Origin of the sequence: Nocardioides sp. GCM10028917 (assembly GCF_042666175.1) — a bacterium.
Taxonomy (GTDB): domain Bacteria; phylum Actinomycetota; class Actinomycetes; order Propionibacteriales; family Nocardioidaceae; genus Nocardioides.
Genome location: NZ_JBHTFL010000007.1, coordinates 1,314,333 through 1,368,610 on the forward strand (window position 1 = coordinate 1,314,333; position 54,278 = coordinate 1,368,610).

The 54,278-nt window shown below is 72.7% G+C and carries 57 protein-coding genes (1 of these 57 only partly in view); 28 read left to right on the forward strand and 29 right to left on the reverse strand.

The annotated features are described in order from the left end of the window. Window positions 1-81 precede the first annotated feature (81 nt). Complete coding sequence (locus ACFQW6_RS15645; protein ID WP_378547093.1) at window positions 82-2,994, reverse strand: ATP-binding protein; 2,913 nt, start codon at window positions 2,992-2,994, stop codon at window positions 82-84. An 85-nt stretch (window positions 2,995-3,079) separates the two neighbouring features. On the opposite strand from ACFQW6_RS15645, the gene ACFQW6_RS15650 reads away from it, so the two are divergent. Genes ACFQW6_RS15650 through ACFQW6_RS15660 form a run of 3 tightly spaced genes read left to right on the forward strand, consistent with a single transcriptional unit; the run spans window position 3,080 to window position 4,724 of the window. Continuing rightward, window positions 3,080-3,562 carry a PPOX class F420-dependent oxidoreductase gene (locus tag ACFQW6_RS15650; RefSeq protein ID WP_378547096.1) on the forward strand — a complete coding sequence of 161 codons (483 nt, stop codon included), beginning with the start codon at window positions 3,080-3,082 and terminating at the stop codon, window positions 3,560-3,562. Window positions 3,563-3,614: 52 nt separating this feature from the next. After that, window positions 3,615-4,205, forward strand: a complete 591-nt coding sequence (locus ACFQW6_RS15655; protein ID WP_378547099.1) for a rhomboid family intramembrane serine protease — start codon at window positions 3,615-3,617, stop codon at window positions 4,203-4,205. Window positions 4,206-4,256: 51 nt separating this feature from the next. After that, window positions 4,257-4,724: a hypothetical protein gene (locus ACFQW6_RS15660; RefSeq protein ID WP_378547102.1), complete on the forward strand. Its 468-nt coding sequence runs from the start codon at window positions 4,257-4,259 to the stop codon at window positions 4,722-4,724. On the opposite strand, the gene ACFQW6_RS15665 is transcribed toward ACFQW6_RS15660, so the two are convergent. Genes ACFQW6_RS15665 through ACFQW6_RS15680 form a run of 4 tightly spaced genes read right to left on the reverse strand, consistent with a single transcriptional unit; the run spans window position 4,721 to window position 7,855 of the window. Further along, a complete protein-coding gene (locus ACFQW6_RS15665) occupies window positions 4,721-5,767 on the reverse strand; it encodes a cation transporter (RefSeq protein ID WP_378547105.1) in 1,047 nt (348 codons plus the stop codon). The genes ACFQW6_RS15660 and ACFQW6_RS15665 overlap by 4 nt on opposite strands. Then, on the reverse strand, window positions 5,764-6,264 hold the full coding sequence (locus tag ACFQW6_RS15670) for a transporter substrate-binding domain-containing protein (protein ID WP_378547108.1): 501 nt from the start codon (window positions 6,262-6,264) through the stop codon (window positions 5,764-5,766). Before ACFQW6_RS15670 ends, ACFQW6_RS15665 begins: the two co-directional genes overlap by 4 nt. Further along, a complete protein-coding gene (locus ACFQW6_RS15675) occupies window positions 6,264-7,718 on the reverse strand; it encodes an FAD-dependent oxidoreductase (protein WP_378547111.1) in 1,455 nt (484 codons plus the stop codon). Before ACFQW6_RS15675 ends, ACFQW6_RS15670 begins: the two co-directional genes overlap by 1 nt. Then, window positions 7,715-7,855 (reverse strand): hypothetical protein, encoded by a 141-nt coding sequence (locus ACFQW6_RS15680; protein ID WP_378547113.1) that lies wholly within the window; start codon window positions 7,853-7,855, stop codon window positions 7,715-7,717. The genes ACFQW6_RS15675 and ACFQW6_RS15680 overlap by 4 nt, the downstream gene beginning before the upstream one ends. Window positions 7,856-8,128: 273 nt before the next feature. Between ACFQW6_RS15680 and ACFQW6_RS15685 the strand changes: the two genes are divergently transcribed. After that, window positions 8,129-8,767 (forward strand): flavodoxin family protein, encoded by a 639-nt coding sequence (locus ACFQW6_RS15685; RefSeq protein WP_378547116.1) that lies wholly within the window; start codon window positions 8,129-8,131, stop codon window positions 8,765-8,767. Here the strand turns inward: ACFQW6_RS15685 and ACFQW6_RS15690 are convergent. Beyond that, window positions 8,739-9,461 (reverse strand): HAD family hydrolase, encoded by a 723-nt coding sequence (locus ACFQW6_RS15690; protein WP_378547119.1) that lies wholly within the window; start codon window positions 9,459-9,461, stop codon window positions 8,739-8,741. The two genes, ACFQW6_RS15685 and ACFQW6_RS15690, sit on opposite strands and share 29 nt — an antisense overlap. A 97-nt stretch (window positions 9,462-9,558) precedes the next feature. On the opposite strand from ACFQW6_RS15690, the gene ACFQW6_RS15695 reads away from it, so the two are divergent. The 3 genes from ACFQW6_RS15695 (at window position 9,559) to ACFQW6_RS15705 (ending at window position 11,915) form a co-directional block, all read left to right on the forward strand. Then, the gene (locus tag ACFQW6_RS15695; protein ID WP_378547122.1) at window positions 9,559-10,233 is read left to right on the forward strand and encodes a hypothetical protein; all 675 of its coding nucleotides are present in this window, start codon (window positions 9,559-9,561) and stop codon (window positions 10,231-10,233) included. A 99-nt stretch (window positions 10,234-10,332) separates the two neighbouring features. Next, window positions 10,333-10,950, forward strand: a complete 618-nt coding sequence (locus ACFQW6_RS15700) for a response regulator transcription factor (RefSeq protein ID WP_378547125.1) — start codon at window positions 10,333-10,335, stop codon at window positions 10,948-10,950. After that, complete coding sequence (locus tag ACFQW6_RS15705) at window positions 10,950-11,915, forward strand: TIGR03557 family F420-dependent LLM class oxidoreductase (RefSeq protein ID WP_378547128.1); 966 nt, start codon at window positions 10,950-10,952, stop codon at window positions 11,913-11,915. Before ACFQW6_RS15700 ends, ACFQW6_RS15705 begins: the two co-directional genes overlap by 1 nt. 14 nt (window positions 11,916-11,929) lie before the next feature. On the opposite strand, the gene ACFQW6_RS15710 is transcribed toward ACFQW6_RS15705, so the two are convergent. From ACFQW6_RS15710 to ACFQW6_RS15725, 4 genes are all read right to left on the reverse strand, one after another. Then, a complete protein-coding gene (locus tag ACFQW6_RS15710) occupies window positions 11,930-12,391 on the reverse strand; it encodes a hypothetical protein (protein ID WP_378547130.1) in 462 nt (153 codons plus the stop codon). 52 nt (window positions 12,392-12,443) lie between these two features. After that, the gene (locus ACFQW6_RS15715; RefSeq protein WP_378547133.1) at window positions 12,444-13,151 is read right to left on the reverse strand and encodes an ANTAR domain-containing protein; all 708 of its coding nucleotides are present in this window, start codon (window positions 13,149-13,151) and stop codon (window positions 12,444-12,446) included. Window positions 13,152-13,318: 167 nt separating this feature from the next. Then, the gene (locus ACFQW6_RS15720) at window positions 13,319-13,993 is read right to left on the reverse strand and encodes a DUF6766 family protein (protein WP_378547136.1); all 675 of its coding nucleotides are present in this window, start codon (window positions 13,991-13,993) and stop codon (window positions 13,319-13,321) included. 82 nt (window positions 13,994-14,075) lie between these two features. Continuing rightward, the gene (locus tag ACFQW6_RS15725) at window positions 14,076-14,462 is read right to left on the reverse strand and encodes a hypothetical protein (protein ID WP_378547138.1); all 387 of its coding nucleotides are present in this window, start codon (window positions 14,460-14,462) and stop codon (window positions 14,076-14,078) included. Window positions 14,463-14,594: 132 nt separating this feature from the next. On the opposite strand from ACFQW6_RS15725, the gene ACFQW6_RS15730 reads away from it, so the two are divergent. After that, window positions 14,595-15,023, forward strand: a complete 429-nt coding sequence (locus tag ACFQW6_RS15730; protein WP_378547140.1) for a CBS domain-containing protein — start codon at window positions 14,595-14,597, stop codon at window positions 15,021-15,023. A gap of 6 nt (window positions 15,024-15,029) precedes the next feature. Here the strand turns inward: ACFQW6_RS15730 and ACFQW6_RS15735 are convergent, their stop codons facing one another. Continuing rightward, the gene (locus tag ACFQW6_RS15735; protein WP_378547143.1) at window positions 15,030-15,545 is read right to left on the reverse strand and encodes a CinA family protein; all 516 of its coding nucleotides are present in this window, start codon (window positions 15,543-15,545) and stop codon (window positions 15,030-15,032) included. 159 nt (window positions 15,546-15,704) lie between these two features. On the opposite strand from ACFQW6_RS15735, the gene ACFQW6_RS15740 reads away from it, so the two are divergent. From ACFQW6_RS15740 to ACFQW6_RS15750, 3 genes are read left to right on the forward strand one after another with little or no spacing between them, the layout of a single operon-like run. Further along, window positions 15,705-16,886 carry a zinc-dependent alcohol dehydrogenase gene (locus tag ACFQW6_RS15740; protein ID WP_378547146.1) on the forward strand — a complete coding sequence of 394 codons (1,182 nt, stop codon included), beginning with the start codon at window positions 15,705-15,707 and terminating at the stop codon, window positions 16,884-16,886. Next, a complete protein-coding gene (locus tag ACFQW6_RS15745; RefSeq protein ID WP_378547148.1) occupies window positions 16,883-17,839 on the forward strand; it encodes an iron-containing redox enzyme family protein in 957 nt (318 codons plus the stop codon). The genes ACFQW6_RS15740 and ACFQW6_RS15745 overlap by 4 nt, the downstream gene beginning before the upstream one ends. Continuing rightward, window positions 17,836-18,033 carry a CDGSH iron-sulfur domain-containing protein gene (locus ACFQW6_RS15750; RefSeq protein ID WP_378547151.1) on the forward strand — a complete coding sequence of 66 codons (198 nt, stop codon included), beginning with the start codon at window positions 17,836-17,838 and terminating at the stop codon, window positions 18,031-18,033. The genes ACFQW6_RS15745 and ACFQW6_RS15750 overlap by 4 nt, the downstream gene beginning before the upstream one ends. Before the next feature lie 30 nt (window positions 18,034-18,063). Here ACFQW6_RS15750 and ACFQW6_RS15755 read toward each other — a convergent pair whose 3' ends face one another. The 7 genes from ACFQW6_RS15755 to ACFQW6_RS15785 are packed head-to-tail and all read right to left on the reverse strand — an operon-like array spanning window position 18,064 to window position 24,906. Next, a complete protein-coding gene (locus tag ACFQW6_RS15755; protein ID WP_378547154.1) occupies window positions 18,064-18,681 on the reverse strand; it encodes a methyltransferase in 618 nt (205 codons plus the stop codon). Further along, window positions 18,681-20,339: a phytoene desaturase family protein gene (locus tag ACFQW6_RS15760; RefSeq protein ID WP_378547157.1), complete on the reverse strand. Its 1,659-nt coding sequence runs from the start codon at window positions 20,337-20,339 to the stop codon at window positions 18,681-18,683. The genes ACFQW6_RS15755 and ACFQW6_RS15760 overlap by 1 nt, the downstream gene beginning before the upstream one ends. Next, window positions 20,336-20,773 (reverse strand): SRPBCC family protein, encoded by a 438-nt coding sequence (locus ACFQW6_RS15765; RefSeq protein ID WP_378547160.1) that lies wholly within the window; start codon window positions 20,771-20,773, stop codon window positions 20,336-20,338. Before ACFQW6_RS15765 ends, ACFQW6_RS15760 begins: the two co-directional genes overlap by 4 nt. Continuing rightward, a complete protein-coding gene (locus tag ACFQW6_RS15770; RefSeq protein ID WP_378547162.1) occupies window positions 20,770-21,660 on the reverse strand; it encodes a glycosyltransferase family 2 protein in 891 nt (296 codons plus the stop codon). Before ACFQW6_RS15770 ends, ACFQW6_RS15765 begins: the two co-directional genes overlap by 4 nt. After that, complete coding sequence (locus ACFQW6_RS15775; protein WP_378547165.1) at window positions 21,657-22,703, reverse strand: hypothetical protein; 1,047 nt, start codon at window positions 22,701-22,703, stop codon at window positions 21,657-21,659. Before ACFQW6_RS15775 ends, ACFQW6_RS15770 begins: the two co-directional genes overlap by 4 nt. Continuing rightward, window positions 22,700-23,767 carry a glycosyltransferase gene (locus tag ACFQW6_RS15780; protein ID WP_378547168.1) on the reverse strand — a complete coding sequence of 356 codons (1,068 nt, stop codon included), beginning with the start codon at window positions 23,765-23,767 and terminating at the stop codon, window positions 22,700-22,702. Before ACFQW6_RS15780 ends, ACFQW6_RS15775 begins: the two co-directional genes overlap by 4 nt. After that, a complete protein-coding gene (locus ACFQW6_RS15785) occupies window positions 23,764-24,906 on the reverse strand; it encodes a glycosyltransferase (RefSeq protein ID WP_378547171.1) in 1,143 nt (380 codons plus the stop codon). The genes ACFQW6_RS15780 and ACFQW6_RS15785 overlap by 4 nt, the downstream gene beginning before the upstream one ends. A 198-nt stretch (window positions 24,907-25,104) precedes the next feature. Between ACFQW6_RS15785 and ACFQW6_RS15790 the strand changes: the two genes are divergently transcribed. Beyond that, the gene (locus ACFQW6_RS15790; RefSeq protein WP_378547596.1) at window positions 25,105-25,791 is read left to right on the forward strand and encodes a GAF and ANTAR domain-containing protein; all 687 of its coding nucleotides are present in this window, start codon (window positions 25,105-25,107) and stop codon (window positions 25,789-25,791) included. Between the two features lie 24 nt (window positions 25,792-25,815). Here ACFQW6_RS15790 and ACFQW6_RS15795 read toward each other — a convergent pair whose 3' ends face one another. Together ACFQW6_RS15795 and ACFQW6_RS15800 are read right to left on the reverse strand one after the other, a co-directional pair. Then, window positions 25,816-26,526, reverse strand: a complete 711-nt coding sequence (locus tag ACFQW6_RS15795; protein ID WP_378547173.1) for a GAF and ANTAR domain-containing protein — start codon at window positions 26,524-26,526, stop codon at window positions 25,816-25,818. Between the two features lie 8 nt (window positions 26,527-26,534). Beyond that, window positions 26,535-26,870: an ANTAR domain-containing protein gene (locus ACFQW6_RS15800; protein WP_378547175.1), complete on the reverse strand. Its 336-nt coding sequence runs from the start codon at window positions 26,868-26,870 to the stop codon at window positions 26,535-26,537. Between the two features lie 173 nt (window positions 26,871-27,043). Between ACFQW6_RS15800 and ACFQW6_RS15805 the strand changes: the two genes are divergently transcribed. From ACFQW6_RS15805 to fgd, 3 genes are all read left to right on the forward strand, one after another. Beyond that, on the forward strand, window positions 27,044-28,015 hold the full coding sequence (locus ACFQW6_RS15805) for a helix-turn-helix transcriptional regulator (protein ID WP_378547178.1): 972 nt from the start codon (window positions 27,044-27,046) through the stop codon (window positions 28,013-28,015). Between the two features lie 121 nt (window positions 28,016-28,136). Continuing rightward, window positions 28,137-28,964 (forward strand): sigma-70 family RNA polymerase sigma factor, encoded by an 828-nt coding sequence (locus ACFQW6_RS15810; protein ID WP_378547181.1) that lies wholly within the window; start codon window positions 28,137-28,139, stop codon window positions 28,962-28,964. A gap of 43 nt (window positions 28,965-29,007) precedes the next feature. After that, complete coding sequence (gene fgd / locus ACFQW6_RS15815; protein WP_378547184.1) at window positions 29,008-30,021, forward strand: glucose-6-phosphate dehydrogenase (coenzyme-F420); 1,014 nt, start codon at window positions 29,008-29,010, stop codon at window positions 30,019-30,021. A gap of 74 nt (window positions 30,022-30,095) precedes the next feature. On the opposite strand, the gene ACFQW6_RS15820 is transcribed toward fgd, so the two are convergent. Next, entirely contained in the window at window positions 30,096-30,512 is a 417-nt protein-coding gene (locus tag ACFQW6_RS15820) for a hypothetical protein (protein WP_378547187.1), read from the reverse strand. Between the two features lie 55 nt (window positions 30,513-30,567). Beyond that, window positions 30,568-30,999 carry an aromatic ring-opening dioxygenase LigA gene (locus ACFQW6_RS15825; protein WP_378547190.1) on the reverse strand — a complete coding sequence of 144 codons (432 nt, stop codon included), beginning with the start codon at window positions 30,997-30,999 and terminating at the stop codon, window positions 30,568-30,570. Between the two features lie 263 nt (window positions 31,000-31,262). On the opposite strand from ACFQW6_RS15825, the gene ACFQW6_RS15830 reads away from it, so the two are divergent. The 3 genes from ACFQW6_RS15830 to ACFQW6_RS15840 all read left to right on the forward strand — a co-directional run bounded on the left by ACFQW6_RS15830 (window position 31,263) and on the right by ACFQW6_RS15840 (window position 33,453). After that, on the forward strand, window positions 31,263-32,183 hold the full coding sequence (locus tag ACFQW6_RS15830; protein ID WP_378547192.1) for a LysR family transcriptional regulator: 921 nt from the start codon (window positions 31,263-31,265) through the stop codon (window positions 32,181-32,183). 65 nt (window positions 32,184-32,248) lie between these two features. After that, window positions 32,249-32,821, forward strand: coding sequence for a hypothetical protein (locus ACFQW6_RS15835; protein WP_378547195.1), 573 nt, complete (start codon window positions 32,249-32,251; stop codon window positions 32,819-32,821). 137 nt (window positions 32,822-32,958) lie between these two features. Continuing rightward, window positions 32,959-33,453, forward strand: coding sequence for a hypothetical protein (locus tag ACFQW6_RS15840; protein WP_378547198.1), 495 nt, complete (start codon window positions 32,959-32,961; stop codon window positions 33,451-33,453). Window positions 33,454-33,470: 17 nt separating this feature from the next. On the opposite strand, the gene ACFQW6_RS15845 is transcribed toward ACFQW6_RS15840, so the two are convergent. Next, on the reverse strand, window positions 33,471-33,992 hold the full coding sequence (locus tag ACFQW6_RS15845; RefSeq protein ID WP_378547200.1) for a VOC family protein: 522 nt from the start codon (window positions 33,990-33,992) through the stop codon (window positions 33,471-33,473). 179 nt (window positions 33,993-34,171) lie between these two features. Here ACFQW6_RS15845 and ACFQW6_RS15850 point away from each other — a divergent pair, with 179 nt between their 5' ends. After that, window positions 34,172-35,164, forward strand: coding sequence for a helix-turn-helix domain-containing protein (locus ACFQW6_RS15850; RefSeq protein ID WP_378547203.1), 993 nt, complete (start codon window positions 34,172-34,174; stop codon window positions 35,162-35,164). Between the two features lie 149 nt (window positions 35,165-35,313). Next, complete coding sequence (locus ACFQW6_RS15855; RefSeq protein WP_378547206.1) at window positions 35,314-39,102, forward strand: S8 family serine peptidase; 3,789 nt, start codon at window positions 35,314-35,316, stop codon at window positions 39,100-39,102. Window positions 39,103-39,170: 68 nt separating this feature from the next. Here the strand turns inward: ACFQW6_RS15855 and ACFQW6_RS15860 are convergent, their stop codons facing one another. Genes ACFQW6_RS15860 through ACFQW6_RS15870 form a run of 3 tightly spaced genes read right to left on the reverse strand, consistent with a single transcriptional unit; the run spans window position 39,171 to window position 43,492 of the window. Beyond that, complete coding sequence (locus ACFQW6_RS15860; RefSeq protein WP_378547209.1) at window positions 39,171-40,595, reverse strand: NAD(P)/FAD-dependent oxidoreductase; 1,425 nt, start codon at window positions 40,593-40,595, stop codon at window positions 39,171-39,173. Between the two features lie 13 nt (window positions 40,596-40,608). Beyond that, window positions 40,609-41,964, reverse strand: a complete 1,356-nt coding sequence (locus ACFQW6_RS15865; RefSeq protein WP_378547213.1) for an aspartate aminotransferase family protein — start codon at window positions 41,962-41,964, stop codon at window positions 40,609-40,611. Beyond that, the gene (locus tag ACFQW6_RS15870; protein WP_378547216.1) at window positions 41,957-43,492 is read right to left on the reverse strand and encodes a CoA-acylating methylmalonate-semialdehyde dehydrogenase; all 1,536 of its coding nucleotides are present in this window, start codon (window positions 43,490-43,492) and stop codon (window positions 41,957-41,959) included. Before ACFQW6_RS15870 ends, ACFQW6_RS15865 begins: the two co-directional genes overlap by 8 nt. 107 nt (window positions 43,493-43,599) lie before the next feature. On the opposite strand from ACFQW6_RS15870, the gene ACFQW6_RS15875 reads away from it, so the two are divergent. From ACFQW6_RS15875 to ACFQW6_RS15895, 5 genes are all read left to right on the forward strand, one after another. Next, entirely contained in the window at window positions 43,600-45,216 is a 1,617-nt protein-coding gene (locus ACFQW6_RS15875) for a PucR family transcriptional regulator (RefSeq protein ID WP_378547219.1), read from the forward strand. 50 nt (window positions 45,217-45,266) lie between these two features. Next, entirely contained in the window at window positions 45,267-45,605 is a 339-nt protein-coding gene (locus tag ACFQW6_RS15880) for a cupin domain-containing protein (RefSeq protein ID WP_378547222.1), read from the forward strand. 18 nt (window positions 45,606-45,623) lie between these two features. Beyond that, window positions 45,624-47,063, forward strand: coding sequence for a gamma-aminobutyraldehyde dehydrogenase (locus tag ACFQW6_RS15885; RefSeq protein ID WP_378547225.1), 1,440 nt, complete (start codon window positions 45,624-45,626; stop codon window positions 47,061-47,063). Window positions 47,064-47,093: 30 nt separating this feature from the next. Then, window positions 47,094-47,492, forward strand: coding sequence for a hypothetical protein (locus tag ACFQW6_RS15890; protein WP_378547227.1), 399 nt, complete (start codon window positions 47,094-47,096; stop codon window positions 47,490-47,492). Between the two features lie 63 nt (window positions 47,493-47,555). After that, the gene (locus tag ACFQW6_RS15895) at window positions 47,556-48,374 is read left to right on the forward strand and encodes a SurA N-terminal domain-containing protein (RefSeq protein WP_378547229.1); all 819 of its coding nucleotides are present in this window, start codon (window positions 47,556-47,558) and stop codon (window positions 48,372-48,374) included. Here ACFQW6_RS15895 and ACFQW6_RS15900 read toward each other — a convergent pair. The 3 genes from ACFQW6_RS15900 to ACFQW6_RS15910 form a co-directional block, all read right to left on the reverse strand. After that, complete coding sequence (locus ACFQW6_RS15900; RefSeq protein WP_378547231.1) at window positions 48,364-49,224, reverse strand: alpha/beta fold hydrolase; 861 nt, start codon at window positions 49,222-49,224, stop codon at window positions 48,364-48,366. The two genes, ACFQW6_RS15895 and ACFQW6_RS15900, sit on opposite strands and share 11 nt — an antisense overlap. A 31-nt stretch (window positions 49,225-49,255) precedes the next feature. Continuing rightward, window positions 49,256-49,825 carry a DJ-1/PfpI family protein gene (locus ACFQW6_RS15905; RefSeq protein ID WP_378547234.1) on the reverse strand — a complete coding sequence of 190 codons (570 nt, stop codon included), beginning with the start codon at window positions 49,823-49,825 and terminating at the stop codon, window positions 49,256-49,258. Window positions 49,826-49,898: 73 nt separating this feature from the next. Then, on the reverse strand, window positions 49,899-50,678 hold the full coding sequence (locus tag ACFQW6_RS15910; protein ID WP_378547238.1) for a GntR family transcriptional regulator: 780 nt from the start codon (window positions 50,676-50,678) through the stop codon (window positions 49,899-49,901). Window positions 50,679-50,854: 176 nt separating this feature from the next. Between ACFQW6_RS15910 and ACFQW6_RS15915 the strand changes: the two genes are divergently transcribed. From ACFQW6_RS15915 to ACFQW6_RS15925, 3 genes are all read left to right on the forward strand, one after another. Then, window positions 50,855-52,120 (forward strand): iron-containing alcohol dehydrogenase, encoded by a 1,266-nt coding sequence (locus ACFQW6_RS15915; RefSeq protein ID WP_378547241.1) that lies wholly within the window; start codon window positions 50,855-50,857, stop codon window positions 52,118-52,120. Next, entirely contained in the window at window positions 52,120-53,595 is a 1,476-nt protein-coding gene (locus ACFQW6_RS15920) for an NAD-dependent succinate-semialdehyde dehydrogenase (protein ID WP_378547599.1), read from the forward strand. Before ACFQW6_RS15915 ends, ACFQW6_RS15920 begins: the two co-directional genes overlap by 1 nt. Before the next feature lie 86 nt (window positions 53,596-53,681). Beyond that, on the forward strand, window positions 53,682-54,278 hold the beginning of the coding sequence (locus ACFQW6_RS15925; RefSeq protein WP_378547244.1) for an extracellular solute-binding protein. The gene runs 831 nt beyond the window's last position; 597 of the gene's 1,428 nt are visible here — the first part of the coding sequence; it begins with the start codon at window positions 53,682-53,684; its stop codon lies off the right edge, out of view.

The window sequence follows — 54,278 nt, forward strand, 5'->3', positions numbered from 1 at the left end:
ACACGCTCAGCGCCTGCCGCGCGGCGGCGAACTGCCTGCATGGTGCACCGAGGTCGTCGTCGTCGCGGACCGGGAGCCGGCTCAGCTGCAGTTCGCGCCTCGCGCCGTCGTTGCTGCGATCGCCTGCGCGAGCGGGACGTGCGTGCGTGCGTCGGCCGCTGCCCGCTTCAGGAGCCGATCGGCAGTCGTGCCCTCGCCGTGATGGAGGGCGACCTCGGCAGCGCGCCAGCGGCAGTACGCCGCGTCGTGCGGCCGCGTGATGCGGTCCCACTCCGCGGCTGCCGACGCCCAGTCCGCGACCGACTCGGTCCCGTCGATCCTCGCCAGCTCGGCACGCCAGGACTTCCAGGACGCGGGGACGGAGACGTCGCAGTCGGCCACCCCGAACGGGTCCGTCCGAGCCGACGCCACGGCAGCCCGGAGCTGTCCCACGAGCCGACGCCGCTCGGACGCGGGGGCGTGCGCGGCGTCGAGCCGCTCCGCGTGTGCTCGGGCACACCAGCAGACGAGTGCAGCCGTCATCAATGCCTGGGTCGGGAGCGTCACCTCCAGGGCCTCTTCGAGGACCTGGAGCGCCGGCTCGACCCTCCCTGCCCACAGCTCCACCTCCGCGAGCCAGGGCACGCCGTCGATCCAGCTCTGGCCGTGTGCCCGGATCTGTGCGGACGCGTCCCGGCACCGGTCGACAGCGTGCTCCACGTCGCCCTCCCTGAGCTCGATCGCGCCGAGCAGGTAGTGGACCAAGGCGGTGTTGGGGTCCGGGTCCGAAGACGTCACCGGACCCAACCACTCCCGCGCCGTGAGCACATCGCCGTGGACGAGGTAGGCCCAGGCGACGTTGCCGCGCAGCAGCACGGAGCCGTTCGAGAGCACGAGGTCGTAGGCCTCGATCTCGCGGAGGGTGCCACTGGCCAGCGCTTCTACCTCACTGGCCGTGGCGGCGGTGTGGAGCATGACGTCGGTCGCCGTCACCGCGAGCCCGAGGTCGGCCATCGGGTCGAGTCGGGCAGGGGCAGACACGAGGGCCGCCTTTCCGATGGCCACGGCCCCTTCCGGGTCGCCGGACCGCATGGTCACCCACATCGAGAGAGCAGTCCAGCGTCGTCGGGACCCCTCGTGGCCGAGTGCCTCGCTGACCTCCAGGCCACGGCGGAGGTCCGTCCTGGCGTCGTCGACCCATCCGAGCTGCATGAACGACGCCACCCGATCGGCCAGGAGCTCGTCCAGCTGTGGCGACGGCGGCTGTCCTTCGAACAGCGCGAGCGCCTCGTCGAGCAGCGCCAGGCCGCGCCGTGGCCTGCCATCGGCCAGCTCGAACGTCGCGGTCCACTGAAGCGCAGCCGCCCGCTGCTGGTCGTTCAGCTGCCCCTCGGCGAGCCTGGGGACCAGCGCTCGAGCGGCGTCGAGGTCGCCCATCTGGCCGGCTGCGCGGAGGCCGGAGGTCAGGACGTCCCACAGGTCCACGCCGTCGACGCGTTCGTCGGCGTCCCACAGCTCCAGCACCCGCAACCACTCACTGAGCGCCTCGCGCGGGGCGAACCTCTCGTCCGCCCGGAGGGCTGCGGCCACCCGGTGCACGATCTCTCCGTCCGGTCGGCCCGCCGCTCGCCAGTGGTCGGCAACCTCTGCCGGTTCGACGTCCGGCTCGGCGGCCAGCGTCTCCGCGAGACGGGCATGGGCCCGAGTGCCCTCTCCGGGGACCAGGCGTCGGTGGATCGCATCCACGAACAGCGGGTGGGACAGCGCCACGTCGTCCCCGAGGCCTGCGCGGAGAAGCCCTCGGTCGGCGAGTGCTCGGAGTGCGGCCTCGATCTCCTCGGACTCCAGGCCGCTGGCCTCGGTCAGCACCCTGGCCGGCAACCGCCGCTGGGCGACTCCGAGCAGTCGTGCCACCCGCCACGAACCCTCGTCCAGGTCGCCGATCCGCCGGTCGAGCAGGTCCGCCAGCTGCGACGGAAGCTCGTCGTCGGCCGACCTGCCTGCCAGCTGGGCGGTGTAGAGGGGGAGGCCCTGCGAGCGGGCGTGGATGCGTTCTGCATCGGCGGGCGCAGGAGCCGAGCCGGTGAGCAGCCGAAGCTGCTCGGTGGTCTCCCCGAGCGTGAGCGTCTCGAGGTGCACCGTCGTCACCCCGGTCGTCCATCGGGTCTTGGTCAACCAGTCGGTGTGGTCCCGCGGGACGTCGGGATCGCCGGTGCGCCATGTCGTGACGAGAGGAACCGAGCACGACGCGCTCGCCAGGTGCGCAAGCAGGTCGAGGGTGCTGCGGTCGGCCCAGTGGCAGTCCTCGACGTGCAGCGCCACGGGACGGACTGCCGCCAGCGCCCGCAGCAGCCGGCTCACGGCAGACAGGAGTCGTTCGCCTCCCCACGGATCGTCCGGGGTGGGGCTCGACGCGACGTCGAGCTCCGGCAGCAGCCGCGCCAGGCTCGAGCCGACGTACGCAGGGCACGCACGGAGCGCTTCCTCGACCCATTGCCTGTTGTCGGCGTCGTTGAGCGTTCGCAGGGCTTCGATGACAGGGAGGAGGGGTACCTCCCGGGACAGGTGCAGGCAGTGGCCGACGACCACGGTGGTCGTGGCCGATGCCGCCGCAGCACCCACGAGCGCCGTCTTGCCCACGCCGGCCTCGCCGGTGACGAGGAGCAGTCCGGAGACAGCCTCGAGGTGTTGTCGTACGACATCGAGCTCGGCCACGCGGCCGGCGATCACCACGCCGGGGCGCCGGGGCGCATCAGGAGGCGCTGACGCGGCGAGCCACAGCTCGTGGAACCGGGCGATGTCGCCTCCCAGGGCCTCGACCAGCAGCTCCACGGTTCCCCAGCTCGGGAGCGCCGGCGACGAGATCGCCTTCGAGACCGTCGTGTGGGAGACCCCCGTGTCCGCGGCGAGGTGCCGGAGGCTCGGCCATCCGGCACGGTGGTGCAGGTGGTGGAGCGCGTCGACCAGCTCCCGGTGGGGACCGGGAGCAAGGTGCGGTCGCGGCAGCGCCCTCATCCGGTCAGCGTCACCCCGTCGGTCACCGATGTCCACACGACCGCGCGCCGGTCTGGAGCGCGTGTCGCATGGCTAACCTCGACGCATGGCTCCGAACATCGCGACGAACACCGAGGTCGGGCTCGACGAGCTGCTGGAGTTCGTCCGCCCGCGCCACCGCATGCTGCTGATCACCGAGCGCGCCGACGGGAGTCCGCAGGCCTCGCCGGTCAGCGGTGGCGTCGACGACGGTGGTCGCATCGTCGTCGCCACCTACCCGCAGCGCGCGAAGACGAAGAACGCGCGTCAGCGCCCGGGCGTCTCGGTCGTCGTCCTCTCCGACGAGTGGGACGACGCGTGGGTGCAGGTCGACGGCACGTGCGAGGTGCTCGACGCGAGCGAGGGGGAGGAGGCGCTCGACGCGTTCGTCGCGTACTTCCGCTCCATCGCCGGCGAGCACTCCGACTGGGAGGAGTACCGGCAGGCGATGGTCGACCAGGGCAAGTCGCTGCTCCGGATCACGCCCACGCGCTGGGGCACCGTCTCGACCGGCGGCTTCCCGCCCGACGTGGCCGCCCGCCGGTCCTGACCGGCTCCGCCGAAGGGACAGCCGTTTCGCGCCGGATGTCACGATGAGGGGCATGCAGACCACCGCCCGCGAGCCCGCCTGGAAGGGTGCCGCGCTCGTCACCGGCGGGTTCGTCGTGCTGCTGTGGCTGCTCGAGATCGTCGACGCCGCGACGGGCAACCCGCTCGACGCGTACGGCGTCCGGCCCCGCAGCGAGGACGGGTTGGTCGGGGTGGCGCTCGCGCCGACCCTGCACTTCGGCTTCGACCACCTGACCAGCAACACCGTCCCGGTGCTCGTGCTCGGCTTCCTCACCCTCGCGACCGGCGTGGCCCGCGGGCTCGCCGCCACCGCGATCATCTGGGTCGTCGGCGGCCTCGGCGTCTGGCTCTTCGCGCAGCCGGGCAGCACCCACGCCGGCGCCTCGGTGCTGATCTTCGGGTGGATCGTCTACCTGATCGTCCGCGGCTTCCTCAACCGTCGCATCCTCGAGATCTTCATCGGGGTCGCGGTCTTCCTGCTCTACAGCAGCGCGCTGCTCGGGGTCCTGCCCGGCCAGCCGGGCGTCTCGTGGCAGGGCCACCTCTTCGGTGCCGTCGGCGGCTTCCTCGCGGCACGGGTGCTGACCGCCCGGCAGCGGAGTGAGTCGAGCATCACGTACTGATCGGTAACAAACCGCGGACGCGTCTCTCCTCCGGCTCCTAGCCTGCCCGTCATGCGCGCTCCCGCCCTCCGCTCCCTCGCCCCCTCCGCTCTCCTCCCCGTCCTGCTCCTCCCCGCCCTCGCCGCCTGCGGCAGTGGTGCCGACGCCACCACCGAGGCGTCCGGGCCGGCCTCGCGGGCCGAGGACGCGGCGCTCGCCGACTGGGAGGCGGCGCTGGCCGACGAGCTCGGCACGGGCACCTTCGACTTCGCTGCCCTTCGGCAGACCGCTGCCGCCGACTGCGTCCGCACCGACGCCGGCGACTGGACGGTCGAGCTGGCGCTCAGCGGCGACCTGTCCACCTCCACGCTCACCCGGATCGGCCTCGAGCACGCCTGCGCCGACGTGGTCCCGGCCTTCGACGAGGCCGTCGCCACCGTGGAGCAGGCGGCCGACCCGCTCGACCTGGTCTGCGGCGCCGATGTCGAGCTCTCGGCCGAGGCAGCCCTCTCCGCCGACCTGGTCTGCGACCACCGTTAGCCGTCCTCCGGGTCCTTTTCCGGGTCCTCCTCCGGGGCCGGGATCGTCTCGGGGAGGTCGCGCACCGGCACCACGACGACGTCGTGGACCTTCCAGTCCAGCTCGCGCAGCAGGTCGGCCGCCGCCTCCAGCTGGTCGAGGGTGGGAGTGCGGCCGTCCGCCGGCCGTACGAACGACTCGACGTGGAAGACGTGGCCCTGGTCGCGCACGCGGCTGCGGCTGTCGTCGACCCACGGAAGGTCGGCCAGCACCTCGTCGACCCGGCGGGTGAGCGGGTGCGGGTGCTCGTCGTCGTACGTCCTGGCGCGCTCGTCCATCAGCGCGGTGGTCGCGTAGTGCAGGTTCGTCCAGCCGTCGCGCGCGATCGACAACGAGATGAGCAGCGCCGCGGCGGAGTCGGCCCACCACAGCCCGAGGCCGATGCCGAGGACGCCGGCGATGGTGCCGGCCGCGGTCATCCAGTCGGCCTTCTGCATGTCGGCGTCGGCGTAGAGGACCTTGTCGTGGAGCCGCTCGGCCAGCGGCAGCTTCATCCGGCCGAGGACGAACGGTCCGATGCCCGTGTAGACCATGGCCGCCACCATCAGCCAACCCGCCCAGAACGTGTGGCCGAGGAGCCGGACCGTGCCGATCGGCGGGTGCTCGGCGCGCAGCAGGCCCGTCGCCGAGTCCACGGCCAGCAGCAGGCCGACCGCCAGCAGCGCGATCGCCGAGGTCAGGTGGCCGACCCCCGTGGCGCGGTGGAAGCCGTACGGGTGGTCGGCGGTGGGGCGCCGGCGACCGAGGCGGACCGCGATGAGGAAGGCGAGTGGTGGCACGAGTGCCAGCGAGTCCTCCACCCATGCGGTCTTCATCGCCTGCGAGCTCCCGGCCGTCGCGAAGACGACGGCGACGCAGGTGAGCATGTAGACGAACGTCACCACCTCGAGCCGCTTGGCCCGCCGCAGCGCGTCGGCCTGCTCCGCAGGCAGCTCGGTGTGGCCGAACCAGTGGCCCGACCCGCCCGCCCCATCGGAGCCGACCCGGTCCTCGGTGCGGCTCATGACGTGCCCCCGCCGGCGGTCGGGGGGTCGTCGAGCCACCGCTCGAGCTCGACCTGGAAGGCGTTCTCGCCCATCGGCACCATCATCACGTGCGCCTCGGTGGTGCCGGCCACCTCGACCTCGGCGTACGCCCGGGTGAGTCCGACCTTGTCGACCCAGGCGTTGGTGTCGGTGAAGCCGCCGACGGCCAGGTCGATCTTCCCGTCCTCCAGCAGCCGGACGAGCTCCTCCTCCCCGGCCACCGTCCACTCGACCTCGGCCGCGAGGTGGTCGGCGAACCCCGCCACCAGCTCGGCCTCGCGACCGGCGGGTGGGCCGTCGCCGACCTCGACCCACCCGGGCCGGGGCGAGGCACCGACCCGCAGCACCCCGCCGTCACGCACCCGGTCGAGCGTCCCATCCGGATCGGCTGGGAAGTCGGTCGGGACCACGGAGCCGCACCCGGCGACGAGCAGGGCGGCGGCAACGAGGAGCAGCACGCGGCGGATTTCCGTCATCAGTCCGCCCGGTCTCCCGCCTCCCCGGCGGCGCTCGAGCGCTTGAGGAGCGGTCTGGTCGCGGGGCCCTCGAGCACCTCGCCGTCGGGCGTGAAGCGGGAGCCGTGCAGCGGGCAGTCCCAGGTCCCCTCGGCGTCGTTCCACTTCAGCAGCCCCCCGAGGTGGGTGCACACGCCGACGATGCCGCACTGGTTGGCCTGGGCCGGTCCGGCGTTGCCGGGCAGCCGCTCGCGGGCGGTGCGCACGGCTCCGGTGACGACCGCCGCGCCGACCCCGAGGTTGATCCGGGTGATCTCGGCGGCGTTGGACGACGTGGGCCTCCGGCCGCTGAGGGTCTGCGCCCACGGCGGCATGTCACCGAGGATGTCGGAGGAGATGGCGCGGGCCGCGACGACCGCGTTGGTCATGCCCCACTTCTGGTAGCCGGTGGCGACGTGGATCCGGTCACCGCCTCGCCGCAGCGGTCCGACGTACGGCACGCCGTCGGCGCTGCTGTAGTCCTGGGCCGACCAGTGGTGGGTCTCGATGGTGGCGGGGTACCACTTCGCCGCCCACGCGCGCAGCCGGTCGAGGTGCGCGAGGTGGGAGTCCGTACGACCGACCACGTGGCCGGCCCCGCCCACGACGATCGTCCCGCCGGGGGCGTCACGCACCGACCGGGCGTCGGACCCGGCGGAGAGGTACATCCCCTCCATGGGACCGGCGCCGTCGAGCGCCAGCGCGTAGGAGCGCTGCGGCTCGAGCCGGGCGAAGTGCAGCCCGCGGTCGAGGATGGGGGTGCCGGTGGCCAGCACCAGGTGGTCGGCGGTCAGCGTCTCGCCGCCCTCGAGCCGGATGGTGGGCCGGCCGGCCTTCGAGACCGACCGCACGCGGTGGCCCTGGTGCAGGGTGCCGCCATGGGAGCGCAGCTGCTCGACGAGCGCCGCGAGGACGTCCATGGAGTCGATCTGGGCCTGGTCGGCGAGCGTCGTCGCGGCCACGTGGGGGAAGGGCACGTCGAGGGTGTCACGCCACTCGACGGCCAGGCCGAGCGCGGAAGCGGCCTGGTGCTCCTCCTCGACCGACGAGCGCTCCTGCTCGTCGGCGGCGTACGTCACCGCGGTGCGGCGCTGGTACGGGACGGCGTGGTCGTCGCAGAACCGCAGCAGCCACTCCATGCCCTCTCGGTTGGCGTCGACGTAGGCCGCCGCCACGTCCTCGGACTGGTGGCTGCGGATGCGGGACAGGTGCGTGCCCTGGAGCAGCGAGACCTTGCCGGTGGTGCGCCCGGTGGTGACCGCGCCGACCTGGCGGGCCTCCACGCACGCGACCCGCAGCCCGGCGCGGGCGAGCAGGAGGCTGGTCGTCAGGCCGGTCAGCCCGGCACCCACGACGAGGGCGTCCACGGGCGCCCCGGAGCCGGGCAGCGGGTCGTCGGCGAAGGGCGCCGCCCGGTCGAGCCAGAGCGAGGTCACGACTGGTCCTCCTCGGTGTCGTCGACGACGTCGTCCTCGACGCCGGTGGGACTCTCCTCGGCGTTCACCGGGTCGGTGTCGAGGTGGGTCTGCGGGTCGGTCCAGGGCTCCTGCGACCGGTCGTCGGACGGACTCATCTCTCCTCCAAGGGGTGCGGGGCGTCTCGTGACGCGGTCCCCGTACCCCGACCACCGGCTCTCAGTCGCGGCACCCGACGCATGCGTCGGGGATCGTGCATGGGGGGCGTATGGAGTGCACCCCTGAGGGGTACACCTGGGTCACGCCGGGATCGTCCCGCCACGATCTCGGCGCCCAGCGCGAGACCCGCCGGTCTTGACCTCCCGTACGCCGTGCGAGGTGACTCCGGCGGGTTTCGTATGCGCACCTCCGCAAGGGGTACCGGCCGGCCCATGACGACCTCCACGAGCGGTACCACCTCGTCCAGCGGCCTGACGTGCCTGGTGCTCACCTGCACGCTGAAGCCGTCACCCGCGGACTCGAGCTCGGAGCTGCTGGGCTCGCAGGTCCTCGACGCGTTCCGCGCGCGGGGCGTCGACGGCTCGATGGAGCGCGTCGTCGACCACGACGTCCGCTTCGGCGTCACGACCGACGAGGGGGACGGCGACGCGTGGCCGACGCTGCGGGAGAGGGTGCTCGCGGCGGACGTGCTCGTCCTGGTGACGCCGATCTGGCTGGGCCAGCCCTCCTCGGTGTGCAAGATGGTGCTCGAGCGCTTCGACGCCGGGCTGGGCGAGTCCGACGACGACGGGCGGCCGATCATGTTCGGCAAGGTCGCCGGCGTCGGCGTCGTGGGCAACGAGGACGGCGCCCACCACGTGTGCGCCGAGCTCTTCCAGGCGCTGGGCGACGTCGGCTTCACGATCCCCGCGCAGGCCGCGACCTACTGGGTCGGCGAGGCCATGCAGGCGGTCGACTACCGCGACCTCGACACGACGCCGGAGAAGACCGCGAGCACGACGGAGCTCCTGGCCCGCAACACCACGCACCTCGCGCGGCTGCTCAGGTCGTCGAACTACCCTGCCGCGTGAGCGGTCCGCCCTCGAGGTGGTCGAGCAGGTCGCGAGGCCCGTCGTAGACCCACGACGCACCTGAGGTGGTGAGGCGCTCGGCGCTCACGCCGCCACTGCGCAGCCCGATGCACGGCACCCCGGCCGCCTCGGCGGACACGGCGTCCCAGACGGCGTCGCCGACCACGATCGCCCTGCCGCCCCCGGCGCGCTCGATCGCGAGCTGGACCATGTCGGGTGCGGGCTTGGTCGCGGCGTCGTCCGAGCCGGTCACGATCGCCGTCAGGTGGCGGCGTACGTCGACGATCTCGAGGAGGTCGTCGACGATGTCGGCCTCCGACGAGCTGGCCAGCACGAGCCGGTGCCCGTGACGGGCGAGCGTCTCCACGAGGTCGGCGGCGCCGTCGAGGGCGCACACCGTGCGGAGGTACGAGCGGAAGTAGTCGTCGTGCAGCTTGCGGACGTCCTCACCGACGGCGACCTCGGCCGCGTCCCCGGCGACGTGGGCGACGAGCCGGTCCCCGCCCATCCCGATCGCCTCGTGGACGCGTACGGCGCTCACGTGGAGGCCGACGTCGTGGAAGGCGGCGTGCCAGGCGACGACGTGCTGGTAGACCGAGTCCACCAACGTGCCGTCCAGGTCGAGGACGACGACCGGGTGGTGGAGCGTCTCCGCGTTCACGGGATCGTCGTACCCGAAGGGGCGGGGGGCCATGCACCCACCCTCCACCGCCCGCGCGGGTGTGGTGTCGTCCGGGGCGTCGGAGGAACATCGAGGGCTCAGGCAACACCGATGTGTCGAGGGGATCGATATGGAGCTGCTGCCGCAGAGTCGGGAGGCGTTGGACGAGTACGTGACAGCGTCCATCGACGACATGGAGGGCCTGCTGCGGGTGATCGAGAGCTGGGCGGTGCACTCCGTGCCGGACTGCGTCGCACTCAGCGTCACCCTGCTCGACGAGGACCTGACCTTCACCCTGGTCGACCGGCAGGCGACCAGCGAGCTCCCGCGCGACGACGAGGCGGGCGACGCGGGCGAGGCCGGGCCCGCCGCGGCTCCGGGCGAGGCCCACCCCCTCGACGAGCTCGACTGGGCCGACATGGCCCGCGAGCGGGCGTTCGGGGCGATCGCCAGCACCGTGTCCCTGCCGGTGGTGGAGCACGGTCGCGCGGTGCTCAACATCGACCTCTACGCCTCGACCGCCCACGCGTTCCGCGACCGGATCGAGGGGCTCGTCGAGGCGCTCGGTGCCTGGCAGGCGGGCGCCGTCACCAACGCGGACCTCGGGTTCGAGACCCTCCGGCGTGCCGAGCAGGCGCCTGAGCGGATGCGGGAGCAGCGCCTCGTCGACGTGGCCGTCGGCCTGGTCGCGGCCCGGATGGCCGTCACGACCGACATGGCGGCGGTGATGCTGTGCGAGGCTGCCGAGCGGGCCGGCGTCTCCGAGTCCGAAGCGGCCTGCGTGGCCCGGGTGCTGCTGGCGTAGGGCTTCACCTTCACGGGCGCATGCGCCCCGCCCATCGGGGTACTGCGGGCCATGCAACGACCTACTGCCCCCGTCACTCGCCACGTCAAGGTGGCGATCATGGAGGAGAGCGAGCTCGTCGTCCATGGCCTGCGCGCCATGCTCGAGCCGCACTCCGCGCTGATCACAGTGGTGGCGCACCGGGCCGACGGTCCGGCGCCCCTGTGCGACCTCACCCTCTACGAACCCCACCGCCGCACTGCTGGCGTACGCCCGGCGCCGCAGCGCTTCCCGACCCGCATGGTCGCCTTCGGCTGGGACTGCAGCCCCGAGGCGGTCTCCACCGAGATGTCGCGCGGCGCCGCGGGCTTCGTCAGCAAGTGGCTGCCGGCCCGCCGCCTCGTGTGGAACCTGCTTCAGGTGGCCGACGGCCGCGTCGTCGTCGACGCGTGGACCGGCCAGGCCGAGGCCGAGAAGGTGGCGGCCGAGAAGTGGCCGCTCACCCAGCGCGAGACCGAGGTGCTCTCGATGATCGCGGCCGGCAAGGCCAACCGCGACATCGCCGAGGAGACCAACCTGAGCATCAATTCGGTGAAGTCCTACATCCGTGGCGCCTACTCCAAGATCGAGGTGACCTCGCGATCCCAGGCGGTGCTCTGGGCCATCCAGCACGGGCTGCTGATGTCGCACGAGCCGGAGCAGAGCCGCGCCCGCGTGAGCGCCCCCGCCACGCGCTGATGACGAGGTTCGGCTACTTCCTCTCCTGCGAGGAGTACGCCCCCGACCACCTGCTCGAGCAGGCGCGGCTGGCGGAGCGGGCCGGGTTCGACAGCCTCTGGATCAGCGACCACTTCCACCCGTGGAACAACGCCCAGGGGCAGTCGCCGTTCGTGTGGTCGATGATCGGGGCGGTCGCGCAGGTGTGCGACCTCCCGGTCACCACCGCCGTCACCTGCCCGACGGTCCGCACGCACCCCGCGATCGTCGCGCAGGCCGCGGCCACGTCGGCCGTGCTGCTCGGCGAGGGTCGGTTCACTCTCGGCGTGGGCACCGGCGAGGCGCTCAACGAGCACGTCCTGGGCCACAGGTGGCCGCACACCGAGCTCCGCCTCGAGATGCTCGAGGAGGCCGTCGAGGTGATCCGCGCGCTGTGGACGGGCGAGGTGGTGTCCCGCGAGGGGCGCCACTACACCGTCGACACGGCCCGCATCTACACGCTGCCGGACCAGCCGCCGCCGATCTTCATGAGCGCGTTCGGCCCGAAGGCGCTCGACGTGGCGTGCCGGATCGCCGACGGCTTCATCACCACCAAGCCGGACGCCGAGTCGGTGCAGACGTTCCGTGCGGCCAAGGGCGCTGACGCACCGACGCAGGCGGGCTTCAAGGTGGCCTGGGGGCCGACGCGCGACGACGCGATCGACACCGCGTACGAGCTGTGGCCTAACTCCGGCGTGCCCGGTGAGCTCAGCCAGGTGCTGCCCAGCCCGCAGCACTTCGAGCAGGCCAGCGAGCTGGTCACCCGCGAGGCGTTCGCCGAGAAGGGCGCGTTCGGGCCCGACGCCGGCGAGCACGTCGAGGCCTACGCGCCGTTCGTCGACGCCGGCTTCGACGAGGTGTACGTCGCCAACATGGGACCGCACTACGCCGACATGATCGCGGCCTACGGGTCCGAGGTGCTCCCGCAGCTGCGCGGCTCGCGCTAGGTCTCCGCCGCGCCTCAGCCGTCGTACTCGGGGTCGCCCTCGACGTCCGCCGGCTTCGCCTCGTGGCCCTCGCGTCCGCGGGTGCGCCGAAGCTCCTTCATCTCTGCCTCGAAGACGTGGCGCTGGCCGTTCATCAGCTCGTCGAGGGCGCGCTGGTGCAGGCCCTTGGCGCGGGCGTAGAAGCCGTCGTCGAACTCGTCGACCATCTGGAAGGACCACATGCCCGGCAACGGGTTCTGACCGAGCACGTCTCGGTCCATCGCGTCGGCGATGTCGTCGTGGCCGGCCTTGCGCACCAGCTCCTCGGCCTCCTCGAGCGTCGACTCGGCGCTGCCCATGAGGCGGTGGAAGGCGTAGAGGTGCCCGCGCGCGTCCTCGACGTGGTCGAGGGCTGCGGACAGCTTGCCGACCGCCTCGACGGTCTCGTCGGTGACCCCGTCGGGGCGGCGGTGCTCGGGAGAGGGCTGGTCGTCCATGCCTCCGAGGCTCACAGACAGCGAGGGCCTGCACCACCTGCCAACGGGCGGGTCAGGGCTTGGTCGGCGTGTGCCGGTGCGGGACCTCGCGGGTCGCGACGACCTGGGCCGCGAGGTCCCGCAGCTTGAGGTTGTCCTGCGAGGAGATCCGGCGCAGCACGCTGAACGCGTGGTCGGCGTCGAGCTCGTAGCGCTCCATGACGATGCCGATCGCCTGCCCGATGGTCGTCCTCGTCTCGAGGGCCGACGCGAGCTGCTCGTCGTTGATCGACCGCGCGAGCGCGACCGCCGCCAGCGCGGCGATCGTCTGGCCCTGCACCACGTCCTCGTCGCTGAAGCCGTCCTTCTCGGTGGAGTAGACGTTGAGCGCACCCCAGGTGCGGTCGGGGCGGGTGAAGAGCCGGAAGCTGAGGCTGGAGCGGATGCCGAGCTCGCTGACCATGGCCCGGCCCCACGACGGCCAGCGCGGGTCGGTGGCGAGGTCGTGGACCACGACGGTCGCGTGGGTGCGGATCGCGTCACGGCACGGCCCCTGCCCGATCTCGAACTGGGACTCGTCGAGCTCACGCAGTCGCTCGTTGGTGCCGGCAGGGGTGCGGACCTTGCCGCCCTCGATCAGGGAGACCCCGACGAAGTCGCACATCGGGAAGAACTCAGGGGTGAGCTCGACGAGCCGCTGGAGGGTGTGCGGCGGATCGGCTTGGGCGTCGAGGTCGCGCACCGCGTCCGCGAGGACACGTTCGAAGCGCTCGTCGAGCATCTGTGGACCTTCCGTCGGTCACGGGATGCGATGCCGACCCGGGTGTCGTGGCGCAGGCACTCGCGAAGCCGCTGAGGGGTGCCCCCAGCGTGTCACCGGGGGGCGTCCCGCGCAATCAGCAGAGGTGCGCAGCTCGACACCACGCACGCCAGAGAAGGCCGGTACAGCTAGCCCTCGACGCCCGTCGAGTCGTGCGGCTCGCCGACCGGCTTGCTCTGCGACGAGCCGCGCTGGCGCAGGTAGATCGCAAGGACGGCGAGCGTGCCCACCGCCAGGAACTCGCTCTGCCAGTTCTGCAGCGTGCGGGCCCAGAAGTCAGCGTTGACCAGGTAGGAGCCGTACGCGATCGGGTCCTGCAGCTGCTGCAACCGCTCCTCGTTGAAGGCCGCCCAGCCCGCCACGGACTGCACCGCCCACGAGCCGAGGAAGATCGCACCCATCACGATGGCGAGCGACGACGAGTAGACGCGGGTGCGCCACCCGCCGGTCTTCGCCCACGCCGGGGAGTCGGGATCGGCGTGCGACCCGATCTTCTGGTCCTCGTCGGACTCCTTGCCGACCTTGTCGAGCTCCTTGGACTCCGGCGACCCCTTCTGCAGCAGCCACACGGTCGCCATCAGGTAGACCCAGAACTGGAGGAACTCGCTCTGCCAGTTCTCCGCGACGTCGACCGCGAAGTCCGACGACGTGACGTAGCGGGTCCACGACAGGGGGTCGAGGTGCTCGGCGACCAGCCGCGCGTTGACCTGGTGCCACCCGGCGAGGGACTGGCCGGCCAGGCTGAGGAGGAACAGCAGCCCGAAGAACAGGCCGAGTCCGTTGTGGCGGAGGAAGGCGCGCATCACACGTGCCTCAGGGCGAGGGCGAGCAGCACGGCCAGACCGACGCAGATGCAGGCCAGGTAGGCGACGAACATCGCGCGCATCAGGGGAGTCCGATGCTGCAGTCGTAGGGACGGTCGGGGACGGGCGTGCAGCCGGCCGCCACCACCCGCCAGCGGCCGTCGTAGCGGGACAGGAAGACCGTCTCGGCGCCGACGACGACCTGGGCCATCGTGTCGAAGACCTCGACGCTCGCAGGCCCGTCGCCGCCGAGCTCCTCCTCGAGGACGGCCTCCTCGCACGGCTTCCCGCTCGACTGCTCGAGCTCGTCCCTGGTCGGTGCCGCCAGGGCTGCACAGGCACCGGGGCCGTCTCCAGCGGCGGCTGCGTCCAGCAGTCGCCGGGCCGCCGTGGTGGCAGCGTCGTCCTGGGTGCCGCCGCACCCGGCGAGCGCGGCGCAGGCCACGACCAGGACGGCAAGGTCGCGCACTCTGGGTGGTGGTCGCACCCCTGACTACTACCACGGTCGCGGAGTGCGACGCGCTCACCCCGATCGGCGAATCGTCCCGGCTGCAGCGGGTACCGGACGTGCCCACACGGCACCACGACGAGAGGAGACGACATGACCACGGCACGCGAGGTGATGACCGGGGGCGCCGAGTGCGCCTCGGTGAACGACACCGTGAGCGACGCCGCCCGCAAGATGAAGGACCTGGGTGTCGGTGCGCTGCCCATCTGCGGTGAGGACAACCGCCTGAAGGGAATGATCACCGACCGCGACATCGTCCTGAACTGCGTGGCCGAGGGGATGGACACCACTCAGGTCAAGGTGCAGGACTACGCCGGTGACGAGGTCGTCACCATCGGCGCCGACGACGACATCGAGGAGGCCCTCGACACGATGGCACGCCACGGTGTCCGGCGCCTGCCGGTCATCGACGGGCACGACCTCGTCGGCATGATCAGCCAGGCCGACATCGCCAAGAGCCTCCCGGAGGACAAGGCCGGACGGCTCGTCGAGGCCATCTCGGCGGCTCCGTCGACCGACTGAGCGGGCTCACCCGGCCGCCGGGCTGCCCGGCGGCCGGACCGCGAGCTCGTGGAGCTCGCCGACGAGCTCGCGGAGCGCCAGGTTGGTCGCGGCGACGACGACCTCGGCGGGGTCGCCCTCGAGACGGGTGTGCAGCTCACGGGTGCCGCGCGCCGTGGACACCGCGAGGTGGACCGTGCCGGGCGGCCGGTCCTCCTGCGGGCCGGGTCCCCCCACCCCGGTGATGCCGAGCGCGACGTCGGCGCCCAGCAACGCGCGTACGCCGTCCGCCATCTGCTGCGCGCAGGCAGCCGTGACGACGGGTCCGCGGGTGACGCCCAGCACCTCGAACTTCACCTCCTCGTCGTACGCCACGACCGCACCGCGGTACCACTCGCTGGCGGCCTCGCCTCGGCCGAGGAACGCCGAGATCCGTCCCGCGGTCAGCGACTCCGCGACGGCCACGCGCAGGCCCTGCGACGTCGCCAGGTCGGCGATCCGGTCGGCGCGCTCCTCGTCGGTCGGCTCCTGATCAGCGGGCACTGCCACCTCCTGGGGGGTCGTCGGCCCTCCCTGCGTTCCCCGCGCGCCCGGCCCCCATGCACGCGCGGCCTCTCGCACGCGCGCGCATGGAAGGGGCCGTCCGGGGCACTGGCTCTGCACGACCACTCAGCACGACGGACCCAGGAGGTCACCGGTTCCATGAAGGCAGTCACGTGGCAGGGCAAGCAGGACATGCAGGTCAAGGAGGTCCCTGACCCGGTCGTCGAGGAGCGCACGGACGTCGTCATCGAGGTGACCTCGACCGGGCTGTGCGGGTCCGACCTGCACCTCTACGACCCGCTGACGCCGTTCATGACCGCAGGCGACATCGTCGGACACGAGCCGATGGGCATCGTGCGCGACGTCGGGTCCGCGGTCACGACCCTGCAGCCCGGCGACCGCGTGGTCGTTCCGTTCAACATCAGCTGCGGCACCTGCTGGATGTGCTCGCGCGGCCTCTACAGCCAGTGCGAGACCACCCAGAACAGGGACACCGGCACCGGCGCGAGCCTGTTCGGCTACAGCAAGCTCTACGGGCAGGTGCCCGGCGGCCAGGCCGAGCTGCTGAGGGTGCCGTTCGGCGACACGCTGCCGATCAAGGTGCCCCACGGCCCTGCGGACGACCGCTTCCTGTTCCTCTCCGACGTGCTGCCCACCGCGTGGCAGGCCGTCGAGTACGCCGACGTCGAGGACGGCGGCACGCTCCTGGTCGTCGGCTCCGGTCCGATCGGCGACATGGCGGCCCGGATCGCCCTGCACCGCGGCCTGCGGGTCATCGTCGTCGACTCCGTGCGTGAGCGGCTCGCGCGCGTGCACGGCCGCGGCGCCGAGACGATCGACTTCACCGAGGTCGACGGGGTGGGCGACGCCGTGCGCCGGCTCACCGACGGCCGCGGCGCCGACGGCGTCATCGACGCCGTCGGGATGGAGGCGCACGGCTCGCCGGTCGCCGAGACCGCCCAGAAGGCGCTCGGCCTGCTGCCCAAGAAGGTGCAGGAGAAGGTGATGCTCAACTTCGGCGTCGACCGCCTCGCCGCGCTCATGAGCTGCATCGACAGCGTGCGCCGCGGCGGCACCATCAGCATCTCCGGCGTCTACGGCGCCCCCACCGACCCGCTGCCGATGTTCCAGCTGTTCGACAAGCAGGTGCAGGTGCGGATGGGCCAGGCCAACGTCCGCCGCTGGAGCGACGACATCCTCGCGCTGCTCGAGCAGGAGGAGGACGTGCTCGGTGTCGAGTCGTTCGCCACGCACCACCTGCCGCTCGACGACGCCCCGGAGGCCTACCGCAAGTTCCGGGACAAGGAGGACGGCATGGTGAAGGTGGTGTTCAAGCCGTGAGACTGCCCAAGCCGCGCGGCGCGCTGAGCGAGTGGCTCGTCGCCCGGCTCGCCGACCCGGAGCTCTCCGGCTCGGCACCCGAGGCGGACTCGTGGGACGACGAGTCGATCTCGCTCTGGACCCTGCACGAGCTGTCGTTCCGCGGCTTCGAGGACGCCGACGACCGCGCCGAGTGGGACCCCGAGCTGCTCGGCGTACGCCGTGACCTCGAGACCGCCCTCGAGGAGCGGCTGCGGGCGCGATGGGCCGAGGCGGGCGTCCCGCCGACGCCCGCTCCCGCCGACGTGCCGACGGCCCTCGAGGACCTCGTCGCCGCGGACGACGGGCCGTCGCTGGCCGACTTCGTGCGTCGTCACGCTGACCGCGACCAGGTGCTCGAGCTGCTGCGGCAGCGCTCGGTCTACCACCTCAAGGAGTCCGACCCCTCCGCCTTCGTGGTCCCGCGGCTGCCCGTGCGGGCGAAGGCGGCGCTGATGGCGCTGCAGTTCGACGAGTACGGCGACGGCGACCCCAACCGGCTGCACTCCCACCTCTTCGCGCGCGGACTCGTGGCGGTCGGGCTGCGGGCGGAGTACGGCGCCTACGTCGACGACGCCCTCCCGGAGAACCTCGAGATGAACAACGCCGGCTCACTGTTCGGCCTGCACCGCCGGCTGCGCGGCGCGGCGATGGGGCACCTCGCGGCGTTCGAGATGACCAGCTCGCTGCCCTCGCGCAAGATGGTGCAGGGGCTCGACCGGCTCGGGCTCGACGGTCCGATGTCGGCCTACTACGACGAGCACGTCGAGGCCGACGCGATCCACGAGCACCTCGCTGCGCGCGACATCTGCGGCACCCTGGCGGACGACGAGCCCGACCAGGCGGCCGAGATCCTGTTCGGCGCCTTCACCTGCCTGGACGTCGAGGCGCGCTTCGCGACGGCGATGCTCGGGGCGTGGGAGGAGCAGCGATGAGCGAGCGCGACTTCGACCACCCCGACGTCGTGCTCGTGCCGCACGGCCCGATGCTGCTCCGCGGCGCCGAGTCCGTGCAGGACCTCGAGGGCAGGGTCCACGTCGTCGACCGCCCCGTCGTCGCCCTCTGCCGCTGCGAGAAGTCCAGCCGTCTGCCCTGGTGCGACGGCACCCACAAGGTCATCCCGCGCTGAGGCCGTCCGGCGCGCCGTCGTCGTACGCCGTCAGCCGCGGTCGATGCGGGCCAGCACCCCGCGCACCTGCTGGCGCACCTCGACCATCGCGAGCCGACCCTCGGTGAAGCAGGGTTCCCGGCGCAGGGCGTCGGTCTGGGCGCGGGTGCCGACCTGGAGCACGGCCGAGCCGCCGGGGGAGAGGTGGTCGTCGATGACCGCGAGGCAGGCGCGGGCGACATCGAGGCCGTCGTCGCCGCCGTCGATGGCGGTGAGCGGGTCCTCGGGGTAGCGGGTGGTCTGCTCGCGCGGGACCCAGGGCGGGTCGGCGATGATCACCGGGAACGTCTCCTCGGGCGCGAGCGCCTCCTGCAGGCGAGCCTCCCGCACCTCGACCCGCTCGGCCAACCCGGCGGCGAGGGCGTTGGCCCGGGCGTAGTCGCACGCCACGGGGTTGGCGTCGACGCAGAGAAGGCGGCGGCCGGAGGAGGCGACCGCGAGCAGGCCGATGTGGCCGGCGCCGGCGCAGAGCTCGAGCACCGTCCCGCCCGGCGCGGTGGTCATCAGGTCGGCCGCCCAGTCCGACTGTGCGGCGGTCCACTCGCGTGGTCGCAGCACACGGTCGTCGTAGGCGATGGTGAGGGTGCCGAAGGCGAGGTGCTCGGTCATCAGGCGCCTCCGGTCGGGCCGGACGAGGTGGACGGGGTGGACGGCGTGGACGGCCTGGACGAGGGACGCAACCGCCCGGTGCGCCGGTGCCAGAGGGCGGCTCGGGCGGCGTTGGCGCCGGCCGCGCCGTGGACGCCGCCGCCGGGGTGCGCGGAGGCGGAGGCGAGGTAGAGCCCCGGCAGGCCGGTCGACGCGCGGCCGCGCATCGCCGGGACGGGGCGGAAGACCAGCTCCTGGTGCAGCTGCGACGTGCCGCCGTTCACGGCGCCGCCGACCAGGTTGGCGTTGCGCGCCTCGAGCTCGTGCGGCCCGAGCACCCGGCGCTCCATGACGAGGTCGCCGAAACCGGGCGCCCGCGCCTCGATCCGCGCCTGCATCCGGTCCGCGAAGCGTTGCGCGTCGTCGTGCCCCCACGCGCCGGTGACCTCGTCCGCGGCGTCACGGCGGGTCTTCCCGGGCTGCGGGACGTGCGTGTAGGCCCAGAACGACTCGGTGCCGGCGGGCGACCGGGTGGGGTCGCTCGACGTCATCTGGCCGGTCAGCAGGAACGGTCGGTCCGGCACCACCCCCGACGAGACCTGGGCAAGGGTCTGGGTCATCTCCTCGACGGAGTCCGCGACGTGCACGGTGCCCGGGGCGCGGTCCGGCCGGTTGGTCCACGGCACGGGCCCGGACAGTGCCCAGTCCACCTTGACGGTGCCGGGGTCGAGCTCGAAGTCGCGCATGCCGCGCACCAGTCGTGCGGGCAGGTGCTCCTCGGCGACCAGCCCGCCGAAGAGGTGGGTGGCCGACACATCGGCGAGCACGGCGCGGGTGGCGTACGACTGCCCGTCACGGGTGCGTACGCCGGCCACGCGGCCGTCGCGGACGTCGACGGACGTCACCTCGGCGTCGGTCACCAGCTCCGCGCCGAGGGAGGTGCAGCGGGCGACGAGAGCGTCGGTGAGCTGCTGGGCGCCGCCCCGGGGGACGGGGAAGCCGACGGTCTGACCGAGCATCGTCATCAGCACGCCGAAGACGCCCGAGCCGGGGGAGGCGAGGGGGAAGTCGGCGTGACCGGCGTTGCCGTTGAGCAGCAGCTGGGCGGCGGGGCCGGCGAAGAGCTCGCGGCCGAGGGAGGCGACCGGCGTCGCCAGCATCCGTACGGTGTCGAGGCCGCCGGAGCGGGCCAGCGCCGGCACCAGCCGGGCGCCCGCACGCACCGGTGGGAACGGCGAGGTCAGTCCGTCGACCAGCGAGGGGCCGATGCGGTCCCAGGTGGCGCACAGCTCCAGCCAGGTGTCGCCGTCACCCGCGTGGAGTGCGTCGAGGCCGGCCGCCGTGTCGTGGCGGTCGCGGTGCAGGACCGCCCACTGCCCGTCGCCGAACTGGTGGCCGAGCACCGCCGGGGCGTGCTCCCAGGTCAGCCCGTGGTCCTCCAGCCGGAGTCCGGTGATGGTGCGCGAGGCGAGGGCCAGCGGGTAGAACGCGCTGAAGGTGTCGTGGACGAAGTCCGGGTGCACCTCGCGATCGCTTCGGACCGCGCCGCCCGGGGTGGCCTGCGCCTCGAGCACCAGCACCCGCCAGCCGGCGTCGACCAGCAGGTTGGCGGCGACCAGGCCGTTGGGGCCGGCTCCGACGACGACGGCGTCGTAGGCGCCCGACGGGCCGGCGCTCACTGCGTCCGGCCCTCCACGACGAAGGCCAGCCGTCGCAGGGTCTCGATGTTGCGCCAGTGCAGCTGGGCGTCGCGCAGCGGCTTCGGCACGAGCAGCCCGGGACCGGCCGTCGCGTCCTCGGTGATGGTGACGACCGTGGCGTCGCCCTGCGGCTCCAGCGAGATGTCGACGTGCGCCTGGCCGGCGGGCCAGCCGCGAGCCAGCAGCAGGATCCGCTTGCCCTCGTCGACCTCGACGACCTCGGTGGTGTCGTCGATCAGCAGCGGCCAGGTGCCGACGCTGTGGTGCAGCCGGGCGCCGACCGCGGGCCACGACTCGTCGACGTCCCGCATCCGGGACGCACCCACGACGAAGAGGGGGTAGAGCCAGCCGTCGGACAGCACCTTCCAGACCTGCTCCGGGGTGGCGGACACGCTTCGGGTCGTCGTGCTCATGGTGTGGTCTCCTTCGTCCGTCTCGTGCTGGCGGTGCTGCTCGTGGCCGTGGGGCCCGGCGGCGTCTCGCGGGTCCAGTGCCCATCCTGTCGGCGCACCAGTCCCCGGCGCTCGAACTCCTCCAGCCAACCGGTCATCGGCCACTCGCCCCACCGCTCGTGGAAGAGCCGGCCGTTGCGCAGGATGTCGTCCAGGTGCTCGACCGGCGGGCTGCTGACCGGGTGGTGCTGGTGGTAGGCGCGGGCACCGCCGACCCAGCCGAGCCCGATGCCGCGGGCGATGGCCGTACGACCCAGGTCGGTGTCCTCCCCGCCGTAGCCGACGTAGTCCTCGCAGAAGCCGCCGAGGCGCTCCCAGGTGCGAGGGTGCACGCCGAAGGAGAGCGACCAGAACAGGTCGGCGTCGTCGGACTCCAGCAGCTCGCCGGGCGCGGGGTTCGGTCGAGCCGGGTGCGGGTCGTCCCAGCCCGCGAGCTCGGCGGGGTCCTGGGGGTAGCCACCGGGCCGGCGTGGCGGCAGGTAGGTCACCGGTCCCGACCAGATGCGCTCCGGGCGCGCCGCGACCACGTCGGCGTACGACGCCACGAGACCGGCCCCGGCGAGGCAGTCGACGTCGAGGAGCACGACCACGTCGGCGCCGGCGTCGATCGCGGTGCGGACGCCGACGTTGCGGGCTGCGGCCAGGGGCAGGGCGCGCTCGGGTCCGCGACCGAGCGCGACGACCTCGCGGGTGAGCCCCGCGACCTGCTCCTCGACGATCGCGGGGTCGTCCATCGCGACGGCGACGTAGTGGTCGGGCCGGACGGTGCCACGGGCGAGCGAGCGGTGCTGGGCGGCGAGGTGCTCGTGGCGGCCGTGGGCGATCGTGACGACGGCGACGCGGCTCACCGCGGCTCCCCGTTGCGCACGCGCTCACCGGTGGCGAGGACGACCTCGGCGAAGCGGTCGGCCGCCCAGCCGTCGCACCACTCCGTCCATCGCCGGGGGTCGAGCGACGCCGCTCGGTCGAGGACCGTGGGCCACTCCGCCGCGTCGGGCCAGGCTCGGTGGACGACGGCCGGCCAGCCGTCCGCCAGCACGTCGCCGGTCGCACGCTGCTCGTCGTGGGGTCGGCGCTGCGGCAGCACGACGGCGGGACGCCGGGCGGCCGCCGTCTCGGCGAGGGCGTTCTGCCCGGCATGGGTGACGACGACGTCGACGCCGGCGAGCACCGCCGAGGGGTCGTCGACCCACGTGCCGGGGTCGGCCCCGAGGACGTGCCACTCCCAGTGGGGCGTCGCTCCCTGGGCAGCCCGTACGTCCGCGGCGGTGATGTCGTGTCCGCCCGAGCCGAGCATCAGGGCCACCGTGCGCTCCCCGACGTGCGGCTGGCTGCGGAGCGCCGGGCGCACGGGGTGACGGGACAGTGCCCCGACCGGGACCAGCCGCTCGCGCAGCTCGTCGGGCAGCCCGGGTGTCATGTCACCCGCCGTGCTCGGCCAGAACCCGACCAGGGCTTCGGCGACCCCGAACCCGAGGAGATGGGCACGGTCGTCGCGCCGTCCCGGGAGGACCACGCCGACGGCGGGTACGCCGTGGAGGCGGGCGAGGAGCAGCACCTCGACCGAGACGTCGACCACGAGCAGGTCCGGGCGTGCGGTCTCCAGCCACGCGCTCAGGGCGGCCGCGCGGGAGCGGGCGCCGTCGTGCAGGAGGGGAGCCCAGTGCAGGTGCCCGTGGCCGGAGACGTCGCGCGGGTCGCCGTCGTCGTCGCGAGGCAGCCGCACCCAGTCGCCGTTCCAGGCGTCGGGCCGGGGCAGCGACGACAGGCCGGTGACGGCGACGCCGTCGCGACGTAGCCGGGCGGCGAGCACCTCGGCACGGTGGCGGTGCCCGCTGCCGACGTGGTGGACGTAGTAGCCGACGACCCGGGTGCCGCCGTCGCGGGTCACGCCGCGTCGTCCTGGCGGGCGAGCTGCGCGTAGAGGTCGAGGTAGCTCTCGACCATCGCGTCCGCGCTGCACGTGGACTCCGCGTAGGAGCGCACGCCGTCCCGGTCGAGGCGCGCCGCGGCCACGACGGCCTCGGCCAGCGCAGCAGCGTCGCCGGGCGCGGCGAGCACCCCGCCCTGCGGCGACACCACCTGGCTGAGCCCACCACGAGCGAACGTCGCGACCGGGGTGCCGCTGGCCATGGCCTCGGCGGCGACCAGGCCGTAGGGCTCGTCCCACATGGGTGTCACCACCGCCACCGATGCCTGCCGCAGCAGGTCGGACAGCTCGCGCTGGGCGAGGTGGCCGGCGTGGTGGGCGCCGTCGCCCAGGAGCGGAGCCACCTCGCGGTCGAAGTAGGCCCTGTCCTGGACGGGGCCGGCGAGCACGAGCGGCACGCCCGCGATCCGGCAGGCCTCGATCGCCAGGTGCGGGGCCTTCTCCGGCACGATCCGCCCCGACCACACGGCCGGCCCGCCGCCGGGCCCGGCCGGCCAGTCGCGCAGGTCGAGCCCGTTGAGCACGACGTCGCTGTCGACGGCGTGACGCCACGAGCGGGCCGTCCAGTCGCTCACCGCGACGAAGCGGGGCGGACGCGGGCACAGGGCCAGCGCCGACTCGATCATCGGCAGTGGCGGTGTGTGGAGCGTGGTGAGCATCGGCACGTCGACCGCCGGAGCCATCGCGATCGGCAGGTGGTGGAGGCTGTTGTTGTGCACGACGTCGTACTCCTCGGCACCGGTGCGCGCGAGGGAAAGCATCAGGGCGAGGTAGGCGTGGTGCTCGGCCAGCCACCCCGGTCCGGGCGCGAACTTGTCGGCCATCGCCGCGGCGCTGACCTCGACCGTCGACAGCGGCAGGAAGCGCACCGGCAGGGACGTGTCCGATCCGGGCCCGGCGAACAGCGTCACCTCGTGCCCTCGCTCGGCCAGGCCGCGCGCGGTCGTCCAGGTCATCGACTCGAGCCCGCCGGCGAAGGGCTCCCGGATCGGGAAGCGACTGGAGGCGATGATGCAGATCCTCACCGCCGACCCACGACCGAGTCGTACACCCGCGCATGGACGGCGGCGACCTGCGCCCGCTGTTGACGTCGTTCGTCCACGTCGACCGGGGCTGCGACGCGGCAAGCGTGGGCCTCGCGCACCGCCGCTGCCAGACCGGCGGCGTCGAAGTGGTCCTCGTCGTGCTCGTAGGTCAGCACCGGGCCCTGGTCGGCGTAGTAGCCGCACGAGGGGGCGATGACGGCGGTCCCGAGGTCGCGGCAGGCCTCGAGCCAGCCGCTGTGGGTGCCGAAGCGGTACGGCAGCACCGACACGTCGAGGGAGGTCAGGTAGGCCCACAGCGCATCGTCGTCGAGGAAGTCGTGGATCCGGAGGTCGACCTCGCCGCGGGCGGCGTGGTGCTGGAGTGCCTCGGCCAGCGCGGCGTCGTACCTCGCGCCGTCGGGCAGGAGCACGTCACGGTGCCCGTTGACCTGCAGCACCGCGCCCGGCAGGTCGCGGACGGTGTCGACGAGCACGGGGAGCAGCGGGTGGGGGTGCATGCCGGCGCGCAGGCTCTTCACGTGCACGCCGATGCGGAGCGTGCGGTCGCGCGGCCCGCGGCGGAGGACCTCGCGCATGGCGGCGGCGCGGCGCATCACGTCGAGGGGTACGACGTGGGGGTGCGGCACCACGACGGCCTCCCGACCCCAGCGGGCCCGGATCTCGGCGGCGGCGCCCTGCGTCAGCGTGATCAGCGCGTCGGCGGCGGGCACGAGGACGTCGAGGTGGCGGTCGTGCGCCTCGCGGTCGAGGTGGTGGGGGTTGCGCAGGTCGTGGACCGTGAAGACCAGCGGCTTGCCGCGCCGGCGGAGGGCGGCGACCAGCTCTTCGAGGTCCGCAGGGCTGCGGGCGTCGAAGCCGAAGTGGACGTGGAAGACGTCGAAGTCGTGCTCCTCGACCCAGGCGGCGTCGAGCATCACCGGGGGCCACCACTGCTGCGTGGCGGCCGCGCCTGGCGGCGTGGGGTCGGGCAGGCGCACCGGGCCCGAGCCGTCCTCGGGCGCGAGGTGTCGGACGTACACGTGGTTGGCAGGCACCGAGGCGATGACGAGGCGCCTGGCCCGCGGACGCGGTACGGGCAGCGCCGAGCGCGCCTCCGCGGTCATGTCGGAGGTGGTCACGTGCACAAGTACCCGCGCGCGGGGTGCTCATGCGGGAACAGGGCCTCCGGCGGGCGGGAACCCGCAGGATCATCCCATGGGAGGTGTCGCGTTGAGCGACAGCGGCAGGGGACGATAACTTTTGTCCCGACTCCAGAACACGGGTCGCAGACGCAAGTCCCGCAAGGAACCTCAGTGTCATCCCATGACTCCTTGGCCGTGTTCGCGGCGCTCGCTGCCGAGCTCCAGCAGGAGCCTGACGAGGCTGTCACCTCGCTCGCGATCGTCACCCGCATGCGCGCGCTCGTCCCCGAGGCCGACCAGGTGAGCCTCACGATCCGCACGCCGCGCGGTCACAAGACGCTGGCCAGCAGCGACGCCGTCGCGCAGGAGGCCGACGCCCTCCAGTACGCCCTGGGCGAGGGTCCGTGCGTCGAGATCGCCGACACCGGCGGCTGGCTGCGCAGCGGTGACGTCAGCTCCGACTCCCGCTACCCGGCGTGGGGCCCACGCGCCGCCGGCCTCGGGGTGGGGTCGCTGCTCGCCGTCGCGGTCACGGACCGCGACGAGCCGATGGGCGCCCTCAACCTCTACAGCGGCACGACCGGCGCCTTCGCCGACCGTGACGTCGTCGACCTCGCGCTCGTCTACGCCGTCCACGCGACGACGGCGCTGTCGTCGGCGCGCCGCGCCAGCACCCTGCAGACCGCGGTCAGCTCCCGCCACGTGATCGGCATGGCCCAGGGCATCGCGATGGAGCGCTACGGCATCGACCAGCACCAGAGCTTCGAGCTGCTGCGTCGGCTGTCCTCGACGACGAACGTCAAGCTGCGCGACGTGGCCACGCAGATCGTCGAGACGCGCGCCATCCCGCACGAGCGGGTCGTCGACGTCGTCGACGACTGAGGCCGCGCGCGCCGGCCTTGGGGATCAGGAGGGGAGCGCGCCGGTCTGGAGGACGTGCTCGGACACGACGCCGATCTTGGTGCGCCGGCTGCGGGCCGCGGTGCGCAGCGCGTTGAACGCGCCGACCGCGTCCAGCGACTGACTGGCCATCAGGTAGCCGACGGCTCGCTCGATGAGCACGCGGTAGTCGAGGGCGTACTGCAGCTGGCGGGCCAGCTCGCCGGCCGTGTGGGCCTGGAGCGCGGCGCCCAGGGCCGTGGCGATGATCTCGGCATACCTCCCGAGCGCCGCTGCCTCGCTGTCGTCCCAGTCGTGGGGGTGGCTCTTGTAGACGTCGAGCGTGCCGACCGGCACGCCACCCAGCAGCACCGGCGTGCCGAGCACGGCCCGCACCGGCTGCTCCGCCATGGCGCTGGCCAGGGTGGGCCACCGGTCGACCTCCGCCGTCACGTCGCGGCTGGTGACCACCCGGCCCTGGACGAACGCCTCGGTGCACGGCCCCTCGCCCGCCTCGGCCTCGGTCTGCTCCAGCAGACGACCCGGGCCGTCGCTCGCCGCGGCGTAGACGAGGATGTCCTGCTCGTCGGCGATGAGCACTCCGGCACCGTCCACGCCGAACAGGTCGACGCAGGCGGTGACGACGACATGGAGCGCCGAGGTGATGCTGCCGTCGTCGTCACGGGGCTGGGACAGCCGGCGCAGGCTGTCGGCCAGCGCGGCGTCGTCGATGTTCATGGCAGGGATTATCCCTGAGTCGGCGACCCTCCAGGCCAGCCCGACGCGGGCAGGTGCTCCACGAACCTCTCCAGGGCCTCGCGTTCCTCGGGTCCGGCCGTGCCGTCGTGGGTCGTCACGAGCGCCCGCGCGACCGTGCGGACCTTGGTGTTGCTGTCCTGCGAGACACGGAGCATCGTGCGCCATGCCTGCTCGGTGCTGCAGCCGAACCGCGCCGACATCAGCCCGACGGCCATGCCGATGTCACGCTGCGACTTCACGGCCTCGTGCAGCTGCGCGACCTCGTCACGCAGCTCATCGGGGTGGGGGGCCGGCTCGCCCGGAGATAGGGGTGTCCCAGACATCGTCACCTCTTGCATGACGTAGGTCCGCGGACACAGGGCGGAGGATCGATCGTTCGTGGCCCACCCTACAGGCTGGTCCCCACACCTCCGTATGGGCGGAACCCCCGTTCCCGGGTTACAGTCGAGACGACTCAAGCCGTCGGGTCGTCCGCACTCTCCATCGGGAGGTGCTCGTGCCTGATCTGAGATCCCGCACGACGTCCGACGACTTCGACTTCGAAGGTGACGGCGACGACGCGCGCCAGTGGCTCGACAACGCGTACGGCACCTCGCTGGGCCTGAGCGGCCGGATGGGCACGGTCCACGCCCGCCGGCGCGAGGTCGGCGGTGTCTCCTTCGACCGGCTGCGGATCGATGCCCCCGTCCGCTTCGACGCCCAGGCCATGCCGGTCCTCGTCGTCGTGGACGTGCTTGCCGGCGAGGTCGAGTACACCCACGACCGGGTGACCGATCGCGGCCGCACGGGCGACACGGTCCTGGCAGCCGGGTGGGACATGCCGTTCACCGGCGGCGGCGCCGGCTACGAGGTGCGCAACACCGGGATCCCGGACGACGTGATGTCCGCGGCCATCGCCGAGATCGACGAGGAGAGGACCAGCGCGGACCTCACCTTCGCCAGCTTCGTGCCCCGGTCGCCGTCCGCGGCCGCTCAGTGGCGGGCCGTGGTAGACAACCTCAGCTCCCCCCCGGCGGGCATCACCGGCGACTCGTTGGCGCAGCGGGAGGCGTCCCGGCTGCTGGCGCACAGCCTCCTGCACACGTTCGACAACAACATCGTCGGCAACGCTCCGCTCTCGGCCCGCGACATGCGGGACGCCACGCAGGCGACGGTCCGCCGCGCGCAGGGCGTCATCGACGCACGGGCCCAGGACGACCTCACGCTCGCCGACCTCGCCCAGGAGTGCCACGTCTCCCCGCGCGCGCTCCAGTACGCCTTCCGGCGCCACCTCGACTGCACCCCCCACGCCTACCTGCGACGCGTCCGCCTCGACCTGGTCCACCAGGCGCTGCGCGAGGGGTCGGTGTCCAGCGTCGGCGATGCCGCTGCCCGCTTCGGCTTCTTCAACCCTGGCAGGTTCGCCGCGGAGTACCGGCAGGTCTTCGGTGAGAACCCTCGACAGACCTTGGTGCGCCATTCCCCCTGAGGGGTGGAGTTCGTTTTCTGGCTGTCCATGTGGTCCAGACCATGCGACTCTGAATAGCAGATCGTCTTGCTGGAGACCACGGCAAGCCCATCCACACCCAGGAAGCGAGCACGTGGTCACCATGTCGATCGCACCTGCACTTCACTCCGAACGCACACCCGTCCAATCCGTCGCCCAGCCCCTCGAGGGCAAGGCACGTGCCCGTCGCACCGACGCCATCGTCTGCGACCTGCGTGGCGTCCACCGCCAGGCCGACACCGAAGAGCTGACCCGTCAGCTCATCGAGACCAACGTGGCCGTGGCCCGCAGCATGGCCTCGCGCTACCGCAACCGGGGCATCGACCTCGACGACCTCGAGCAGGTCGCCCTGCTGGGCCTCACCAAGGCCGGGCAGCGGTTCGACCCCGGCGCCGGCCACGACTTCCTGTCGTTCGCCGTTCCCACGATCCGTGGCGAGCTGCGTCGGCACTTCCGCGACAGCGGATGGATGGTCCGGCCGCCTCGCCGGATCCAGGACCTGCAGACCCGCATCGCCGCTGCGCAGGAGGAGCTCGAGCCGCGGCTCGGGCGTTCGCCGCGCCCCAGCGAGCTCGCCGCCCACCTCGGCGAGCAGACCTCCGACGTGGTGGAGGCGCTCGCCGCGGACGGGTGCTTCACGCCGACCTCGCTCGACGCGCGGGTGGCCGACGGCTCGTCCTCGCTCGGCGACCTTCTGGGCGACGAGGACCGTGCCCTGGCGCAGGCCGAGGCCAAGGTCATGCTCGCCCCGCTGATGCGCGCCCTGTCCGCACGCGACCGCCGGATCGTCCGGCTGCGCTACTTCCAGGAGCAGACCCAGCAGGAGATCGCCGATTCCGTGGGCCTGACCCAGGCGCAGGTGTCGCGGGTCCTCACGCGGATCCTGACTGACCTTAGGGCCGGTCTGGTCGAGCGGCCGCCGGCCGCCTGAGGCCCTACGAGGTCGCTGGGGGTCGCCGTGCCACGATGGCGCGGTGACCCCCTCCCTCGCCGTCGGTTACAAGGCCTCGGCCGAGCAGTTCGGCCCGCGCGAGCTCGTCGAGCTCGGGGTGCGCGCCGAGCAGGTCGGCCTGGACAGTGTCTGGGTCAGTGACCACCTCCAGCCGTGGCGCCACGAGGGCGGCCACGCGCCCAGCGCCCTCGCCGCGCTGGCGGCCCTCGGCGAGCGCACCGAGCGCGTCGTGCTGGGCACGAGCGTGCTGACGCCGACGTTCCGCTACAACCCGGCCGTGCTCGCCCAGCAGCTCGCCACCATCGCCCTGCTCAACCCGGGCCGCGTGGTGCTCGGCGTCGGCACCGGCGAGGCGCTCAACGAGATCTCCGTCGGCCTCCCGGAGTGGCCCGACTTCAAGGAGCGCTGGGCGCGCCTGCGTGAGGCCGTACGGCTGATGCGTGAGCTCTGGGCCGGTGAGCGGGTCACCTTCGACGGTGAGTACTACCGCACCGTCGACGCCACGATCTACGACCGCCCCGAGGGCGGCGTCCCGATCTGGGTGGCGGCCGGCGGGCCGCAGATGGCGGCGTACGCCGGTCGCGTGGGCGACGGCTTCATCTGCACCAGCGGCAAGGGCATGGACCTCTACGTCGACAAGCTGCTGCCGGCGGTGGACGAGGGTCTCGCCACGTCAGGCCGCTCCGCGCGCGACTTCTCCCGGATGATCGAGATCAAGCTGTCGTACGCCGCGACCCGGGAGGAGGCGCTCGAGAACACCCGTTTCTGGGCGCCGCTGTCGCTCAGCGCCGAGGACAAGCACCGGCTCCACGACCCGGTCGAGATGGCCGCGGCCGCCGACCGCCTGCCGATCGAGCAGGTGGCCTCCCGATGGATCATCGCCACGACGCCCTCCGAGGTGGTCGACGCGGTCCGGCCCTACGTCGACGCGGGCTTCGACCACCTCGTCCTCCACGGCCCCGGGCACGACCAGGAGCAGTTCCTCGCCGACCTCGGCGAGCAGGTGGCACCGGCCATCCGCGCGCTCCGCGGCTGACGCCCCTCAGGCCGGGCCGTGGCCAGGCCGACCCCGCCGCCGAGCACGCCGCCGGCGCGGGTGGGAGTCCGGGGCTACGGCGCCGGCCGGTTGAACTCGGGCTCGACCTCGACCACGGCGAGGGCCCAGATGACCGCGACGTTCAGACCGATCAGGGTGAGCGCCCAGAAGGGGTAGTAGGGCAGCCACATGAAGTTGGCCGTCATGGCCAGGACGGCGACCGCGATCCCCGCCCACCGGGCCCACGCGGCTCCGGTGAACAGGAAGGCACCCACCGCCATCAGGACGGCACCGATGAGCAGGTGCACCCATCCCCACGTCGTGAGGTCGAAGTGGTACGTGTACTCGGGACCCCTGACGACGATGTCGTCGTTGGCGAGGGCGGCGATCGCCTGCAGGATCTGGAACAGGCCGACGGTCAGCAGCATGGCCGCCGCGAACAGCATCAGCCCGGAGGCCCAGGCGTTCCGGGTGGAGTAGGTCGACGTCATGTGCACCTTCCAGTTCGTGCCCCCGACGGGGGCGATGGTCGAGACGAGCGGCGGGTCAGCCCGTGGCGGTGTGGTGGCCCTGCGCGTCGCGTGCCCGGACCGGCGCTCGCAGGCCGAAGCCGATCAGCGCCAGGACGATGCCGACCCCGAAGGCCATGAAAGCGACGCCGAAGGCGACCACCGAGGTGAACAGGGAGGCCTGCAGGAACGCCGAGTCCATCGCGGTCGCCCGGTTCGGGTCCTCCCGGTCGAGCTCGGCATAGGTGAGGCCGCCGGTGATGTTCTTGGTGTGCTGGTCGATCACGTCGGCCTGGCAGTAGGCAGAGAAGGGCCCGTCGACCTCGTCACCCGCGAGGCAGCTGGCGTCGTCCGCGACGACGATCTTCTGCTCCGACAGGGTGGTGCTGACCACCACCCAGGTGATCACCCCTGCAACGGCCATCACGATGCCCACCACGATGGCGACGATCGAAGCTGTCGTGCGCATGTGTCATCACCTCCTGGTCCCGCACTCCTCCCCGCGGAGCAGTGTCGAGTGCACCCACCGTGGCCGTCGCGGCAGTCACGCTGCATCACCCGGGCGGGGTGAGCTTCTCGACTCCTCGCGGTGGCTCGGACACCTGCGATCGCGGCGGAACAGTCGCGGTCACGTCGACTGATCGCTCGCGCCGACCGAGGGCGGGTGCCTGCCGAGGCTGGAGGGAACTACCTCCGTAGACGCCGAACGAGCCGACTGGGACGATCCTTGACATGGATCTCGACCTCACCGCAGTCGAGAGCTTCATCGCTGTCACCGACTCGCGGCACTTCGGGCGCGCCGCTGACAGGCTCGGGATCTCGGCGTCCGCACTGACGAAGCGCATCAAGAGGCTCGAGGCCGCCGTGGGTGTCCCGCTGATCGACCGCGACACTGGCGGCTTCTCAGGACTCACACCCGCCGGTCGGCGTTTCGTGCAGTTCGCTCCGCAGCTGGTACTCGCTGCCCAGACTGCACGAACTGCGGCGACGGGGGCGCCCCTCAAGACGCTGAGGCTTGCAGTACCGGACGGGGTCGGTGTCGTGGCGCCGCTGATGCCGCAGGCCCTGGCGACGCTCGAGCTGGCGCTGCAGCACGCTCACCCGGACACAGGGATCGAATCGGTGCGAACGGCGTTCCCGGACCTGACGCCGGCCCTTCTCGAGGGCGACGTCGACGTGGTCCTGACCTTCGGTCCCTCCGCCAGCCCCGAAGTGACGTCGACCCGACTCTCGGAGATCCATCGTGTCGGGCTGGTCGGCGCAACCCATCCATGGGCGTTCAAGCGCAACGTGGCGGTGCACGAGTTCGCGCGGCTGCCGATGATCTACAGCCCAGATCTTCCCGATGAGTACATGCGGCCCTTCATCCTCGCCGACGTTCGACCGCTCGAGGAAGCGACGTTGGTGCCGATCAGTGCCTCCAACACCGCGCATGTCGCTCAGCGCATCCTCGGAGGTCGGGAGGTCACCGTGGTCCCCGTGGCACTCACCGGCAACCTCCCTCCCGAGCTCCGACGGGTGGGCCTGATCGGCGTTCCACCCAGCTGGTACCACGCGCACCGGCGCCGCGGCGATGACAGGCCGGAGCTGCTGACTGCCATCGACCTGATGACCGAGTTCACCGACTCCATCACTCGGTCCGCGCTGAGCTGACGAGCTGCTGTTTCCGCAACGGAAACACAGCCGCCCCCACCATGACTCGGGGCTACCGTCCGATGGTGAAGAGTCCGGCAACGCCCGCCGCCTCCGCCGCGGGAGGCCCGCCTGGTGCTGGTCCCGAGGAGCGCCGCAGGCCGAGCCTCGAGTGGTCCGCCCGCGACTGGCGGATGCCGGCATGGCTGTGGGTCGGCCTGGCGACCATGTTCTTCAGTGTGCTGCACATCGTCCTCGACTTCGGCGTCGGTCTGTTCGACCTGCACGGGACGCTGAGCGTCAGCGAAGCATCCACACTTCTCGGGGTTGCGCTCATCCAGCTCTGGTGGGCGGTCTCCTTCATGGCGGGCTCCCGGGGCCGCGGCAGTGGCGTCGCCAGTGCCGGGATCCTCGGCGCCGGCTGGTCGGCGCTGACGAACGGCTTCCCGATCGTCTACTGCCCTCCCGTCTGCGAGGAGGCGCGGCCACTGAGCGACATCGCCCATGTCGGCAGCATCGTGTTCGGCATCCTGCTCGCTCTGGTCGCGATCTGGTCGCTGTGGCGCGCCCGGGTACGCCCGGGGTGGTTCATGCCGGCCGTTGCGGCAGCGCTGGTGCTCATGACGCTGGTGTCGCTGGCGAACACCCCGATCGAGTAGGCGGGCGGGAAACATCGATGGTCGTTCAGGCCGCCGACGCACCAGTGCGGGTCCCTACCGGTCCGGGCCACGGCCCTTCGCTGGTCCTCGTCGGTGGGTTGTTCGGGCTGGCGTGGGCCGCCGGTCTGCGCGGAATCATGGCTCAGATCGTGCAGGGCGATTCGAGTGTCAGCTGGTCTGGCACGTTCGGTTACATCCTGCTGCCTGGGCTGGTGGTCGGGCTGCTACTGGGATGGGCCGAGCATCTTCGCCGTACGGGCGGCCGGCGCCGCTGGCGCTGGCTCGCCCTCTCGCCCGTGCTGTTCGCGGCGATCGTGTTCAGTGAAGGCCCGCTGGGGGTGCTCGGCATCTTCGAGGACGGCCTCGGAGGGGGAGCGATCGGTGTGCCTCTCTACGCGATGGCAGGCGGATACGCCATCTCCGGACGAGGCCCCCGCTGGGGCCGACTCGCCTGCGGCGCGCTGGCGCTCACCGCCATCCCGATCTGGGCACTGACCGTCGAGTCCTTCGCCGGAGCGCAGCTTCGCGTCACCACCCCTCGCGGGCTGTGGGTCGCTCTCTACTACTACTCGTTCCTTGCCCTCTTCATGATCGCTGCTGCCATCCCGCACCGACCCGTTGCCGGCCCATGACGCGACGTGGCGCGGACTCAGTCCGTGCTCGCCCGGGGCAGGTCGAGGTCATGCTCATCGATGAAGGCGTCGATGTCGGCCTGGCTGGTCTGGCCGTCAGCGAGTGCCTTCCTGGCGGCGATCAGATGCTCGTTGGGGGCCGACAGCTCGAGCGCGATGTTGTCCGGATCGCGGAAGTTGAGGTGGTAGCCGAACTCCATGTCGCGGATGGGCGTGTAGGTGACGCCGAGGTCGTCGAAGCGGCGCTCCCACTCCTCCAGGTCGGAGCGTGACGTCGCGGTCAGGCCGAGGTGGTCGAGACCGGTCGTGAGCTCGGTGAAGTCGCCGCCGTGTGCTCCCTCGTGCTTCATCAGCGAGAGCGTGAAGCCGGTGCCGGGATGCATGAAGATGCGTCCGTAGCCGACGTCCAGCACCATCACGAAGCCGAGCACGGTGGTGTAGAAGTGCTGGCTCCTGTCGAGGTCGGACACGGTGAACGACACGTGGTCGACGCCGGCGAAGGTCACCATGACGAACCATCCGATCTGCGGTCGGGCCACAGCGACCCGCTAGCGGCAGCACCCATCATGTTCCTCCGGCCGGCCGAAGAACAGACTCGATCCGTCTCGGTCGGGTCGCTCAGCGGTCAAGCACCTCGCTCGTCGGGGTCACTAGAGTCGTGATGCTCGGCGTCCAGCGGTCACCCTGGTGCCGGCCTCGCCGGACCGGAGGAGGAGTCGTGCTGGAGGCGTTGGGACTCAGCGAGGACGAGGAGCGCGTCTACCAGAGGCTCGTGGCGGGGACATCGGAGTCCGCCGAGGACGTGGCCACCGCACTGGGTCTCGAACCACGCGCCGGTGCGGCCGTGCTGTCGGACCTCGAGGCCAAGGGTCTCGTCGCCCGCTCGGTCGCCGATCCCGGCCGCTTCGCCGCCTCGCCGCCTGCGGTGGCGTTGGGTGCCATGCTCGCGGAGCGGCAGGAGGCGCTGCGACGTGCCCAGGTCCAGCTGACCGCGCTGGCCGAGACCTACCGGACGGGTGCCGACGAGCGCGCTCTGGTGGACGTCATCGAGGTGGTGCACGGCCCCCAGGCAGTCGGGCAGCGCTTCCTCCAGCTGCAGCGGGGAGCCCGTAGCGAGGTGCTCGCATTCGTGAAGGCGTCGGTCGCGGTGGTGAGCCCCGAGGAGAACGACGACGAGGACCGGGCCCTCGAGCGAGGGGTGACCTACCGGCTCGTCATCGAGGCCCGGGCCTTCGACCGGGCCGGATACTTCGACGAGGTACGCCAGCTGGTCGAGGCCGGTGGGGCGTGCCGGATCCGCGGGTCGGTTCCCATCCGGCTGCTCGTCGTGGACCGCGAGCTCGCCCTCCTGCCGCTGGCGGGGACGGACGACCGCGGCAGCGGGGCGCTGCTGGTCCACCCGAGCGGCCTGCTGGATGCCCTGGTCGCCCTCTTCGAGCTCGCGTGGGACGGCGGTCAGGTCTTCACCCCCACCGGCGACTCGACCGGCGACTGGAGCGACCTCGATGCCTCACCGCTGGACGAGGTGGACAAGCAGCTGCTGACCTTGCTGTTCCACGGACTCACGGACCAGGCCATCGGCGGCCAGCTCGGGATGTCCCAGCGCACCGTGCAGCGGCGGGTGCGTCAGCTCATGGAGCGGGCCGGCGTGTCCTCACGCTTCCAGCTGGGTCACGCCGCAGCCGGTCGTCGGTGGCTCGGGCGCTCCTGACCGCCGCTGGGGAGTGACGGCATTGCGTCGTTGGCGACAAGGCGACAGCGGAGTTCCTTGATCCGCGTCGCGGCCCGACCCAGAGTCGACGGAGCACGTGATGACGCGACAGCCGCGTCGGTGCCGTGCTTCCATCGAAAGGATCCTCCGTGCCATCACGCACTGGTCCGAGCGCGCTCCGCTGCGCCCTCGTACGCCCGACAGCGACCGGCGCCACCGCGCTCGTCGCCGTCGCGCTCACCGCCTCCCTCGCCGGCGTCGTCGCTCCCTCCGCCGGAGCCGCACCGGCTCCGACCGACGGCCGCGACCGGTCGGGACCGCCGGTCCAGCACCGGGTCACCCTCGTCACCGGCGACGTCGTCCGGCTCTCCACCGGCGACGACGGTCGCCAGTCGGTCTCGCTGGAGCCGGGCGAGGACGGCACGACGCCCCAGGCGGCCATCACGCGCACCGACGGGCACCTCTTCGTCGTGCCGACGTCGGCGTTCGGGCTCCTGGCCGCCGAGCGCATCGACCGGGACCTCTTCGACGTGACCGCGCTGGTCGAGGCGAGGTACGACGACGCCTCGACCGGCTCCCTTCCCGTGATCGTCGACTACGGTCGCGGCACCACCGCGGCCGCCGAGTCCCGGAGTGCCTCGCTCACCGCAGCCGAGCGGACGCTCACCGTTCCGATGCTGGGCGTCACGGCGTTCCACGCGGACAAGGACCGCGCGAGGGCCTTCTGGGACGACCTCACGAAGGACGACGCCGACGGCGCTCCCGACGCCCTGGCCGACGGAGCCGTCCGGGTCGACCTCGACGGCCGGGTCGAGGCTGCGCTCGAGCAGTCGGTCCCCCGGATCCACGCACCGGAGGCATGGGCGGCGGGACTCGACGGCACCGGTACGACCGTGGCGGTCCTCGACACGGGCTACGACCCGACCCACCCCGACCTGGCGGGCAAGGTGTCAGACGCGCTGAACTTCACCTCCGACGCCGGGGTCGCGGACGGCAACGGACACGGCACGCACGTCGCCTCCACGATCGCCGGCAACGGCGCGGCGTCCGACCGCCTGCGGCGAGGAGTCGCACCGGGAGCCGACCTCATCGTCGGCAAGGTCCTCACCGACGGGGGCTGGGGTGCCGACTCCTGGGTCCTGGCAGGCATGCAGTGGGCCGTGCAGCAGCAGGCCGACGTGGTGAGCATGAGCCTGGGCGGGGACGCCGACGACGGCACCCATCCGTTGGCCAAGGCCCTCGACGAGCTCTCCGCGTCTTCCGACACGCTGTTCGTCGTCGCCGCCGGGAACGCCGGTCCCGGCCCGTCGACGGTGAGCAGCCCGGGCTCCGCCGATGCGGCCCTGACCGTCGGCGCGGTGGACGGGAACGACGCCATGGCCGGCTTCTCCAGCCGTGGTCCGCGCATCCTCAACGGCGGTCTCAAGCCGGAGGTCAGCGCCCCCGGCGTCGACATCACGGCGGCTCGCGCCGCCGGGACCAACCTCGGACCCACGGTGGACGAGTACTACACCTCCATCAGCGGGACGTCCATGGCGACGCCGCACGTCGCCGGGCTCGCCGCCATGCTCACGCAGCAGCACCCGACGTGGGGCGCTGAGCGGCTCAAGTCGGCGATCGCCAACACCACCGTTCCCGTCCCCGACGCGACGGTCTTCGACACCGGTACGGGCCGCATCGACGCGCTCCGTGCCATCGGGGCAGAGGTCCTGGCCCCTGCCTCGCTGCACCTCGGCACGTTCGCCTGGCCCTACGCCGAGGCGGAGCCGACCAGCACGACGCTGCGCTACACCAACACGACCGACACCGACGTCACGCTCGACCTGGCCCTGTCCGGCCAGGACGGCTCGACCGTGCGGGGGACCATGGCCCTCACCACCGACCGTCTGGTGGTGCCGGCCCACGGCGAGGCCGCCACGGACGTCACCGCGGACCCCCGGAGCGGCGAGCCCGGCAGCCACTCGGGCGTCGTCACGGCGACCGGGCCCGACGGCCGTACCATCCGGACCGCCGTCGGCTACCTGCTGGAGCAGGAGCTCTACGACGTGACCGTGCGCGTGGTCCCCCGCTCCGGCTCGCAGAAGGCCGCCCACCAGGTGTCGCTCAGCTCCATCGGCGACCCGTGGTTCTTCGACCAGCGCACCTACGACGCCGTCCCCGGCGCCGTGACCACGACCTTCCGGGTCCCGCCGGGCACGTACAGCACGGCCGTGGCGTCCTTCGGCCTGGCCGCTGACGGGGCTCGCGAGGGCATCCTGTCCTACGAGCCGCAGCTCACCGTGGACCGCGACCGGGAGATCGTCCTGGACGAGGACGCGACCAGCCGGTTCAGCTACCGCGCCGACCGCCCCGTGGTCGACGACAACGTCACGCTCGACGTCTCCTGGACCGGCGAGTCCGGAGGTGCCGGCTTCATGCTGGCCGGCGCCCACGACCGCGTCTACGCGCGGCCCACCGCTGGGCTTCCCGGCGCCGCGTCGCTCGCCACGAACTGGCAGCTGGCCCAGCCGGAGGCCACGATCACACCGACCGGTGGCAAGGCTGTCGGCGCTCGGCCCCTGCCGCAACCGGGCAGGCCCGTCGCCGAGTCGACGACCCCCGAGGTCGGCGGGAAGCACCCGGTGGTCGACGCCGGCACTGCGGCACAGCCCCGGACCGCCGGGGTGGCCGGTGCGCTCGCTTTCGTGTCCGGGACCTGCAGCGACCTCAGTGCCGCCGCGGCCTCGCTCGACGCCGCGGGGGCGGTGGGCATGGTGGCCTACGCCGGTCCGGGCGAGACCTGTGCCGGCACCGTGGCCGCAGAGCCGCCGTTGCCCGCGCTGGAGGTCCGGCCGTGGGAGGCCTCGGCGCTTCTCGCAGACGCCGGGTCCGCGCGCATCACCACCCGCACGCACCCCGGGTACATCTACGACCTGGTCCACCACTACGCCGACGAGGTCCCCGACGGCGGGGTCGTGGACGCCACGGGTGAGGCGGTCGCCGCCGTGGTCGAGGACTACCGCGGCCTGGGCACCACCAGCCGGGACGGGCTCGTGGCGATGGAGGAGCTGGTCGGCTGGGTGCCGAGCCGCGGTGGCGTCGCGAACCTCGGACAGATGCGGCTGGTCCCGTTCCCGAGCACCGTCACGCACTACGTGTCCGCGGACGCGGTGTGGGAGCGCAAGGTGATGGTGCTCGACGCCACCTACCTCGGCGAGTACGCCAGCCTCTGGGCGCCGCGGAGGACCTTCCGAGGCGGCACCACCACGCGCGACACGTGGTTCGGCGGTCCCATCGGCTCTCGGGTCTCACCACTGCAGAGCGTGACGAACGGCGCTCAGCCGCCGGTCCGGGAGGGCGACTGGCTCTACTTCTCGCACGGCGCCTTCACCGATGCGGCAGGGCACTACGGCAACTCCGACCTGTGGACCCAGGAGTACACCGGCAGGATCATCGTGGACGGCAAGGAGATCTGGGTCACCGACTGGTCTTCGTTCCTCAACGAGCGGATGCCCACCGGGGACCACGACGTCGTCGTCGAGACACATGCACACCGGAAGAACCGGTTCTGGCAGCTCTCCACGGACATCCGGACGCGCTGGTCCTTCCGGTCGGAGCAGCCGACCGGGGCCTGGTCGGTGCTGCCGATGCTCGGCGTCGACTACCGGATGGAGCTGTCGGGCAGCAACAGCGCGCCCAAGGGGCAGTACCGCTTCGAGGTCGCGTTCCCGATGCCGGAGGGCGTCGCGACGAGCCCGCTGGCGCACCGCAGCATCGACGTCTCCTGGGACCAGGGCGCCACGTGGGAGCCGCTGGTGCTGAAGGACTGTGGCAAGGGCGCGTGCTCGGTGACGGTGCGCAACCGGGTCGGAGCGAAGGCCAGCCTCCGGGCCCGGGCCGACGACACGCTCGGCCGCAGCGTCGAGCAGACGATCATCGACGCGTACGCCGTGCGCTGAGCGATCCGCTCGTCGACGAGCGAGCGGGCCGAGCCCCTGACCGGAGTGTGGGTCAGGGGCTCGGCCGCTCAGGAGTCGAACCCCAGTCCTGCCCGGTCGAGCACGCGCAGGAAGCCGTTGCGCCGCCCCTCCCGGTGGTCGGCGCGGTCCAGTGACCAGCGGGTGAGGTTGATGCCGGCCGAGGCGAGCGGCTCCGGCGGGAAGGGGAGCGGGCGCTCACGCACCATCCGCAGCTCCGTGCGCTCGGTCGGCAAACCGGCGAGGAGGTCGAGCAGCACCTCGGCCGCCCAGCGGGTGGCGCCGACACCGAGCCCGGTGAAGCCGGCTGCATGGGCGACCCGGCCCCCGTGCGTGGTGCCGTAGAACGCGGCGAACTGCGTGGACGTGTCGATGGCGCCGGCCCAGCGGTGGGTGAAGCGGACCCCCTCGAGCTGGGGGAAGGTCGCGAGGAAGTGGGAGGCCAGGCGCTCGTGGCTCTCCGGCCGGTCCTCGTGGCGTGGGTGCAGGCGACCGCCCGCGGGGTAGACGGCGTCGTACCCGCCCCACAGCACGCGGTCGTCGGCGGTCAGCCGGGCGTAGTGGAACTGGTTGGCGAGGTCGCCGAGCCCCTGCCGACCGGCCCAGCCGATGGAGGCGAGCTGGTCGGCGGTGAGCGGCTCGGTGACGAGCACGTAGTCGTAGACCGGCACGGTCATCAGCCGGTTGCGGCGCAGCAGGGCGGGGAAGACGCCGGTCGCAAGCACGACCTGGTCCGACGTCACGCTCGCGCGGTCCGTAGCCACCTCGACGACGTCGCCCTCGCGCCGGATCGCGGTCACGGCCGAGTGCTCGTGCACCTCCACGCCGAGGTCCGCGGCCGCCCGCGCCAGGCCGAGCGCCAGACGTGCCGGGTGGACCAGGGCAGTGGTGTCGGGCGCGAGGCCGCCGGCAAGGAAGAGCGGGCTGTCGATCGCGGCCCGCACCTCCTCGCGGTCGAGGAAGTGCTGGTCGGGGTGGGCAGGCGAGTCACGCAGCCAGTCGACCTGGTGGTCCTCGACCGCGACCGACAGCGCGCCGGTGCGCTCCCACTCGCAGGGCAGGCCGAGGTCGCGGACGTCGGCCTCGAAGGCGTCGAGGTTGGCCGCGCCCAGGCGTTCGAGGACGTCGTGCTCCTCGGGCCAGCGTGACCGGCCGTTGTCCTCGCCGTGCGTCAGCGACGCCTCGCAGAAGCCGCCGTTGCGCCCCGACGCCGCCCACCCGACGGTCTGCGCCTCCAGCAGCACCACCCGGCGGCCGGGGTCGCGGCGCTTGGCGTGGACGGCCGCCCACAGGCCGAGGTAGCCGCCGCCGACGACCGTGAGGTCGGCGGGGGTCGCAGCGGTCAGCGGGTCGTACGCCGGCGCTGCGCCGACGTCGTCGAGCCAGAAGACCGCCGGCGCGCTGTCGGCCAGCGACTCCGTCACGAGCCGCGGGTCCGGGGCGTACCGCTCGTAGGCGGTGCGATGGGCGGTCACCGGTCGTCGGGCGTCAGCCGGCGGCCGCGGCCAGGGCCGCGTCGAGGATCGCGAGACCCTCGCGCGCCTCCTCGTCGGTGGTGGTGAGCGGCGGCACGACGTGGATGCGGTTGTAGTTGACGAAGGGCAGCATCCCGCGCTCCTGGCAGCCCTTCACGACCGCCGCCACCTCGGGGCTCGAGCCGCCGTAGGGGGCCAGCGGCGCGCGGGTCTCCCGGTCGCTCACCAGCTCGATCGCCCAGAACGCGCCGGTGCCGCGCACCTCGCCGATCCACTCGTGCCGGTCGGCGAGCTCGCGGAGGCCGGGGCCGAGCACGTCGGCACCGAGGCGGTCGGCGCGGCCGACGACGTCGTCGTCCTCCATCGCGCGGATCGTCGCCACCGCCGCGGCGCACGCCAGCGGGTGGCCGGAGTAGGTGAGCCCGCCGGGGTAGGTCCGGTGGGCGAAGGTCGCGTGGATCGCGTCGCTGATCGCCACGCCGCCGAGCGGGACGTAGCCGGAGTTCACGCCCTTGGCGAAGGTGAGCAGGTCGGGCGTGACCTCGCCGTGCTCGACGGCGAACCACCGCCCCGCGCGGCCGAAGCCGGACATCACCTCGTCGGCGACCAGCACGATGCCGTGGCGGTCGCAGATCTCCCGCACGCCGGCGAGGTAGCCCGGCGGCGGGACCATGATCCCGGCGGTGCCGGGGATGGCCTCGAGCACGATCGCGGCGACGGTCGCCGGTCCTTCGAGCGCGACGACCTGTTCGAGGTGCTCGAGCGCCCGCTGGCACTCCTCGGCCTCGGTGGTCGCGTGGAAGGCGCTGCGGTAGAGGAACGGGCCGAAGAAGTGCACCGTGCCGGCCGAGCCGTGGTCGCTGGCCCACCGGCGCGGGTCGCCGGTCATGTTGACGGCCAGGTGGGTGCCGCCGTGATAGCTGCGGTAGGTCGTCAGCACCTTGTGCCGTCCGGTGTGCAACCGTGCCATGCGTACGGCGTGCTCGTTGGCGTCGGCACCGCCGTTGGTGAAGAACACGTGGTCGAGGTCGCCGGGGGTGTGGCTCGCGATCAGCCGCGCCGCCTCGGACCGGGTGCCGTTGGCCACGGCCGGGGCGATCGTGCACAGGTGCTCGGCCTGCTCCCTGATCGCGGCGACGACGCGCGGGTGCTGGTGGCCGAGGTTGGTGAAGACCAGCTGGGAGGAGAAGTCGAGGTAGCGCCGCCCGGCGCCGTCCCAGACGTGGCTGCCCTCGGCGCGGGTGACCACCATCGGGCTGATCTCGGCCTGGGCCGACCAGGAGTGGAAGACGTGCGCGCGGTCGAGCTCGTAGGCCCGGGCGGCGTCGTACGTGCTGGACAGGTCGGAGCGGGTGGTCGTCTCAGTCATTGCGCGGGAACCCCAGCTCGAGGCCGCCCTCGGGGCGGTTGGCGGGGTCGATCCACCGGGTGGTGACGACCTTGCCGCGGGTGAAGAAGTGGACGCCCTCGGTGCCGTGGGCGTGGGTGTCGCCGAAGAGCGAGCGCTTCCAGCCGCCGAAGGAGTAGTAGGCCACCGGCACCGGGACGGGCACGTTGACGCCGATCATCCCGACGGTCACGTCGGCCTCGAAGCGGCGGGCCGCACCACCGTCGTTGGTGAAGACCGCGGTGCCGTTGCCGTACTCGTTGGCGTTGACCAGCGCGACCGCCTCCTCGTACGACGTCGCGCGGACCACCGACAGGACAGGCCCGAAGATCTCCTCGCGGTAGATGTCCATGTCGGGGGTGACCTCGTCGAAGAGCGTCGGGCCGAGCCAGAAGCCCTCCTCGCCGCCACGGGCGGCGACGTCGCGTCCGTCGACGACCACCTTCGCGCCGGCGGCCTCGCCGGAGTCGATGAACGAGCTGACCCGGTCGCGGTGGGCCTTCGTCACGAGGGGACCCATGTCGGCCTCCTTCTCGCCGCCGGTCGCGTCGCGCCCTCCGTCGCCGATCAGCAGCGTGCGGGTGCGGTCGGCGATCCGGGCGACGAGCTCGTCGCCGATCGGGTCGACCGCGACGAGCACGCTGATCGCCATGCAGCGCTCGCCCGCGCTGCCGTACCCCGCGTTGACCGCCGAGTCCGCCGCGAGGTCGAGATCGGCGTCGGGCAGCACGACCATGTGGTTCTTCGCGCCGCCGAGGGCCTGGACGCGCTTGCCGTGCCGGCTCGCGGTCTCGTAGACGTACTCCGCGATCGGCGTGGAGCCGACGAAGCTGATGGCCTGCACGTCGGGGCTGGTGAGCAGTGCGTCGACGGCGGTCTTGTCGCCGTGCAGCACGTTGAAGACGCCGTCGGGGAGCCCGGCCTCCTGCCACAGGGCGGCGATCCAGCCGGCAGCGCTGGGGTCCTTCTCGCTCGGCTTCAGCACGACGGTGTTGCCGGCGGCGATGGCGATGGGGAAGAACCACATCGGCACCATCGCGGGGAAGTTGAAGGGGCTGATGATGCCGACCACGCCGAGCGGCACCCGCTTGGAGTGCACGTCGATGCCGGTCGAGGCCTCCTCGCTGTGGCCGCCCTTGAGCAGGTGCGAGATGCCGCACGCGAACTCCACCACCTCGAGGCCGCGGGCGATCTCGCCCATCGCGTCGGAGTGCACCTTTCCGTGCTCGGCGGTGATGATCGCGGCGAGCTCGTCCTTGCGCGCGTTGAGCAGCTCGCGGAAGGAGAAGAGCACCTGCGTCCGACGTGCGAGCGACGTCGTGCCCCAGCTCCGGGCGGCGCGCGACGCGGCGGCGATGACCTCGGCGACGTCGCCCTCGCTCGCGAGCGCGACGCGACCGGTGACCCGGCCGCTGGCAGGGTTAGTCACGTCGGCCCAGCCGGTGGGGGAGCCGGTCAGGGGCGAGCCGTCGACCCAGTGCACGATCTCGACGGGAGCTGAGGTGGTCATGCGGCTCATCCTGCTGGTCGTACGACCGCGCCGTGGGTGTCGGATCGTCGGCATCGGGCGCAGCGGCCGGACACTTCGTCACCCCGTGCGCGCGTAGGCTGGGCGCCGTGGTCGACGTGACGCCGGGGGTGACGCTCCGTGAGGCGCTGGAGCTCCCCACCTTCCGCCGCGCCGCTCCGGAGGTGCTCGCCGGTGCCTCCGGGACGGACCGGGCGATCCGTTGGGTGCACGCCACCGAGCGACCCGACGTGCGCCAGCTGCTCCGAGCGGGCGACCTCCTGCTCACCATGGGCACCGGCCTCCCGGGCGACACCGACGCGGCCGGCCTGGTGTCGTTCGTCGACGAGCTCGCCGACGTCGGCAGCGCCGGCGTGGTGGTCGAGCTCGGCCGACGCTGGGAGTCCGCGCTGCCCGACGCCCTGGTCGACGCCTGCGAGCGGCACGGCCTGCCCCTGGTCGTGCTGGCCCGGGAGACCCGCTTCGCGGCGCTCGCGCAGGAGATCGGCGAGCGCGTGGTCGACCAGCAGCTCGCCGAGCTGCGCGAGGCGCAGCGCGTGCACGAGACCTTCACCGAGCTCAGCAACGAGCTGGCCAGCCCCGTCGAGGTCCTCCGGGCCGTGCAACGCCTCGCCGACGCCCCCGTGGTCGTGGAGAACGCCCAGCACCGGCCGCTCGACTACTTCGCCGGGCCCGACGAGGACGACGGCTTCCTCGCCGGCTGGCCCGCGCGCTCGCGCCGCGTCGAGGTCGCCGGACGCACCGGCTGGGACGCCGCCAACGGCTGGCTCGTGACCAGGCTCGGCACGGCCGACCGGGCGTGGGGCCGGCTGGTCATCGGCTCGCCGCAGGCGCCGTCGCAGCGGCTGGTCGCCGTGGCCGAGCGCGCCGCGTCCGCCCTCGCGCTGCACCGGCTGCACGACCGCGATCGCGGCACCCTCATGCGGCGCACGCACCTCGAGCTGCTCACCGGGCTGGCAGAGGACCCCGCCTCCGACGACGTACGACGTCGCTGCGAGCTGGCCGGCTTCCCGGTCCACCGCCGCAGCCTCACCGGCGTGGTTGTCCGGGGCCGGGTGGGCACCGTGGCGCCGGTGGACCTGGACGAGGTGGCCGCCACGGTCGTCCGCGCGGCGCACGCGCTGCGGGTGCCCGCGCTGGTGTGCGAGGTCGAGCGCGACCTGCGGGTGCTCGTCTCCACCACGCCCGGCGCGGACGCCGACGAGCTCGTCGACCGGCTGGCCGCACGCGTGCTGGCGCACCACGACGTCGTCGTCGCCGCGGGCCGCACCGCTCCCGACCGCACCGGCGTCGCCCGCACGGTCGCGGAGGCCGGGCAGGTCGCCGACGCCGCACCGCAGGCACGGCGCGAGCAGGACCCCGACGTGCACCGGCTCGCCGACCTGCACCTGCGCGGCCTGCTGGCGCTGCTCGGCGAGGACGAGCGCGTCCGGCTCTTCGTCGAGCGCGAGCTCGGGCCGCTGCAGGAGCACGACCGGGCCGACGGGTCGCGCACCGCCCTCCTCGCTGCCCTGCGCGCGCTGCTGCAGCACCCGTCCAGCAAGACCGAGGCGGCCGCCAGCCTGCACCTGTCGCGGGCCGCCTTCTACGACCGGCTGGCGCGGATCGAGGCGGTCCTCGACGCCGACCTCGACGACCCCGACGTCCGGGTCTCGCTGCACGTCGCGCTCGTGGCAGACGAACTGTTGCGCGGGCGGGCGAAGTGACGACAGATCGTCGGGCCGCGCGTCCCGTCCCGCTGGGGACGATGCTGGACATGACCCGCGAGACCACCCGTGTCCTGGACGTCGCCGCCACGGTGCCGACCACTCCGCTCGACCCCGGCACCGTCGTCGACGGCGCCCCCGAGGCCGGCTCGCGCGCGCTCGCCGCGGTCTCCGGGGTCGAGGTCGGCGTGTGGGAGATGACGCCGGGCACCGCGACCGACGTCGAGGTCGACGAGGTGTTCGTCGTGCTGTCCGGCTCGGGGACGGTGTCCTTCGACGACGACGGCGAGCAGGTGGACCTCACGCCCGGCAGCGTCGTACGCCTGCGAGCCGGCGAGCGCACCACCTGGGTCGTCCGCGAGACCATCCGCAAGATCTACGTCGCCTGAGCACCGGAGGAGTCCCCCATGACCGAGCCCACCGACCAGACGGTCCGCAACTTCATCGACGGCGAGCTCGTGGCGTCGGCGACCAGCGAGTTCATCGACCTCGTCGACCCGGTGACCGGCAAGCCCGACGGACGCTCGCCGATCTCGACGCACGAGGAGGTCGACCGGGCGTACGCCGCTGCCGAGCGCGCGTCGACCACGTGGAAGCGGCTCACCCCCGGGGTGCGGCAGGCGTACCTCCTCGACCTCGCCACCGCGATCGTCGGGCGACGCGACGAGATCAGCGCGGTGCAGGCCCGCGACACCGGCCAGCCGGTGCGCTACATCGCGAGCGAGGAGGTCGACCAGGGCGTCGACCAGCTGCGGTTCTTCGCCGGCGCCGCGCGGCTGCTGGAGGGCAAGTCGTCGGGGGAGTACCTCGAGGGGCACACCTCGGCGATCCGCCGTGAGCCCATCGGCGTCGTCGGACAGGTGACGCCGTGGAACTACCCGTTCGCGATGGCGATCTGGAAGATCGCTCCCGCCCTCGCCGCCGGCAACACGGTCGTGCTCAAGCCCAGCGACACCACCCCCCGCTCGACCGTGCTGCTCGCCGAGATCGCCGGCGCCGTGCTGCCGCCCGGGGTGCTCAACGTCGTCAACGGCGACGCCTCCACCGGCCGCTACCTCGTCGAGCACCCGACGCCCGGCCTGGTCGCCATCACCGGCTCCGTCCGGGCGGGCACCGAGGTCGCGCTGTCGGCGGCCAAGTCCCTGAAGCGGGTGCACCTCGAGCTCGGCGGCAAGGCGCCCGTCGTCGTGCTGCCGGACGCCGACCTGCCTCGCGCCGCGGAGCTGATCGCCGCGGCGGCCTACTTCAACGCCGGCCAGGACTGCACCGCCGCCACCCGCGTCATCGCGCACAGCAGCGTCCACGACGAGCTCGTCGACCTGCTCGTGAAGGCGGCCGAGGGCACGTCGCCCGGCGCGCCGTCGGACGAGGAGGCGGACTACGGGCCGCTCAACAACGCGAGCCACCTCGCGAAGGTCGAGGCGTTCCTGGCCGAGCTGCCCGACCACGCGACCGTCCGCACCGGGGGGAGCCGGCACGGTGACGCAGGGTTCTTCTTCGCGCCGACCGTCGTCACCGGCGTACGCCAGGACGACCGCATCGTGCAGGAGGAGGTCTTCGGCCCGGTGCTCACGGTGCAGTCCTTCGACGACGAGGCCGACGCGGTCGCGCTGGCCAACGGCGTGCCCTACGGACTCGCTGCCAGCGTGTGGACCCGCGACGTCGGCGTCGCCGACCGACTCACCCGCGAGCTCGACTTCGGCTGCGTGTGGGTCAACACCCACATCCCCTTCGTCTCCGAGATGCCGCACGGCGGCTTCGGCGCCTCCGGCTACGGCAAGGACCTGTCGGGGTACGGCTTCGACGACTACACGCGCATCAAGCACGTGATGACGGCGCACTACTGAGCCGTCCGGCCGGTCAGGCATGCTGGTCCTATGCGCTTCACCGAGCACGAGCTGACCGTCGCCGTCACCGCCGCCGCGAAGATCGTGGCCGGCGGCAAGGTCGGCCGCCGCGCCAAGGGCGAGGAGGCGTGGGAGTCGATGAGCAAGATCGACCGCTACCACCTCCTCGAGGCGGTCGGCAGCCAGGTGCTGCCCGTGCTGATCGCGCTGCCCGACGTGGAGGTGCCTGCCGGCACCCGTCCCACCTTTACCGACGCCCAGATCGCGGAGGCGGTGGAGCAGACGCTCGGCGAGACGGGAGTGGGCCGGCTGCGCCAGAAGGTCACGGTGGCCGCCCGTCTCACGCTCGTGCGCACGGCGCTCGCGCAGCTCCCGGTGCGCCAGGACCCCGACGCCCTCGTCGTACCCGACTCCCTCGACGGCCTGTGACGGCGGCCACGACCTGAGAACCCTGAGGACGGCGCTCAGGTTGGGTGCGTACCGTCGGGTGCGATGACTTCCACGATGACCTCCCTCTTCAGCACGCGCGCGCGCACGGCACTCGGCGCCCTCTCGGTCGCCGCCGTCCTCACCCTCTCCGCCTGCGGCGGCTCGGGCTCCTCCGACTCCGACTCCGACGCCGGCACGGACGCCGCCAAGGACGCCTCGTCGAGCGCGTCGCCGTCCGCCGGTGCCTCGGACGGCGCCGCCGAAGGCCCCCAGCCCGACCTCGACTCCATCCCCGACGTCGTGGCCGAGGTCAACGGCGAGGAGGTGACCAAGGAGGAGTTCGTCCCGATCTACGAGGCGGCCTTCCAGCAGGCGGCCGCCCAGGCGCAGATGAGTGGCCAGGCCCCGGACGAGGAGGCGCTCCGCAAGGAGACCGCGGACAACCTCGTCGACACCGAGCTGCTCCTCCAGGAGGCCGAGTCCCGCGGACTCGAGGTCTCCGACGAGGCCGTCGAGGCCGAGCTCACCAGCCTGGCCGAGCAGAACGGCATGAAGACCGCCGACGAGCTGCTCGAGGCGGTCGAGGCGCAGGGCGTCAGTGCCGACCAGGCGCGTCAGCAGGTCAAGACGCAGGCGATGGTCGAGCAACTCGTCGAGGACGAGAACGGTCCGGTCGAGCCGACCGACAAGGAGCTGCGCAAGCTCTACGACCAGGTCAAGGAGCAGCAGGCGGCCACGGGCGGTGGCGGCCAGGAGATCCCGCCGTTCGCCCAGGTGCGCGACCAGCTCGAGGAGCAGGCGTCGAGCCAGGAGACCGGCAAGGTCGCGACGGCGCTGGTGGAGGACCTCCGCAAGGACGCCGACATCACCATCAACCTCTGATGGGCCTCTGATCGGCCTCTGATCGGCTCCTGAGGGCGGGGGCGAGGAAGCCCGCCAGCAGCTCCCGGAACGCCGCGGGCTGCTCCACCGGCGGCGCGTGACCGCAGCGGCCGAGGACGTGGAGTCGTACGTCGGCGAGGTGGTCGAGGAGCGGCAGCGCGGCCGTCGGCAGTGGCGTCAGCCGGTCCTGCGCCCCGTGGACCAGCAGGACCGGTGCGCGCACGGCGGCCAGCGTGGTGGCCGACAGCGTCAGGTCGTCGACCCACCGGGTGCGGGGCGCGGGGAACATCGCCGCGAACGACTCCGCGCCGGCCTCCATCGCGCTCGCCCGTGCGGCGACCGCCTCCTCGGTGACCAGTGACTGGTCGAGGACGAGTCGGCCCAGCATGTCGCGGGCGCCGGCACGGCCCGGAGCCGCAGCCCACACGGCGTTGAGGTCGGCGGACAGCGGCGCACCGGGAGCGCCCATGGTCGCGACCGCGACGACCCGCGCGACCTGACGCGGACGGGCGGCTGCCAGGGCGAGGGCGACCGCACCACCCATGGAGTGGCCGACGACCGCGTACGACGTCTCGCCGAGGGCCTCCATGAGGCCGGCCGCCTGCTCCGTCCAGACCCGCAGGCCCCCCGACGTCCCGGGCGGCAGCGGCGTGCCGCCGAAGCCGGCCTGGTCCGGAGCCACCACGCGGTGCGACCCGGCGAGGGCAGCGGCGGTCGCAGCCCAGGCGCCGGCGCCCGTGGTGCCGGGCCCCGAGCCGTGCAGCATCAGCACGGTGCGCCCGGCTCCGGCCCCGACGTCGAGCACGTGCACGGGTGACCCGGCGACCTCGACGCTGCGGTGGTCCGTCACCGCGCCGCTGAGGGCGCCCGGGAGCCGGTGGTCATGCCGACGCGTCGCCGATGGACTTGTCGAAGACCTCCATCATGGCCCGGCCGAACTGCGGCATGTCGGGCCAGCCGCGGCAGGAGACGAGGTTCCCGTCCACGCAGTCCGGAGCGTCGACGACCGTCGCGCCGGCGTTCTCCATGTCGCCGGTGATGGGCGGGAAGCACGCGGTGCGGCGCCCCTTGAGCAGGCCGTAGACGGCCGGGACCTGCGCGCCGTGGCAGACCAGCGCGATGGGCAGGTCGCGGGCGAAGAAGTGCTCGGTGATGCGGCGCACGTCCGCGTCGACGCGGATCCACTCAGGGGCGCGGCCGCCGGGGATGATCAGGGCGTCGTAGCGCTCGACGTCGACCTCGGACCAGGTGAGGTCCACCGGCAGCTTGCGGCCGTTCTTCTCGACGTAGGCGTCGGAGTTGGGGTCGAACTCGTGGATCACGAGCTGGATGTCGCGCGTCGTCAGCGAGGCGACGTCCACGTCCCAGCCGCCCTCCTGCACGCGGTAGTAGGGGTACATGGTGTCGAGCTCTTCGGCGGCGTCGCCGGTCATGAGCAGTGCTCTGGGCACCTGGATCTCCTCGCACTTCAGGGGGCGGGCGGGCTGACGATCGATCCCATCGGATCGGATTGGATCGGTCGACCTAGGATTCCGCCGACCGCGGGCTCCCGTCAAGACCCTGGCCGGACAGGTCCACCTCCTCGGACTCGTCGAACAGCCGCCGGAAGCGGTCGCGCGAGAGCAGGATGTGGCGCCGCATGGCGTACGCCGCCGCGTCGGGGTCGCGGGCGGCGATCGCGCCCAGGACCTCCTCGTGCTCACCCATCGCCAAGAAGGTCACCTCGGCGTCGTAGAACAGCCGGAAGAGGTGCACGTGCGTGTGCAGCCGCGCCAGCGCCTCGCGGACCACCTGGTTGCCGGCGCTGTCGGCGACGAGGTCGTGGAAGGCGGCGTCGCGGAGGCCGAAGGCGCCGTAGGCGACGTGGCGGTCCCCCTCGACCAGCTCGGCCATCTCGTCGAGCATCCGCCGCAGGCCGCTGACCTGCTCGGACGAGGCGCGCTCGGCCGCGTGGCGGGCCGCGGCGGGCTCGAGGAGGAGGCGGATCTCCACCATGTCCTCGAAGCGCCCGCGCGTGATCTGCGGGGGGATCCGGTAGCCGGCGTGCGGCACCCGGACGACGAGACCGTCGGCCTCCATCCGGTTGAGCGCGTCGCGGATCGGCGTCTGCGAGACGCGCAGCTCGCGCGCCAGCGCGTCGATCGTCACGCGCGAGCCCGGCTCGATGTGGAGCGACATCAGCTGCCCGAGGAGGGTGTCGTAGACCTCGTCGGCCAGGCGGCCGCGCGTGCGGTCCACGCGGAGCCCGTCCCCGGTGGGCGGGGACCACGGCCCGCTGGCCTGGCCCGTCGTCGCCTCGTCCATGTCCTGGTCCCTTCTCCGCGTGTCGAGCCCGGACCTGTTGACAGAGGCCGGTGCCGTGGCTCATGCTCTCGCACCAATCGGATCGTATAGGAAATGGGTCCCCTGACAAGAGCACCGGTCAGCCGCCCCGCCACCTCCACGGTCCCGATCCCATCCCTCCTCCCCTCGGAGCACCCATGAGCCTGCTCGGTGTCCTGCGCGGCCCGCGCCAGGTCCTGTTCGGAGCCGGGCAGCGCCATGCGCTCGGGACGATCGTCTCGGCACTGGGCTCGCGCGCCCTGGTCTGCACCGACGCCCGGTTCGGGGCGACCCCGGAGTTCGCCCACCTGGTCCGCCTGCTCGAGGACTCCGGCGTGCAGGTCACGTCGTACGCCGAGGTCGAGCCGGACGTCCCCGTGCACCAGGTCGTCCGGTGCGCCGAGCTCGCCGCGGCCGCGGAGCCCGACGTCGTCGTCGGGATGGGAGGGGGCAGCTGCCTCGACCTGGCGAAGGCCGTCGCCGTGCTGCTGACCCACGGCGGGACGCCCGCCGACTACTACGGCGAGCTCAGGGTGCCCGGGCCGGTCGTGCCGGTCGTCGCCCTGCCCACCACGGCGGGCACGGGGTCGGAGGTCACGCCGGTGGCGGTGCTCACCGACCCCGACCGGATCAGCAAGGTGGGGATCTCCAGCCCCTACCTGATCCCGCACGCCGCCGTCTGCGACCCGGAGCTGACCGTCGGCTGTCCGGCCCCGCTCACCGCGAGCGCGGGCGCGGACGCCCTCTCCCACGTCGTCGAGGCCTTCACGGCGATCCGGCGGCCGGTGACCTCCGAGCTCGCCACCGAGCGCGTCTTCGTCGGCAAGAACGAGCTGACCGACACGTACGCACTGCTCGGTGTCCGCCTGATCGCCGGGAGCCTGCACCGCGCGTGGTCCACCCCCGGCGACGTCGACGCCCGCGAGGCGATGATGCTCGGCGCGACCGCCGGCGGCTTCGCCCTCGGCACTGCCGGTACGGCGGCTGCGCACGCCATCCAGTACCCGGTCGGCGCCCTCACGCACACCCCGCACGGTGTGGGGGTCGGCGCCCTCCTGCCCTACGTCATGGAGTTCAACCGACCGGCCCGGGTCCCCGAGCTGGCGGCCGTGGCCGTCGCGATGGGGGCGTCCCGCGAGTGGTCGGCCGAGGACCTCGCCGACGAGGCGATCGACCGCGTGACCGCCCTGCTGGCCTCGGTGGGGATCCCCGCCAGCCTGGCCGAGCTCGGGCTCCCGGCGGACCAGCTGCGGTGGACGGCCGAGCAGGCGGCAGGTGCCGAACGGCTGGTCGCCAACAACCCGAGGCCGCTCGACGTGGACGCGCTCGAGCACATCGTGCGCGCCGCCCACGCCGGTGACCGCTCGGCGCTGCGCGAGGCCGTGCCCACCCCGACCGGCCTCGCCGCGACGGGAGGTGCGTGATGACGGTCGTGGACGAGGTGCTGCGCCCGGTCGCCGACGTCATCGACGTGCCGACGGACCTGTTCGTGGGGGGCACCTGGCGCCCCGCCGGCGCCGGCCGCCGACTGGACGTGGCCGACCCGGCCACCGGCTCCGTCCTGGCCACCGTGGCGGACGCGGACACCGACGACGCGGCCGCGGCGGTCGACGCCGCCGCCGCTGCAGCCGTTGACTGGGCCGCGACGTCGCCCCGCTCGCGCTCGGACCTCCTGATGCGCGCGTTCCACCTGATGCAGGAGCGGAGCGAGGAGCTCGCCCTGCTGATCTCCCTCGAGAACGGCAAGTCGTTGGCCGATGCCCGCGGCGAGGTGTCCTACGCGGCGGAGTTCTTCCGCTGGTACGCCGAGGAGGGCGTGCGGCTGCGCGGCCAGGTCGGTCACGCGCCCAGTGGGGCCAACCGGCTGATGGTGAGCTACCAGCCCGTCGGCGTCAGCGTGCTCGTCACGCCCTGGAACTTCCCCGCGGCGATGGCCACGCGCAAGATCGCGCCGGCGCTCGCGGCCGGTTGCACGGCGGTCCTCAAGCCGGCCGCCGAGACGCCCCTGACCGCGCTCGCCGTGGCCGCACTCCTGGAGGAGGTCGGGCTGCCCGCCGGCGTGCTCAACGTCGTCACGACGTCGCGGCCGGGCCCGGTCGTGGAGACCATGCTGACGGACCGGCGCACCCGCATGGTGTCGTTCACCGGCTCCACCGAGGTCGGCCGGGTCCTGCTCCGCACGGCGGCCGGCCAGGTCCTCAAGTGCGCGATGGAGCTCGGCGGCAACGCCCCCTTCGTCGTCCTCGCCGACGCCGACGTCGACGCAGCCCTCGACGGAGCCATGGTCGCCAAGATGCGTAACGGCGGACAGGCCTGCACCGCCGCCAACCGCTTCTACGTCCACGACTCGGTCCACGACGCCTTCGTCGAGGGCCTCATCGCCCGGATGGCCGCCATCCGGGTCGGCCCGGGGACGGACGAGGCCACCCAGTGCGGCCCCCTGATCAACGACCACGCCGTCCGGAAGGTCGACCTCCTGGTCCGCGACGCCGTCCGGCGCGGCGCCCGCGCCATGATCGGCGCCCGCGTCCCGGACGGCCCCGGCTCGTTCTACCCGCCCACCGTGCTGGTCGACGTACCCCTCGACGCGCGGGTCCTGCACGAGGAGGTCTTCGGGCCGGTCGCGCCAGTGGTCCGCTTCGCGCGCGAGGAGGACCTGCTGCCCGTGGTCAACGACACCGAGCTCGGGCTCGTCAGCTACCTCTACACCCGCGACCTCGCCCGCGGCCTCCGCCTCGCGGAGCGCCTCGAGAGCGGGATGGTCGGGCTCAACCGCGGGCTCGTCTCCGACCCCGCCGCCCCCTTCGGCGGCACCAAGCAGAGCGGACTCGGCCGCGAGGGCAGCACCGAGGGACTGCTCGAGTTCATGGAGGCCCAGTACGTCGCCACGTCCTGGTAGCCCCCCACCTCCCCACCAGCCTCGACCGTCTCGGCACCAGCCCAGCACCACCCGACCACCCATCCCGAGCAGGAAGCAGGAAGCAGATGCGGTACCTAGAGCGAGCGGGACGCAGGTCCCTCCCCGGCCGGCAGGCGCGCCTGGCCACGGCCGCCATCCTGGTGGCGACGGCCCTCGCGGCCTGCGGCGGTGGCGATGACGGCGACGGCGGTGCGGCGGCGGCGAGCGGCGCCAAGGCGCCCGCCACGATCCCCGACCTGACCGACGACCCCCTGACGCTGAGCTTCATCTGGTTCGAGTGGCCGCCTGCCCAGGCGCTCGAGGACTTCGCCAACGCGGAGTACACCAAGGAGCGGCCCAACGTGACCATCGAGGTCAACACGGTCCCCAACGCCAACTGGCACGATGCGATGTTCACCCAGTTCGCCGCGAAGCAGACCGACTTCGACATCCCGATCCTGGACTCCCAGCACATCGGCGAGGCGGTCACCAACGGCAACATCCTCGACCTCACGGACTTCGTCGACGAGAACATCGAGGTCGACGCCTACGACCCCTACCTGCTCGCGGCGTACGGCCAGTACCCCCAGGCCGAGACCGGTCAGCGCGACGAGGACGCCAGCCTCTACGGCCTGCCGCTCCTCGGTGACACCTGGACGATGATCTACCGCAAGGACCTCATC

What these genes read in the sequence shown, in the direction of transcription:
- ACFQW6_RS15645 (WP_378547093.1), bottom strand. Translation starts at nt 2,994, where the DNA reads ATGAGGGCGCTGCCGCGACCGCACCTTGCTCCCGGTCCCCACCGGGAG.
- ACFQW6_RS15650 (WP_378547096.1), top strand. Translation starts at nt 3,080, where the DNA reads ATGGCTCCGAACATCGCGACGAACACCGAGGTCGGGCTCGACGAGCTG.
- ACFQW6_RS15655 (WP_378547099.1), top strand. Translation starts at nt 3,615, where the DNA reads ATGCAGACCACCGCCCGCGAGCCCGCCTGGAAGGGTGCCGCGCTCGTC.
- ACFQW6_RS15660 (WP_378547102.1), top strand. Translation starts at nt 4,257, where the DNA reads ATGCGCGCTCCCGCCCTCCGCTCCCTCGCCCCCTCCGCTCTCCTCCCC.
- ACFQW6_RS15665 (WP_378547105.1), bottom strand. Translation starts at nt 5,767, where the DNA reads ATGAGCCGCACCGAGGACCGGGTCGGCTCCGATGGGGCGGGCGGGTCG.
- ACFQW6_RS15670 (WP_378547108.1), bottom strand. Translation starts at nt 6,264, where the DNA reads ATGACGGAAATCCGCCGCGTGCTGCTCCTCGTTGCCGCCGCCCTGCTC.
- ACFQW6_RS15680 (WP_378547113.1), bottom strand. Translation starts at nt 7,855, where the DNA reads ATGAGTCCGTCCGACGACCGGTCGCAGGAGCCCTGGACCGACCCGCAG.
- ACFQW6_RS15685 (WP_378547116.1), top strand. Translation starts at nt 8,129, where the DNA reads ATGACGACCTCCACGAGCGGTACCACCTCGTCCAGCGGCCTGACGTGC.
- ACFQW6_RS15690 (WP_378547119.1), bottom strand. Translation starts at nt 9,461, where the DNA reads ATGGCCCCCCGCCCCTTCGGGTACGACGATCCCGTGAACGCGGAGACG.
- ACFQW6_RS15695 (WP_378547122.1), top strand. Translation starts at nt 9,559, where the DNA reads ATGGAGCTGCTGCCGCAGAGTCGGGAGGCGTTGGACGAGTACGTGACA.
- ACFQW6_RS15700 (WP_378547125.1), top strand. Translation starts at nt 10,333, where the DNA reads ATGGAGGAGAGCGAGCTCGTCGTCCATGGCCTGCGCGCCATGCTCGAG.
- ACFQW6_RS15705 (WP_378547128.1), top strand. Translation starts at nt 10,950, where the DNA reads ATGACGAGGTTCGGCTACTTCCTCTCCTGCGAGGAGTACGCCCCCGAC.
- ACFQW6_RS15710 (WP_378547130.1), bottom strand. Translation starts at nt 12,391, where the DNA reads ATGGACGACCAGCCCTCTCCCGAGCACCGCCGCCCCGACGGGGTCACC.
- ACFQW6_RS15715 (WP_378547133.1), bottom strand. Translation starts at nt 13,151, where the DNA reads ATGCTCGACGAGCGCTTCGAACGTGTCCTCGCGGACGCGGTGCGCGAC.
- ACFQW6_RS15720 (WP_378547136.1), bottom strand. Translation starts at nt 13,993, where the DNA reads ATGCGCGCCTTCCTCCGCCACAACGGACTCGGCCTGTTCTTCGGGCTG.
- ACFQW6_RS15730 (WP_378547140.1), top strand. Translation starts at nt 14,595, where the DNA reads ATGACCACGGCACGCGAGGTGATGACCGGGGGCGCCGAGTGCGCCTCG.
- ACFQW6_RS15740 (WP_378547146.1), top strand. Translation starts at nt 15,705, where the DNA reads ATGAAGGCAGTCACGTGGCAGGGCAAGCAGGACATGCAGGTCAAGGAG.
- ACFQW6_RS15750 (WP_378547151.1), top strand. Translation starts at nt 17,836, where the DNA reads ATGAGCGAGCGCGACTTCGACCACCCCGACGTCGTGCTCGTGCCGCAC.
- ACFQW6_RS15755 (WP_378547154.1), bottom strand. Translation starts at nt 18,681, where the DNA reads ATGACCGAGCACCTCGCCTTCGGCACCCTCACCATCGCCTACGACGAC.
- ACFQW6_RS15765 (WP_378547160.1), bottom strand. Translation starts at nt 20,773, where the DNA reads ATGAGCACGACGACCCGAAGCGTGTCCGCCACCCCGGAGCAGGTCTGG.
- ACFQW6_RS15795 (WP_378547173.1), bottom strand. Translation starts at nt 26,526, where the DNA reads ATGAACATCGACGACGCCGCGCTGGCCGACAGCCTGCGCCGGCTGTCC.
- ACFQW6_RS15800 (WP_378547175.1), bottom strand. Translation starts at nt 26,870, where the DNA reads ATGTCTGGGACACCCCTATCTCCGGGCGAGCCGGCCCCCCACCCCGAT.
- ACFQW6_RS15810 (WP_378547181.1), top strand. Translation starts at nt 28,137, where the DNA reads ATGTCGATCGCACCTGCACTTCACTCCGAACGCACACCCGTCCAATCC.
- ACFQW6_RS15820 (WP_378547187.1), bottom strand. Translation starts at nt 30,512, where the DNA reads ATGACGTCGACCTACTCCACCCGGAACGCCTGGGCCTCCGGGCTGATG.
- ACFQW6_RS15825 (WP_378547190.1), bottom strand. Translation starts at nt 30,999, where the DNA reads ATGCGCACGACAGCTTCGATCGTCGCCATCGTGGTGGGCATCGTGATG.
- ACFQW6_RS15830 (WP_378547192.1), top strand. Translation starts at nt 31,263, where the DNA reads ATGGATCTCGACCTCACCGCAGTCGAGAGCTTCATCGCTGTCACCGAC.
- ACFQW6_RS15840 (WP_378547198.1), top strand. Translation starts at nt 32,959, where the DNA reads ATGGCTCAGATCGTGCAGGGCGATTCGAGTGTCAGCTGGTCTGGCACG.
- ACFQW6_RS15865 (WP_378547213.1), bottom strand. Translation starts at nt 41,964, where the DNA reads ATGACTGAGACGACCACCCGCTCCGACCTGTCCAGCACGTACGACGCC.
- ACFQW6_RS15870 (WP_378547216.1), bottom strand. Translation starts at nt 43,492, where the DNA reads ATGACCACCTCAGCTCCCGTCGAGATCGTGCACTGGGTCGACGGCTCG.
- ACFQW6_RS15880 (WP_378547222.1), top strand. Translation starts at nt 45,267, where the DNA reads ATGACCCGCGAGACCACCCGTGTCCTGGACGTCGCCGCCACGGTGCCG.
- ACFQW6_RS15885 (WP_378547225.1), top strand. Translation starts at nt 45,624, where the DNA reads ATGACCGAGCCCACCGACCAGACGGTCCGCAACTTCATCGACGGCGAG.
- ACFQW6_RS15890 (WP_378547227.1), top strand. Translation starts at nt 47,094, where the DNA reads ATGCGCTTCACCGAGCACGAGCTGACCGTCGCCGTCACCGCCGCCGCG.
- ACFQW6_RS15895 (WP_378547229.1), top strand. Translation starts at nt 47,556, where the DNA reads ATGACTTCCACGATGACCTCCCTCTTCAGCACGCGCGCGCGCACGGCA.
- ACFQW6_RS15910 (WP_378547238.1), bottom strand. Translation starts at nt 50,678, where the DNA reads ATGGACGAGGCGACGACGGGCCAGGCCAGCGGGCCGTGGTCCCCGCCC.
- ACFQW6_RS15915 (WP_378547241.1), top strand. Translation starts at nt 50,855, where the DNA reads ATGAGCCTGCTCGGTGTCCTGCGCGGCCCGCGCCAGGTCCTGTTCGGA.
- ACFQW6_RS15920 (WP_378547599.1), top strand. Translation starts at nt 52,120, where the DNA reads ATGACGGTCGTGGACGAGGTGCTGCGCCCGGTCGCCGACGTCATCGAC.